A 45,102-nucleotide genomic window follows, 5' to 3' on the forward strand; every position below is an offset into this window, starting at 1 on the left:
CGGTCGCGGTGCGCGGCAGCCTGGCCTCGCGTTCGCTCAGCCCGTCGAGCTTCCAGATCAGGTCGTCGCGAGTCTCCCGCAGGTAGTGGTGCAACACAGCCTTCGGATCACTCAGATCAGCCATGCCCGCCAGTCTTCATCCTCATGCGCCGCCGGGCGAGCACATACCCGCACCTCGCCCCGCCGGCCCGCTCGCGCGCCGACGGCGGGTTTTCGATCCACGCCGCCGATCGCTAGCCTCGCATGCGTGGGAAGCGACACGTACCGCCTGGGGATCGACTTCGGCACCTCGGCTACGGCAGCATCGCTGCTGGGTCCCGACGGGCGGCTGCGGTCGTTGCTGTTCGATGTGTCACCGTTGCTGGCGTCGGCGGTGTTCGTCGGGCCGGACGGGACGGTCCTGACCGGAGCCGATGCCGAGCGCGCCGCGTTGTCGTTCCCCGCCGGCTTCGAGGCCAACCCGAAACGACGCATCGATGACACCACCGTGTGGCTGGGCGAGCGTGAGCTGCGGGTGACCGAGCTGATCGGGGCGGTGTTGCAGCGGGTCGCGACGGAAGCCCGGCGCGTTGCCGGCCGGCCGCCGGCGGACGTCGTGATCACCCACCCGGCCACCTGGGGCCGGGCCAGGAAGAGCGTGCTTGCCGAGGCGGCGCGGCAGGCCGGGCTGGGCGAGGCCGGCCTGGTCCCGGAGCCGGTGGCCGCGGCCGCCTACTTCGCCTCGGTGCTCGACCGGCAGATCACGCCGGGCCGTTGCCTCGTCGTGTACGACCTGGGTGCGGGCACGTTCGACGTCAGCGTCGTGCGGCCGTCGGCGGCCGGGTTCGAGGTGGTCGCCAGCACCGGCCTCGACGACGTGGGCGGGCTGGACCTCGATGCGGCGATCGTCCGGCACGCCCGGTCGGTGACCGGCAGCGCGGGAGCGCAGTGGGGGCGGTTGGACTGGCCGCAGGACCCGGCCGACCAGCAGGCGCGGCAGCTGCTGTGGCGGGCCGCCCGCGCCGCGAAGGAGCAGTTGTCCCGCCACGCCGCGGCCGACCTGACCATTCCGCTGGTCGACACGACGTTGCACCTCACGCGTGAGGAGTTCGAGAAGGCGGCCCTGCCGGTCCTCGAACGGACCGCGGCGCTCACCCTGGCCACCCTGCGTGAGTCCGGCATCCCGCGCGAGGAGATCAGCGGGGTGTTCCTCGTCGGCGGATCGTCCCGCATCCCGCTGGCGGCCACGGTGCTGCACCGCACCCTGGGCATTGCGCCGACCGTCATCGACCAGCCCGAACTCGTCGTCGCCGAAGGCAGCCTGTTCAGCCCCGTCGGTCCCGGCCGGCTGCCGGGCGACGAGGCGGCCACACCGGCACCGGCACCGGCGATCCCGGCCGTGGTGGCGCCCGCGGCGAACACCCACCCTGTCCCGTCCGGCATGGCCGCGATCGCCGCCCCGGCGACCGCCCCCGCTGCCCCGCCGACCACCCCCGCCGCCCCGGCGGTCGCGCCATGGCCGAACGCCGCCGCCCCGCCGCCGGGCACCACGGCGCCGCCGGCCACCACGGCGCCGGCCACCGCCGGCCGGTGGGGCATGGCGCAGCCGCCCGCACCGGGCACCGTTGCGCCGGGCGTGGCGGCCCCGTATGCCGCCACGGTGGGCACCGGCAACGGCGGGCAGCGCAGCGGCGGGGCGGCGACCACGGTGATCGCGGTGATCGCCGCCGTCGCGGTCGTCGTCCTCGGCCTCATCGGCTTCGCCGGCTACCAGACCTACCGGATCTATCAGGACAAGAGCCGCACCTGGCAGGATCGCGCCGCACAGATCGACGGCATCGTCAACTACGGCCAGACGGATCCGGACTCGCTCGATCAGGCGCACAGCTGGGGCCCGATCAACTACAAGTACCAACCGCCCGCCGGCGGACCGCACAACCCCAACTGGCAGCGCTGCCTCGGCGACGTGTACCCCGCGCCGATCGCCAGCGAGCACGCGGTGCACAGCCTCGAGCACGGCGCGGTCTGGATCACGTACCACCCCGACCTGCCGGCCGATCAGGTCGAGGCCCTGGCCACGAAGGTCCGCGGCCGCGACTTCATGCTGATGAGCCCGTTCCCCGGCCTGCGCAAGCCGATCTCGCTGCAGGCATGGGGCTACCAGCTGATGGCCGACCGGGCCGACGATCGACGCATCGACACGTTCATCGCCGCGCTCAGGCAGAACGCCACCCTGGAGCCCGGCACGACCTGCTCCAGCGGCAGCATCATCTCCGAAACCGGCACCACACCCCGCGACCTCGGCAAGAACTGACGTAGGAGGCGTCGGGCGGCGCGGGCGGTGACGCCTTCGATGCTGCGTCCGCCGTGGAGTTCGAGGTCGAGTTGGCCTTTGAGGGTGTCGTTGACGGCCTAGCGGTCCGGGCAGCTTTCAACGACTCGGATGAATCCCGTGAACGACGCCGGTGCCGCGAGCTCCCGTGGGTCCACGCGGTGTTCGACGTGCACGGTGAGGATGATGTTCGCGGTCCGCGGCGACAGGTTGGCCCGGCTGACCGCCGGCAACCGGTAGGCGAACACGTTCCGCGCGGCGTCGAATCGCATCGGCACGGCGCCACGGTAGCGGTCGCTATCGGTGTCGGCGGCGTACTCCAGCCTCACGACCAGGTCCACCGTCCCCGGACCGACCGGCGCCACCTCGACGATGACCTCGGGCCGCTCCGGCGCCGGCGGTGTACACGCGAACGGCCTGACGACCTCAGGCTCGGTCCGCATCATCTGCACGCTCGCCACCGCGCCGACCGCCAGGGTGGGACTGCCGCCGGCGCTGGGGCTCGCACTCGCCGACGCGACAACCACAGGCGCCGGCGCCGTCCGGCTCGAACGCCACGGCGCCGGCGCCGGGGCCGGCCCCCGCCTCGTCGAACCCCCGCACCCGGCAAGCACCAGCAACGCCAGCCCGGCGACGACACCGCCTTTGACCGCCACGGGCAGAGCATACGGTTGCTGGACGCTTCGGCTGTGCCGACGGGATCGGTCGGCGGGTCGGCAGCGGACGCCGGGCGCTTCCTGTTAGATCAGGCGGCATGGCAACGATCGTCGAGATCCACGTTCCACTGGTCCCGGCCGAGAATCTTCCGCCTGAAAGCTACCGTGCGACCGGCACGCGCAACGGTGCATGCCGGTCGCACGGCACCGGAGGCCGTCTCCAACCGGACTCCAACCAGGTCCCAACCAGGTCCCGACGGGCTCCCAACGGTCACGATCATCGTGGGGGCGCACACAACGAAGGGACAATTCATGCGCACCGTTCTTGTCACCGGATCCGCCGACGGCATCGGCCGGCACGCCGCGGCACAGCTCATCGCCGGCGGGCACCGGGTGATCGTGCACGCCCGTAATGAGGACCGCGCCGCGGACGCCAAGGCGGCGCTGCCGGGCGCGGCCGGCGTCGCGGTCGGCGACCTGAGCTCACTGGCCGGGACCACGGCCCTCGCCGGCTCCCTGCGGGCGTACGGCCGCCTCGACGCCGTCGTGCACAACGCCGGCATCGCCCGCCTGGACAGTTCGGAGCGGGAGCTGACCGGCGACGGCCTGGAGTCGATGTTCCAGGTCAACGTGCTCGCGCCGTACCTGCTCACGGCGCTGCTGCCGCAGCCGGGGCGGCTGGTGTTCGTGTCCTCGGCGATGGCCGCCGGCGGCGCCGTGGACCTCGCCGACCTGCAGTTCGACCGGCGCCCGTGGAACGGCTTCACGGCGTACTCGACGACGAAGCTGCTGGACCTGATGCTCGCCGTCGCGATCGCCCGCCGCTGGCCGTCGACGCTGAGCAACGCGCTGGACCCCGGCTGGGTGCGCACCAAGATGGGCGGGGACACCGCGCCGGCCGACCCCGAGGACGCCGCCCGGGCCGAGGTGCGCCTCGCCACCGGCACCGGCCCCGGCGTCCAGGTCACCGGCCGGTACTTCACCGACCGGGACTGGCAGCCGGACGGCACCGTCCTGGACCCGGCGCTGCTGGAGGCGCTGCTGGCGCACTGCGCCGACCTCACCGGGGTTCAGCTGCCCGGGGACGAGCAGGGCGGCCCGGCGGCCTGAGCCAGCCACGCGGTGTGCCGTTCGCCCAGCGCCTGCCGGCGTTCGGCGGGTGTGCGGCGCACCGCGTACTGCCGGACGGTCTGCAGCAGCGCGAACCGCCGCTCGCCGGTCCCGGCCACGACCGTCACCAGCGACTTCTCCACCAGGGCGGTCAGGTCGGCCAGGACGTTGCCGCGCCCCGCGACAGCGCCGGCCGCGGCCAGCCCGAACCCGCCGTCGAACACCGCCAGGGCCTGCAGCAGCCGCTGTTCGGCGCCGGTGAGCCGCTCGTACCAGGCGTCCATCAGCTCGAGCAGTGTGGTGCGGGCACCGGCCAGCACCGCGAACCGGTCGTCGAGGTGCTCCAGGATCTGCGCCGGCGACAGCATCCGGATCTGCGCGGCGGCGAACTCGATCGCCAGCGGCATGCCGTCCAGCGCCGCGCAGATCCGGGCGACCAGCTGCCGCTCGCCGGGCCCGGGCGACCAGCCGCTGAGCACCGCCGCGGCACGCTCGGTGAACAGCTCGACCGCCTCGTCGCCGGACAGCGGCGGCACCTCGAACAGCTGCTCGCCGTCGACGCGCAGCGGCTCCCGGCCGGTGGCCAGGACCCGCACCTGCGGGCAGGCGTTGAGCAGGGCCGAGACGAGCGCGCCGGCGGCGGGGTGCTCGCAGCCGTCCACGACCAGCAGCACCCGCCGCGACCGCAGCGCCGCGACGAGGGCGCCGGTGTCGCCGCGGCCGGGGATCCGCAGCGCCGCGCAGACGCGGGCAGCGAGCGCCGCGGGCTCGGGCAGGCCGGCTACGTCGGCGAACCACGGCCCGTCGGCGTCGGTGCGGGCCGCCGCCACGGCGAGGGCGAGGCGGGTCTTGCCCATCCCGGCGGCACCGGTGAGCGTGACCAGGCGGTGCCGGCGCAGCAGGCCGTCCACCGCCCGTACCTGCGCCTCCCGCCCGACCAGCGCGGACACGGCGTGCGGCAGGTTGCCCGCCGGTGGCCCGCCGGCCATGCGGTCCAGAATCTCGTGGTGCAGCCCGGTGAGCTCCGCGCCGGGTTCGGCGCCGAGCTCGTCCATCAGGCGGTGCCGGGCGTCACGCAGCACCGTGAGGGCGTCGCCCTGCCGGCCGGCCAGGTACAGCGCCCGCGCCAGCAGCGCCCAGGCGCGTTCGCGCAGCGGATACGCGGCGAGGAACGCCCGCAGCTGCGCGGCCGCCGTCTCGTGCGCGCCGAGCTCGATGAGCGCCGCGAGCCGGTGCTCGGTGGCGGCGGTGCGCAGCTCCCGCAGCCGTTGCGCCTCGGCGAGCACGAACACGCGGTCGGCGCAGTCGGCGTAGGCGGGTCCCCGCCACAGCGCGAGCGCCTCGTCGAGGCGGGTGAGGGCGGCGCGGGGGTCGCCGCCGTCGAGCAGGTCCCGGCCCCGGCGCAGGGCCGCGGCGAACCGGTCGGTGTCCAGCGTGCCCGGCTCCAGCCGCAGCGCGTACCCGGTGCCGTCGCGGACGAGCAGCCGCCCGGGCGCTCTGGCCGGCCGGTCCGGTTCGAGGGCCCGGCGCAGCACCGACAGGTAGCCCTGCGCGGTGATCCGGGCGCTCGGCGGCGGGTCGTGCGGCCACAGGCTGTCGACCAGCGCGTCGATGGACACGTACCGGCCGCCGGCGACGACCAGCCGGCACAGCACCGTCCGCGGCGCCGGCCCGCCGACGGCGACGTCGGTGCCGTCCCGCCGCACGAGCGTGGGGCCGAGCACACCGACCGTGAGGCCCGTGCCGGTGCCGCCGACGACACCGCCGGCGGAGCCGCCATGGGCACTGCCCACGGCGCTGCCCATGGCGTTGTTCACGACACCTCACGCGACCGGTCTAGATCTTTCCGTTGGAGCCCTAAAGGTTCCCCAATGATCCATTCGCCTGTCAGCCGCATGTACGACACCAGCCCGAGGCAACCGGACGGGCCGGTGCGTGGTCGGGGTGACGCGACGGCCGAGGAGAGCGTGGACGCTGACTACCAGATCCCCCGCTTGCGCGGGGGCTCCCGACTCGAACGGAAAGAAGGAAGCGCCCACATGGCCTCGGCCGCCGCCGCTTATGCCGGGATCAGCTCCCTGAGCCGGTCCAGCGTGTAGACCTCCGAGCCGTCCGGCAGGCCCTCCGGCGCCTCGAGGCCGATGAACGTGACCGGCTCCTGCGGCAGCCGGCCGTCCCAGGTCGTCACCTCGGCCCGCGACCGCCACAGGTCGACGAGGTAGGCCACGGTGAGGTACCGCCGCTCCATCAAGGCCCGGACCCGGTCGGCGGTGGTGAACGTGTTGTCCTCCACCCGGTTGAAGGACGCCCGGCCGTGCAGGTACAGGTGCAGCCACACGGCCTGCCAGCCCTGCCCGCCGTTGGCGAACACCATCGGCAGCGCGATGCGGCCCGGGCCGCGCAGGTCCGAGCGGGCCCGCACGGTGCGGGCGTCGAACGGCGCGCCGCGCTGGTCCAGGGCGCGGGTCTGGTACCCGAACATCGACTCGGCGACCTCGTCGAACGACTCGCCCGAGTAGATGTGCACCTGCGGCACCACGTAGCGCACGCCGATCGTCAGGGGCACGTCGATGAACTCGGTCGCGCCGTCCGGCGCGTCGGTGATGTCGCCGGAGTGCACGATGCCGTCGTGGTGGTAGTTGGTCCACGACACCTGGCCCGCCGTGTGGTACCCGTCGTCGAGCAGCAGCACCGACAGGTCGAAGTCGGTGCGGCGGCTGGTCTGGCGCCAGTAGGTGAAGAAGCGCAGCAGCTCACCGGTGACCGGCGCCCGCGAACCGCGCGGCAGCACCGCGAAGCCGCCCTCGGCCGCCTTGCCCGACAGGGGCAGCGCGACGTCGAGCACGTCCGGGTCCACCAGCAGCGGCCGCCGCGGCTGCGGCAGCCGGGCGCCGATCTGCGCGTCGAGCAGCGCGGACAGCTCCGCGACGAGGCCAGCCGGCAGCGGCGGCCGCTGGTCCGGGCCGGTCCAGGCGCGGCGCGAGCGGTTCACATACATGCGGGCCGTCGCGGGCGTGAGCCGGTTGCCGACGTGCTCGCGCAGCGAGCAGAGCACCCGCCCCGACGCGGTGCCGAGCGCGCCGGTGACCTGCTCGACCACGGCGGCCTGCTCGGCCGGCGACGCCAGCCGCAGCAGCCGGTCCGCGGAGCGCAGCAGCAGGCCCGGCGCGGCCGACAGCACCCGCGCCGCCGGTGCGATGGCCCCGGCGCTGATCGCCGCCTCGGCACGCCCGGCGAGGTTGCGGACCCGCCGCTCGCCGCGGGCGACCGCGAACACCTCCTGCGCGTGCGGCCACTGGCGGTGCTCGTGCGGGTGCAGCCGCTCCCCCAGGCGCTTCCACCGCTCCGCGTACCGCGCGACGTCACCGAGCTTCTCCGGGCTCGCCGCGACGACCGCGTCCAGCGCGGCCAGCAGGACCCGCCGCTCCGGACGCCGGAACGAGCGGAACCGGGCCGGCGTCGCCAGCGAGGCGTCCCCGCCGGAGACCTGACAGGCCAGGCGCAGCACGTCGGTGGTGGTGTCGACGGCGACCAGCGGCCGGCCCAGGACGAGCCGGACGCCGTTGAGCACGGCGCGGTGCTCCCGCACCGGGACCGTGTCCGGCTGCGCGCCGTCGAGGCAGGCGAGCGCCAGCTCGCTGAGGATGGCGAGGTCCGCCTCGCCGAGCGGGGTCATCCCGCCGGCCAGGGCCAGGTAGAGCCGCTGCGCCTCCACCTCGGCGGTCCCGCCCAGGTGCAGCACCGTCAGCCGGTCGCCGGCGGCGCTGACGAACGCGTCGTGCGCGGCCAGCAGCTCGTCGTAGGTGTGCTGGTACGTGCCGTACCCGGGCAGGTCGAGCAGGTTCACCCCGCCGTGGGTGACCGCGGCGCGCAGCTGTGCCTCGGTCACCGCGGCCGGGGTGCCGCCGCCGGCGAGCACGGCCGCGCGCAGCCGCTCGACCCAGAACTCGACGGTGTCCGGCACGTCGTGCGGGAAGCCGATGAAGTAGGCGTTGTGCTGGACGTGGTCGCCGACCAGCTCGCGCACCGCGGACACGACCGTGGCGGCGAGGTCCATCGCCGGCGCCGGCGCGAGGGCGCCGACGTGCTCCAGCAGCGCCCGCGACGCGGAGAACCCGGCGTCGAGCAGCGCCGCGTCCAGCTGGCGGGCCACCGCCGAGCCGTCACCGGCCGCGCCGGTGCTCGCCGGCACCCGCAGCGTCTTGCGAATGATCAGCTTCTCGAGCACACGGTCCCCCGTCTCCGCAGGCGGCATGGGTGGGTCGCCGGGGACTCGAACCCCGAACCCTTCGATCCAACAAGGAGAAGGAAGCACGTCCATACCCGCGCAGGCGGAGAGCGGACGGGCTCTCAGTCGAATGCTCTGCCACTTGAGCTAGCGACCCAGGCGTCGATCATCGCACCGCCGGGCCCCCGACGGCCATCGATTTCGCCCGCCGCCGGGAGGCGCGCGGCCCGGTGGTGCCAGATACTGCTGGCATGACGAATCCGGATCTTGACCCCGAGGAGTACCCGCCGATCGACCCGCGTGAGCCGATGCCGGACGATCCGGGTGAGCTGCTGCCCGGCACGCTGGACGAGCTGCCGGCGGCCCCGGTCGAGCCGATGCCCGGCGACGGCGGTGACGGCGACGGCGACGGCGGGACGGGCGGCGTCCGCGAGCCCGCGTGACGGCGCCCACGTCGGGTACGGCGGCGCCCGACGTACGCTCGGTCGGGTGAGCAGCGCGACGACCGTGACCCTGGACAACCGTTTCGCCCGGGACCTGGCGGAGATGGCGGTGCCCTGGCAGGCCGAGGAGGTCGCCGAGCCGCGGCTGCTCGCGTTCGACGCGGACCTCGCGGCCGAGCTGGGGCTCGACCCGGCGTGGCTGCGCGGCCCCGACGGGGTGCGGCTGCTGATCGGCGCCGACGTCCCGGCCGGCGCCACCCCGGTCGCCCAGGCCTACGCCGGGCACCAGTTCGGCGGGTTCTCCCCGCGGCTGGGCGACGGCCGGGCGCTGCTGCTCGGCGAGCTCGTCGACACCGCCGGCGAGGTCCGTGACCTGCACCTGAAGGGGTCGGGCCGCACCCCGTTCGCCCGCGGCGGCGACGGGCTGGCCGCGGTCGGGCCGATGCTGCGCGAATACGTCGTCAGCCGGGCCATGCACGCCCTGGGCATCCCCACCACCAGGTCCCTGGCGGTCGTGGCGACCGGCCGGCCGGTGCGCCGGGAGACGTTGCTGCCGGGCGCCGTGCTGGTCCGGGTCGCCGGCAGTCACCTGCGGGTCGGCAGCTTCCAGTACGCCGCGCTCACCGGCGACGCCGGCCTGCTGCGGCGCCTCGCCGACCACGCGATCGCCCGGCACCACCCGGCGGCCGCCGGCGCGCAGCGGCCGTATCTGGCGCTGTTCGAGGCGGTCGTCGCCGCGCAGGCGTCGCTCGTCGCCCGGTGGATGCTCGCCGGCTTCGTGCACGGGGTGATGAACACCGACAACATGACGATCTCCGGCGAGACCATCGACTACGGCCCGTGCGCGTTCATGGACGCCTACCACCCGGCGACGGTGTACAGCTCGATCGACCACGGCGGGCGGTACGCGTACGGCAACCAGCCGCTCGTCGCGGAGTGGAACCTGGCCCGGCTCGCCGAGGCGCTGCTACCGCTCATCGACGAGGACCAGGAGCGCGCCGTCGCGCTCGCCGTGGACTCCCTCGGCGGGTTCCGTCCCCGGTACGAGGCCGTCTGGACGGCCGGTATGCGGGCGAAGCTCGGCCTGCCGGCGGGGCTCGCCGACGTGGACGCCGCGGCCCTGGTCACGGACCTGCTCACGCTGATGGAGACCGGCGTCGCCGACCACACGTCGACCTACCGGGCCCTCGCCGCGGCGGCCCGGGGCGACGCCGGACCCGCCGGCCGGCTGCTGCCCGGCCCGCTCGGCGCCGCCTGGGTCGCGCGCTGGCTGGCGGCCGGGCCCGACGCGGACGCGATGGACCGGGTGAACCCGGTGTACATCCCGCGCAACCACCTGGTCGAGGAGGCCCTGGCCGCCGCGACCGGCGGCGACCTGGACCCGTTCGAGCGGCTCGTCGACGTGGTGAGCGACCCCTTCACGCCACGGCCGGGCCTGGACCGTTACGCCGAGCCCGCCCCGGCGGACTTCGGCGCGTACCAGACCTTCTGCGGCACCTGAAACTTCCACGGTCACGCCCGCTGCGACGGGGGGCATGGCATTGACCCTTATACATGAGAGCGCTCACAATCCGGATCCGCCTCAAGGATCGGAAGGTCGATGACCGCTCCCCCACACCCCGCCCGCCGGCGCCTGTTCGCGCTGTTCACCGTGCCGCTCGTGGCCGCCGGCCTCACCCTGATCGCGCTGCACCCGGCCGGCGCGGCGACCGGCACCACCCTCGCCGCGTACCCGAACCCCGGTGTCGTCACCGGCGACACCAGGGTGCACGACCCGTCGGTGACGAAGACGCCCGCCGGCACCTACCTGCTCGCCGCCACCGGCAACAACCTGCCGCTCAAGACGTCCACGGACCGCACCGCGTGGCGCAACGCCGGGGTCGTCTGGCCCGGCGGCGCGCCCTGGACCACCGCGTACACCGCCGGCGGCGCCGCCCTGTGGGCACCCGACATCTCGTACCGCAACGGCCGCTACTACCTGTACTACTCGGCGTCGACGTTCGGCTCGCAGCGCTCGGCGATCTTCCTGGCGACCAGCCCGACCGGCGCGTCCGGCTCGTGGACGAACCAGGGGCTCGTCATCGACAGCAGCACCGCCGTCGACTACAACGCCATCGACCCGAACCTGGTTGTGGACGCCGCCGGGCAGTGGTGGCTGACCTTCGGGTCGTTCTGGAGCGGGATCAAGCTGATCCGGCTCGACCCGGCCACCGGCCGCCGCTCCACGACCGACCCGGCGGTGCGGTCCCTCGCCTCCCGGCCGTCCGCGAACGGCGCCGTCGAGGCCCCGGTCGTGTACCGGCACGGCGGCGCCTACTACCTGTTCGTGTCGTTCGACGCGTGCTGCCGGGGCGCGGCCAGCACGTACCGGGTCATGGTCGGCCGGTCGGCGAGCATCACCGGCCCGTACACGGACCGCAACGGCACCGCGCTGACCGCCGGCGGCGGCACCCAGGTCCTCGCCGGCCACGGCGCCATCCACGGGCCCGGGCACCAGGCCGTCATCGCCGACACCGACGGCGACGTGCTCGTCTACCACTACTACGCCGACAGCGGCGCGTCGTTCCTGGGCATCAACCGCCTCGGCTGGGACTCCGCCGGCTGGCCGTACGTCTACTGACCGCGGTCCGGGCCGGTCCCGTGCCACTCGGCGCGGTGACCGGCCAGGACGTCGCCGCCGAAATCACTGTCCGGGCGGCGCAGCACGGTGTGGGCGTGGTTGAGGTCGTCGGCGGTGTTGTCGTACTCGATGAGCAGGTCGGGCCCCTGCACCCGGTAGTAGTGCCGGCCGGTCCGCTCGGTCGCGCCCTCCCACGCGAAGCTCAGCGCGTCGCGGTCCACGGCCGGGGCGATGTCGGCGGGCAGCCGCTCCAGGTACACCGCGACGAGGTCGTCGAGCAGGTGCCGGGCCGGGTCGGGCAGCTCGACCGCCGGGACCCCGGGCGGGACCGGCGGCACCGCCGCCCGCGGCCCGCTGCGGATGTCCGGCGGTGCGGCGGGCGCCCGCACCACCCGGTCGCGCAGCCCGGCGGGCACGGCGTCCAGCACGGCCCAGCCGAGGTCCTCCTCGGGGGCGAGGGGACGGGTCACGACACGGCCGCGGTGCCGGGTCGCGAGGGGGTTCGCGCCGAGGAACACCGGGGTCGGGTGCACGGTGTCGCCGTCGAGGGTCATCGTGACCGACAGGTGGTGCCCCTCGAACCGCCACCCCCACCGCCGCCCCGGCTCCGGCGTGCCGAACACGACGACCCAGTAGTCGTTGCTGTGCCGGCCACGGCGGTAGCCCTCCTCGCGGTCCAGCACCTCCTCCAGGGCCAGGATCACGCTGACCTGCGCGAACGCGTGCGGGCGCAGCGCGGTCGCCAGCAGCCGGTGCGCGGTCTTGCGGGCCGCCGGGTCGAGCGCGCCGAGGCTCACCCCGGGCCTCGGGCGCGGCCGGTACTCGATCCAGCGGCGGTGTTCGTCGCCGAACGGCAGCCCGACCGCCGGCGCCGCGCGCAGCAGGGCGGCCGCCTCGGCCCGCATCGCCGCCGCCGTCGTCATGCTGCCGTTTCTACCAGGTCATTCACGCCGCCGCCTCCGCTACGCTCCGGACCGCTCACGCCGCCGCCTCCGCTACGCTCCGGACCGGTCACGCCGTCACCTCCGCTACGCTCCGGACCGGTCACGCCGTCACCTCCGCTACGCTCCGGCGCCGCCGCGAGCCAACACTGCGCCCATGGTTCGCGGCCCCTCCGCTACGCTCCGGGCCGCTCACGCCCCCGCAGGCTGCGCGGGGATCCGCCACGACCGGCGGTGGTGCACGCTGAGCCCGTGTGCGGCGACCCCGTCGACGTGCTCGGCGGCGCCCGCGTAGCCGGCGTTGCGCTCCCAGCCGTACTGCGGGAACTGCCCGGCGAGCGCGGCCATCTGCAGGTCCCGGTGCGACTTGGCGAGCACCGACGCGGCGGCCACGACGGCGCACCTGGCGTCGCCCTTCACCTCGGTGCGCACCGGCGGGATGCTGCGCTCCGGGCAGAACAGCGTCTCCTCCATCGGGTCGCTGAGGTAGTCGTGCGCGCCGTCCAGGATGATCACGTCCGGGTGCGCCGGTAGCGCCGCGAGCGCCCGCCAGCCCGCGGTCCGCAGCGCCGCGGTGACGCCGAGCCGGTCGATCTCCTCGACGGACGCCTCCCCGACAGCCCACTGCCCGACCCACGAGCGCACCACCGGCACCATCCGCTCGCGCTGCGCCTCCGACAGGAACTTCGAGTCGGCGAGGCCCTCCGGCACCGCCGGGCAGCCCTTGGCGAGCACCGCGATGCCGACGGTGATCGGCCCGGCCCACGCGCCGCGGCCGACCTCGTCCATGCCGGCGACCGTCACGTGCCCCCGGTCCCACAGCGACGTCTCCACGTCCAGCGTCGGCGTCACCTTGCGGACGACTCGTGCGGCCAAGGCCCAGCTCCCTCGCGATGATCCCGTTCCCGTGCCGGAACGCGCCCCAGTCAACCAGACGCCGCCGGGGCCCCTCAGCGCAGGAACGAGCGGCGGGTCTCCGCGCCGACGTTGATGGTGCCGACGACGGTGCCGGCCTGGTCGTGGACCTGCAGGGTGCGGTTGCTGCGCATCACCTCGCGGATGCCCGGGGGCAGGGCCGGGGGCTCGTCCTCGGTGAGGCGCATCCGGGTCGCGGTGGCGATGAGGCGGGACACGAGGCCGGCGGCGTCGGCGGTGACCGGGACCCGGGCGAACTCCCAGCCGGACACGGTGAGGTCGAGCAGCTCCAGGGTGTGGATGAGCAGCCAGTTCGGGTCGGTCACCACCATCGCCCGCTTGACGTCGGCCTCGATGGCGCTCAGGGCCGCGGTCAGGTGCACGTACGGGTGGAACGGCGACACCCCGTCCGCCAGCCGGTACTGCAGGTCGGGGCCCAGCTGCCGGTACATGGCGCGGTAGTTGCGCCGGTCCAGGCCGAGCCCGCGGGCGGCGGCCCGGGTGCGGATCTCGGCGTGGGCGTGCTCGGCCGTGTCGTGCACGATCCGGGTCGCGACGGCCACGCCGTCGTCACCGCGCAGCAGGTGGGCCAGCGCGCCGGCCTGCTCGTGGGCCGGGCTCGGGACGTGCCCGCCGAACTGCCGGCGGACGTCGGCGATCAGCGCCGCCTGCCGCGCCGGGTCGACCGTCGGCTGCACGGCCTGCTTCCGCCGGAACCACCGCATGCCCGCTCCTCACCTGCCGCCGACCGCCCATGGTAGCCGCGGCGTATTCACCGGGCCTCGGCGAGCGCCTCCCCGGCCGCCAGCAGCTCGGCGATGCGCTCCGCGGCCTGCGGTTTCGCGAAGTGGTAGCCCTGCCCGTGCGGGTAGCCGAGTTCCCGCAGCCGCCGCGCCTGGGCCTCGGTCTCGATGCCCTCGGCGACCGCGGCGAGCCGCAGCGCCCGGGCCATCTGGATCACCGCCGCGGCGACGGTACGGCCGTCGGGTGCGGTACACGTGCCGGTGAACGCGCGGTCGAGCTTGATCTCGTCGACGGGGCACGACTGCAGGGTGCTGAGACTGGAGTGCCCCGTGCCGAAGTCGTCCAGGGAGATGCGCACCCCGAGCGCGCGCAGCGCGTGCACCGACTGCACGCAGCTCGGGTGCAGGGTCGCCGTCTCGGTGATCTCGACGGTCAGCCGGTGCGGGGCCAGCCCGGTCGCGGCCAGCACCCGCTCGACGTCGGCGGCGAAGTCGGCCTCCTGCAGCTGCCGGGCCGAGACGTTGACGCTCAGCCGCGGGGCGGCGGCGCCGTACGTGTCGTGCCACCGCGCCGCCTGCCGGCAGGTCCGCTCCAGGATCCACCGGCCGAGTGGCACGATGAGCCCGGTCGACTCGGCCACCGGGATGAAGTCGGCCGGCGGGACCGTCCCGCGCACCGGATGCTCCCAGCGCACCAGGGCCTCGACCATCGCCGGCACCCCGCCGGCGCCCAGGTCCGCCCCGCCGAGGGCGACGATCGGCTGGTACACCACGCAGAACTGCTGCTCGTCGATGCCGGTGCGCAGGTCCCGCTCCAGGGTGGCGCGGGCGCGGACCGGCACGTCCAGCGGCGCTGCGTAGTCGACGTGGCGGATGCGGGGGCCGTCGCGGTCGACCTTCGCCGCGTACATGGCGACGTCGGCGCGGCGCAGCAGCTCCTGCGGCGTGGCGGCGACGGCGCCGAGCGCCACGCCGATGCTCGCGGCCAGCCGCAGCCGGTGCCCGCCGATGTCGACCGGCTCGTCGAACGCGGCCGCGATCCGGGCGATGACGGCGTGGGCGGCGGCGTCGTCGGCGTGCTCCAGCAGGATCGCGAACTCGTCGCCGCCGAGCCGGGCCACGATGTCGCCGCGCCGCACCGCCCCGCGCAGCCGGTCCGCGGCGGCCACCAGCAGGGCGTCGCCGACGGCGTGGCCGAGGGTGTCGTTCACGGTCTTGAACTCGTCGAGGTCGATGAGCAGCACCCGCAGCCGCTCCGGCGGGCCGGCGGCGAGCGCCTCGGAGACCCGCTCGCCGAACAGGCTGCGGTTGGCGAGGTCGGTGAGCGCGTCGTGGCTGGCCTGGTGGCTGAGGCGCTGCTGGAAGTCGCGGGCGTCGGTGACGTCCCGGGAGTTGCACACGATGCCGGCCACGCCCGGGTCGTGCAGCAGGTTGGCCATGGTGATCTCGGCCCACCGCGAGCTGCCGTCGACGTGCGCCAGCCGGGCCTGGAACACCACCGGCGTCTCCGGTTCGCGGATGACCCGTTCGTACGCGGCGAGCACCTCGCCGACGTCGTCGACGTACAGCATGTCGGCGGCGGGCCGCCCCGGCCACTGCTCCGCCGGCAGGCCCAGCAGGCGGGTCGCGCCGGGGCTGACGTAGGTGAGGATGCCGTCGGCGTCGGTGACGGTGATCAGGTCGGAGGCGTTCTGCACCAGGGAGCGGAACCGGCGCTCCCGGTCGCCGAGCTCGACCATGCCGGCGTCGAGCCGGGCGACGAGCCGCGCGTTCTCCTGGAAGGTGAGCATCTGCCGGGCGACGACCATCACGGCGAGGATGACCACGCCGACCGCGACGCCGAGGCGCTCCTGCGGGTCGTCGGAGGTCATGACGAACAGCAGCAGCACGTTGCCGGCGGCGACCGCGGCGTACGGCAGCACGCTGAACGCCCGGCGGCGCCGCGGCACGACGGCGGTGTCCCCGGCGGGGCTGTCGCGGCGCTGCCGGCGCGCCGCGAACACGGCGAACAGGCAGCTCAGCGGCACGGCGGCCTGGCTCGGGCTGGGCGCGCCGGCCGGCAGCAGCGCCTCCGGCGCCGAGGCGAGCGCGCCGACGACGATGGCCAGGCCGAACCACCGCAGCGCGGCCCGGTCGACGGTGGACGAGCCGGTGAGCGCGACCTTGACGATGGCGAACAGCGCCAGCAGCGCCACGACGAGGGTGACCAGGCCGGTGAGGAAGGCGGTCCGGTTGCCGCTGTCCTGCTCCAGCGACGGGCGCAGCCAGAACTGCCACAGGAACAGCGCACCGGCGGCGACGACGGTGCCCGCGTCGAGCAGGAACGTGACCCGGCGGGGGCGGCTGTCCAGGCCGAGCGGCAGCCGCAGCAGCGCCCACCCCTCCAGCAGCACCGCCACCAGGTAGACCGCGCCGTCGACGGCGCCGATGCGCCCGGAGGGGTCACCGATCGACTGGACACCGCGGACGACCGAGCCGACCCCGACGAGCAGCGTGCCGGCGCCCATGTACTTCCAGAACCGGGCGGCGGCCCGGTTGACCCGCGCGTCTGTGCCAACGGTCCACAGCGCGGCACCGGCCAGCACCGCGGAGCACAGGTTCGGCACCCAGCCGAGCACGGCGGGGCCGACAGGCCCGCGCAGGTTGATCGCGAACCAGACCCACGCGACCAGGATGATCACGATCTGCGCCGTCACGTCGGCGTGGGAGGGCCCGAACACGGCGTCGCGCAGACGCGCCGCCGGCCGTCCCGTTCCGGTCATCTGCCGCCCGTCCTTCTGCGTGCTCGTCCGGATGGCTCATCGACCGCGACCCGCGGAACCTGAGTGACATCCGCCTGCCGAGGCACCGTACCGCCCCGGACACCGCCGCGCCGATCGTCCGCCGGGACCGGCCGGGCGGCCTGTTCGGTCGTGTCCCGCCCGGCCGAGGCGGGCAGATCAGCCGGGCAGGTCCGGCAGGGGCAGGCCGTGCCCGCCCGGCCGAGGCGGGCAGATCAGCCGGGCAGGTCCGGCAGGTCGGGCAGGGGCAGGCCGAGCGCGGCGGCCAGGTCCGCCGTCCGGCGCGGGGTCACGCACCGCCGGGCGAGGGCGGTCGCGTCCAGGCGGCCGCCGCGGGCCTGGAACAGCACCGGCCCGGCGGGGTGCGCGCGCAGCTCGTCGTGGGTCAGGGACCCGGCGAGGTCCCGCGCCGCGCCGGCCAGCGCCGGCAGCGCCGCGCGCAGCTCACCCGCCCACGCCTCGACCGCGGCGAGCCAGTCGCGGGTCGCGGCGTCCGGCACCGTGGCGAACCGCGCGACGGCGGCGGTGATCTCCGGCCAGGTCAGGTCGCGCCAGGGCCGGGACCCGAGCACCGGCAGCTGCCAGGCCCGCCGGGTGAGCGACCAGTGGTCGGCGTGGGCCGGCACCGCGTGCACGGTGAAGCCGGGCACGCACAGGGCGGTCAGGTTCCAGCCGTGGCAGGCGCCGGTGTCCAGGCCGAAGATCCTGCCGTCGCGGAGCATCGGCTCCCGCCCGGTCACGTGGTGGCCGAACACGACGGGTTTGGCGTCCGTGTAGTGCTCGTGCCAGTACCCGCCGGGCAGCAGCTCGGCGAGCCGGCGTTCGCCGCTGGTCGAGCCGCACAGGATCTCCTCCGGCTGCCGGTCGAGGGGCACGCCGGGCAGCATCGCGGCGTGCACGACCCGCACGTGCTCGTCCTCGAACCAGTACGGCAGGGTCCGCATCCACTCGACCGCGGCCGCGTAGCCGTCGCCCAGCTGCAGCCGGGTGATCTCCTGCGCGTAGGAGAAGACGCCGCGGACGTGTTTGCGCTCGTGGTTGCCCATGAGGGCGACCGAGTTGGGCCGCTGCCGGAAGTATGCGACGACCTCGGCGGGCTTCGGCCCCCGGTCGACGAGGTCACCGACGCTGACGAGCAGGTCGTCGGGGCACAGCCGGACGGCGTCGAGCAGCTCCATCAGCTCGTCGAAGCAGCCGTGGATGTCGCCGACGATGACCGTGCGCCCCATGCCGGCGAGCCTAGGAAAGCCCCGGCCACCCCGGCAAAGGGTTATCGAGGGCGAGGAAAGCGGTGACCCTATTGGCCAAAATCGCCGTGGCGATTCTCAAGAGAAGGAAGGACCTCCATGGCCTCGCCCGTCGATGCTAACACGCGCCCCAGATCCACCGCGGCGTAGTTACTGTCCTGATTGGACGGCCGGAACACGTACGCGGGGCCACCGGCGACGGGTGCGCCGGCGTCGTCGTAGCGGACCGGCATCCCCGCCGGGTCCGCCGGGGCGTGCCGGAACAGGTCGTGCACGCTCGGCAGGCTGTCCAGGTACTCCACGTACGCCGGCAGCATCTGCGCCAGTTGTTCGCCGTTGCGGGACGCGGACTGCACCCGGGCGCGCAGGTTCGCGTCCAGGTAGACCAGCTCGCGGCGGTCCAGGTCCAGGTAGGCGACGAACTTCGCCAGGCTGGACCCGCGGACCGGGAACGACAGCTGGGTGCGGCCCGGCTCGAACAGCTTGCCCTCCTGCGGCTGCTCGCCCCACTGCAGCGCGGCGTGCACGTCGGTGGCGTCGGCGAACGTGCGGCGGGAGTAGCACAGCAGGCTCCACACCGCGTACCGGACGCCGGCCTGGGCGAGCTCGTCGAGGTACAGGTCGATGAGCTGGCAGGCGCGGCCGTCGAGGTCCTTGGAGTTCGTCGGGTCGCCGGAGAACACCGCCGCGGTGCCGAACCGCGCGTGGTCCCAGCAACACGCGCCGAGCGGCTGCCAGGCCGCGTCGAAGAAGTTCCAGCTGTTGTCGTACCAGATGTTGGTGCCGGTCGCGCCCGTCGCCCAGTACGAGGCGGTGCGCACGAACCGGACCCGGTCCGGGATGTCGAAGACGGTGCCGCGGCCGTAGGGGGCCAGCTCGGCGTCGTTGGTCGGCAGCTTCACCTTCGCCGTCGCCGGGTCCAGGGCGACCGGGACGCCGGCGAGGCGCCGGGTCAGCTCGGCGCCGATGAGCGCGAGGACCGCGTCGCGCGGCTCTTCCGGCAGCCGCAGCCGCTCGCCGGCCTCGACGAACTGCGCCTTCCACCAGTTGCCGCGGGGCGGGAACACCCGCCACTGCCGGGCGTCGGCGGTCCGCAGGTGCCGCTGCAGCTTCAGCAGCCGCAGGGTGCTGAGCCGGGCCACGACCGGGCCGGCGTCCGGTGCCTCGCCGAACGTGCGGACGAGGTGGTGCAGGCGGCGGGCGTACTCACCGGGCCGGCCGGCCAGCAGCCGCGCCGCGGCCGGGTCCCGCTCGGCGAGCAGCCGCTCGACGTCGGCGGCGAACCCGCCGGCGGTGGCGCCGGTGTACAGCAGGTGGTATGCCTCCACGACCCGCGGGAACGTCGCGCGGTAGTCGCCGGGGTGCAGGGCGAAGAGCAGCCGCTTGAACGGCTCCCGCCGCCGGGCGACGTCGTCGAGCAGGTGCGTGGCGCCCTCCAGCAGGCCCAGCAGGTACCGCCGCTCGGCGCGGGTGAAGCGCCGCAGCCGCTGCGGGCCGCGCAGGCCGGGGTCGCCGCCGGACAGCGCCACCGCCAGGCGCAGCACGTCGGTCGCGGTGCCGACCCGCGCCGCGCCGCCGGTCTCCAGCAGCCGCACCGCGAGCCGGATCCGGTTGTCCACAAAGGACACCTCGGCGAGGTCGGCCGGGGCGTGCATGAGCGCGGTGACGTCGTCCCACTGGGCGTCGGTCCAGCGCGCCGGCAACGCGAGGAGCCCGGCGAGGATGCGCGCCGGCGCGGTGTCGTCGGCGGGGTGCAGGACCCGCGGCGCCGGCAGGTCGGCCAGCGGCGCCCGGCCGGCCTCCTCCTCGGTGACCAGGTCGTTGGGCAGGCCCCAGTACATGAGGATCTGCCGGGTCCAGTACCCGACCTCGTCCATGGCGAGGACCTCGGCCGGGAAGTTCCGGTAGACGACGAAGTCCGCCATGCGCTTGTCGTCGCCGGTCAGCGCGGCGAGCACCGGCTCAGCCCCGGCCCACCATTCGCGCAGCGCCTCCTCGCCGGCCGCGCCGAGCGTCGCGTACGCCCTGGCGGACAGCGCGAAGCCGTAGTAGGCGATGTTCGCCGCCACGGTGGCCAGCGACGCCGCCGACGCGGCGGGCGTGCCGGCGGCCGGCAGGGCGATGAGGTCTCGGGCGATCAGGACTCGCTGCACACCGTGCAGGGTCCCGCACCCCGGATGCGACGGTCAAAGCCGTTTCGGCCGGAGGAGCCGGTCAGTTGACGAACAGCGTGTGCCCGCGCCGCGCGCCCAACCCTGCCGGGCGACGTGACTGATCGCGTCGTTGTTCGTGGTCGGCGCCGGCTGCCCGGGCGTGTACGGGTACACCGGCGACGGGTCGTCGATGTCGACCCACTCGACGGGGAACACCGACCCCGGCCGCAGCGACGCCCCGAGGGCCCTCGGCGGCCAGGATGCTCGCGGCGACGGCGAACCCGTAGCTGGTCGCCGGGACCAGCGCGACCCCCTCGGCGTCGGTGCCGAGCAGGGCGCCGAGCAGCGAGCGCAGCCGCTCCACGTCGGTGAACCAGTCCGGCTCCCGGATCGTCCACGGCCTGGCCCGCCGGCGCAGCGCGGTTTCGCCGGCCTCGCGCACGGCGTGCAGCATCGGCGAGAGGCTGGCGGCGTTGAAGTAGGCGACGTCGTCGGGAACGTCGAACAGGTCCCGCCGGGCGCCCAGTACCTCGGCCACCACGCGACACTATCCCAGCGCGGCGCGATCCGCGGGGGCGCAATCCTTCAGTCGCCGCGCCGGCTGCCGATGGGTTCACGTGTCCCGTCTGCGTGCGGTGGCAGACGTCTGCGTTCGCCTGTTGGACGCGCCGCCCGACGACGGCCACCTGCTGGAGCGCCTGGTGTCCGCGATCGGCGCGGAGCTCGCCGGGTGCTGCGTCGCGGGGGCCCTCGCCGGGCCCGCGGGCGCCGTCCCGGTGGTGCGGACCGTCCCCGGCGGCGCCGACCCGGCGCTGGCCGGTGGGCTGCGCGACGCGGTCGTCGCCGCGCTCCACGGCGGCCGTGAGGGCACCGGCCGGCCGCCGGACGGCTTTTTCGTCGTGCCGGTCCTGGTCCGTGGTGCCGTTGTCGGCGCCATCGGCGTCCGGGGGCCCGGCGGCGGGCCGGTCCCGCTCGCCGACGCCGCGTTCGCAGAGGCGGCCACGGTCGTCGCGGGCGGGGTGATCGAGCGCAGCCACGCGTTCGCCGCGACCCTGGAGCTGCTGGAGGACGCCCGCCGGCAGGGCGACCTGCTCGACGCGATCTCCGACGCGATCGTGTCCTGCGACGCCGACGGCGTGATCGTGAGCTGGAACGCCGGTGCCGAGCGCCTGTACGGGTACTCCTCCGGCGACGCGGTCGGCTGCGACCTGCTGGCCCTGCTCGCCACCGCCTGCGTCGCCGGCGGCGTGGAGACCAGCGCCGCGCAGATGCTGCACGACGTCACCGCGACCGGTCGCTGGGAGGGCGAGCTGCGGGAGCGGCGCTCCGACGCGGCGCCGCTGACGGTGCTGTCGTCGGTCTCGGCGCTGCACGCCGCCGACGACGGCACGCCCGCCGGGTACGTGTTCGTCAACCGCGACGTCACCGAGCAGCGCCGGCAGGAGCACGAGGCGGCGCACGACGTGCTGACCGGCCTGCCGAACCGGCGCCGCCTGGTCGGGCGCATCCGCGACGCCGGCGAGCGGGTCCGCCGCGGCGGCGGCCCGATGGCGGTGCTGTTCCTGGACCTCGACGGGTTCAAGCCGGTCAACGACCGGCACGGCCACGCCGTCGGCGACGAGCTGCTGATCCGCATCGCCGGCCGGCTCGGCGGCACCGTGCGCAGCACCGACTTCGTGGCCCGGCTCGGCGGCGACGAGTTCGTGGTCGTGCTGGAGCAGTTCGGCGGGGTCGAGCGGCTCACGCCGGTGCTGCAGCGGATCCTGGACGCGGTCGAGGAGCCGATGGAGCTGTCCACGGCGACGGTGACGGTGTCCACCAGCATCGGCGTGGCGCTGGCCGGTGACACCGGCACCCCCGCCGAGTTGGTCGTCGACCCGGAGTACCTGGTCAAGACCGCGGACGAGGCGATGTACCGGGCGAAGCACCGGCCCGGTCACGTCGCGTTCGCCGACCCGGAGCTCGACCGCCGCTGGTCCGCCGGCACCACCGGCTGAACGACCGGCTGAGCGACCGGCGGCGGCCGGACCGGGCCCCGCGGTCAGCGCGGGATGCGTGCCCCGGTGTCCGCCCAGCGGTTGCCGGTCAAGACATCGACGATTCTAACTCCCGCCCGGCCGCCGCCGGTCGAGCCGCGGTGACCACGACCGTGGTGTAGTGGGCGGCGAAGCCGCCGCCGAGGTCGTCGATCGCGGCACCGATGCCGTCGAGGACCTCGGCCAGGGCCGGCGGCGGCAGCTGGGTGTGGCCGCCGAAGGTGGGCACCTGGTCCAGCCACGCGTCGCGGGTGTAGGTGACGTCCCACTCGAACCGCCACCGCTCGGGCTCGTCGAACGCCGCCGACGCCCGGATGCCGTCGGCGGCCTTGTCGCACAACACCGAGTACGGCCCGCCGGCGGGCGCGGCGGCGGTGAAGCCCGCGGCGGCGAGCGACTCGGGCAGGACCCGGCGGTAGACGGCGGCGAACGCCTCGGCCGCCTCGGGCTGGGGCTGGAACGCGTTCCAGAACACCGCGAGCCGGCCGCCGGGGCGCAGCACGCGGGCCGCGGCGGCGGCGCCCGCGTCGGGGTCGACCCAGTGCCATGCCTGGCCGGCCACGACGGTGTCGAAGCGCCGGTCGCCCGGGTCCCAGTCCTCGAACGTCGACACCTCGACCTCGAGACCGCCGCGGCGGGCGAACCCGGCCATGCGGGCGTCGGGCTCGACGCCGAGGACCGTGCACCCGGCCGCCACGAACTGCCGGGCGGCGATGCCGGTGCCCGCGCCGACGTCGAGCACGTCGCGGCCGGGGCTGGCGGCGACGATCCGCTCGACCGTCGCCGCCGGGTAGCTGGGCCTGGTCCGGTCGTACCGCTCGGCGTCCACGCCGAAGGACTCCGCCACCTGCCGGAACTGGTGCGGCTCTATAGTGGGCATGTGCCCACGCTAGTGGGCATGCGCCCACTCGTCAACGGACGAGGGTCGCCCAGGGAAGGGACGGGACGCAGTGCCGACAGGAGTCGCCATCCGCGACGTCCGCGAGCAGCTGTTCGGCGCCGCGGAGCGGGTCCTGCTCCGCGCCGGGCCCAACGCGCTGACCAGCCGGGCCGTCACCGCCGAGGCCGGCTGCGCCAAGGGCGTGCTGCACAAGCACTTCACCGACTTCGACGCCTTCCTCGCCGAGTTCGTCCTGGACCGCATCGCCCGGCTCGACGAGGGCACTGCCGCCCTGCGCGACGCGGCCGGCACCGGCACCGTCGCGGACAACCTGATGGAGGCGCTGACCGCCCTGTTCGCCTCGACCGCCCTGGCGCTGGTCGGCCTCATCGCCGCCCGTGACGAGCTGCGCGCCCGCCTGCGCCGCGACCTGCCGGCCGGCGTGCCCGTGCTCACCGAGGCCGCCGAGCTGATCGCCGCGTACCTGGCCGCCGAACGGGACCTGGGCCGCGTCGCGCCCGGCGCCGATGTCGACACCCTCGCCGCGATGCTCATCGGCACGACCCACCTGCGCCACGCCGGCCACGGCGACACCCCGCCGGCACCGGACACCGTGCGGCGCATCGTCACCGCCGTCCTCGCCACCGCCGCCCCACCGGCGGGATGACGGCCCTGCGCCGGTGAACGTTTCACCGCCGGTCGCCGGGCTGAGCAGCGGCGACCCGGCGGGCCGGCGGCGGCGCGGTGCGGGGCCGGGCGGGGCCGCCTACCGTCGGGCGGACCCTGCGGAAGGACCCCCGATGCGACGCTGGAAGCCCGTGCTCGCCGCCACCGGCACCCTCATCGCCGCCACGCTCGTGTTCGCCGAACCGGCACGGGCGGCGGCGCCGTACGAAGACCCCGCCCTGCCCGTGTCGACGCGGGTCGAGGACCTGCTCGGCAGGATGAGTCTCGACGACAAGATCGGGCAGATGACGCAGGCGGAGCGCGCGTCGATCAGTGCGGCGGAGGTCACCCAGTACCGCATCGGCAGCATCCTCAGCGGTGGCGGGTCGGCACCCTCGCCCAACACGGCGACCGGGTGGGCCGACATGGTCGACGGGTTCCAGCGCGGTGCGCTCGCCACGCCGTTGCACATCCCGATGGTGTACGGCTCGGACGCCGTACACGGGCACAACAACCTCTACGGCGCGACGATCTTCCCGCACAACATCGGGCTCGGCGCCACCCGCGACCCGGCGCTGGTGCAGCAGATCGGCCGGGCCACCGCGGAGGAGGTCGCGGGCAGCGGCGTCGACTGGACGTTCTCGCCCTGCCTGTGCGTGGCCCGCAACGACCGCTGGGGCCGCACGTACGAGTCGTTCGGCGAGCGCCCCGAGCTGCCCGTGTCGATGGCGAGCATCATCGACGGGTACCAGGGCGGCACCGGCACCTCCCGGATCATCGCCACGGCCAAGCACTACGTCGGCGACGGCGGCACCACCGGCGGCGTCGACCAGGGCGACACGCAGATCTCCGAGGCGGAGCTGCGCGCGGTGCACCTGCCACCGTTCCAGGAGGCGATCCGGCGCGACGTCGGCTCGGTGATGGTGTCGTACTCGTCGTGGAACGGCCAGAAGCTGCACGGCAGCGAGTACCTCATCACCACCGTGCTCAAGGGTGAGCTCGGCTTCAAGGGCTTCGTAGTGTCCGACTGGAACGGCATCGACCAGATCGAGGGCGGCGCCGGGTTCACCGCGTCGGAGGTGCGCCGGGCCGTCAACGCCGGCATCGACATGGTGATGGTGCCGACGGAGTGGAAGTCGTTCATCGCCACGCTCAAGGCCGAGGTGCAGGCGGGCCGCGTACCGATGAGCCGCATCGACGACGCCAACCGGCGCATCCTGACGAAGAAGTTCGAGTACGGCCTGTTCGAGCACCCCCTGGCCGACCGTAGCCTGGCCGCCACCGTCGGCAGCGCCGCGCACCGCACGCTGGCCCGGCAGGCGGTTCGCGAGTCGCAGGTGCTGCTGAAGAACACCGGTGTGCTGCCCCTGGCCAAGACCGGCGGCAAGCTGTTCGTGGCCGGCCGCCACGCCGACGACATCGGCCGGCAGTCCGGCGGCTGGACGATCAGCTGGCAGGGCGGCACCGGCCCGATCACCCCCGGCACCACGATCCTGCAGGGCATCCGGGCCGCCGCGCCCGGCCGGGCCGTCACGTACAACGCCGGCGGCGCCGGCATCGACGCCTCGTACGCCGCGGCGATCGCGGTCATCGGCGAGAACCCGTACGCCGAGGGCCAGGGCGACCGGCCCGGCTCCCTCGGGCTGGACGCCACCGACCTGCAGACGCTCGCGACGCTGCGCGCCTCCGGCGTCCCCGTCGTGGCCGTGCTCGTCTCCGGCCGCCCGCTCGACATCACCGCGCAGCTGCCGGACCTCTCGGCGCTGGTGGCCGCGTGGCTGCCCGGCACCGAGGGCGCCGGCGTCGCCGACGTGCTGTTCGGCGACCACGCACCGACCGGCAAGCTGCCCGTCACCTGGCCCCGCAGCGCCGATCAGGAGCCGATCAACGACGGTGAAGGGCTCTTCCCGTTCGGGTACGGCCTCACGTACACCACGAACCCCGGCACCCCGGGCGCGCCGACCGGCCTGACCGCCTCGGCCGTGACCGCCACGTCGGCGACGCTGTCCTGGACCGCGGCCACCGGCGGCACCGCGCCGCTGAGCTACCGCGTCGCCCGGGCCGGCACCGTCCTGGCGACGGTCACCGGCACCACGTACGCGCTGACCGGCCTCACCCCCGGCACGACGACGACCTACACGGTGACCGCGGTCGACGCCACCGGCGCCGCGGGCCCGGCGTCGGCGCCGGTGAGCGTGACGACCCCCGGCGGCAACGACACGGTCACCTGCCAGGTCACGTACGGCGTCAACGACTGGGGCGGCGGCGGCTTCGGCGGCAGCATCACGATCCGCAACACGCATCCGGCGGCCGCGGTGAACGGCTGGACCCTCGCGTTCACGTTCCCCGGCACCCAGCGCGTCACCCAGGGCTGGTCCGCCGTCTGGTCCCAGACCGGCGCCTCGGTCACCGCCCGCAACGAGTCGTGGAACGCGGCGATCCCGCCGAACGGCATTGTCTCGATCGGCTTCAACGGCACGTACACCGGCAGCAACCCGCGCCCGACCGCCTTCACGCTCAACGGCGGGCCGTGCACTGTGCTGTGACCGGCGCCGGCGACCCCGCCTGCCTCACCGGCGGGGTCGCTGGCCGGCCCGTTTCGGCTTCATCCGGGGCAGCAGCTTGAGCAGCTTCAGACACTCCTGCTCGTACCGGTACATCCGGAGCCGCCGGAAGATCTCCAGCGCCGCCCGTACATGTGCCGCGGCCTCGAACCGGCCGACCGGGTGGCGGGCGAGCGCCGAGCCCCTGCTCAGGTGGATCTCCGCCATCGCCAGCTCGTCCCGCCTGGCCTCGGCGATCACGCGGGCCTTCTCGAACAGCTCCGCCGCCTCTTTCGGGTCACCCTGGACGCTGACGATGGTGGCGAGCTTGGCCAGACCCTGGACGACCTCGCGCCGGGCGCCGTAGCGCTCCAGCACCGGGAGCACCTGCCGCAGGATCGCCGCGGCCTCGTGCAGGTGGTAGCTCTCCACCAGCATCGTCGCGACCGTCAGCTGCGCCTTCGCGGCCAGCACGGTCTCCCCGTTGGCGAGCGCCAGGTCGACCGCCGCGCGGGCCAGCTCCAACGCCCGTGGCAGGTCGCCGCCCAGGCCGGCGGCACCCGCCAGCGTGAGGAGGCAGCCGGCCTTCCCGGCCTCGTTGCCCATCTGCTCGTAGAGCTCCATCGCGCGGTTGGCCAGCCGCTCCACCACGGCGGGCTCGTCCCGGCTCATCTGGACGTCCGCGAAGTTCTCCAGCAACCTGGCGAGCGTCGGGAGGTCACCGTTCGCCTCCACGCGGGCCTGCGCCTCGGCGAGGATCTGGAACGCCTCCTCCACATCGCCGACGTGGAAGGCGATGCGCCCGATCATCTCGTAGGTGCTGACGATGCCGGCCTCATGGCCGATGCTCTCGTAGATCTGGCGGGCGTTCGCCAGCAGGGCGGCCGCCTCGTCCCGCGCATCCGCCCGGAAGCAGATGGTGCTATGCAGCGCCAGGACCGCCGCGTTGTCGGCCGGCGCGGCCACCCCGGCGACCGTGGCCTTGATCTCCTCCAGCAGCCGGCTCGCCGCCTCCGGTTGCCCGTCGTCCAGCGCGAGCAGCGCGAAGTCCGACAGGTTGTCCGCCATGCTCAGGCGGTCCCCCAGCGCGGCCCATTCGTCCCGCGCCAGGCTGTACAGCTCGAACTGGGCCTGCGGCCCGGCCGCGCAGTCACCGAGCACCCCGAGCACCTGCGCCAGGTGACGGCGCAGGCCGAGCTCCTCGCATTCCGCGCGGCACTCGTCGAGCAGGATGCTCGCGCGGTCCCGGTCACCGGCCACCGCCAGCCGCTTGGCCGACACGTATCTGCATTCGAGCAGCCCCTGCCGGTCGCCCAGTTCCTCGAAGCGGATCCGTGCGCGTTCATGCAGCGCCTCGGCGCGTAACGGCCGGCTGCGCACATCCTCCTCGAGGTCGGCGAGGCCGAACAGCGCCCGCGCCTCGCAGCGCCGGTCGCCGGCCTCCTCGGCGGCCGACAGCGCCGCGGTGAAGGATTCGTCCGCTTCGGCGTACCTACTGAGGGCGGTGTACAGGCGGCCGCGGAGCACCAGCGTCGCCGCCATGCCACGCCGGTCCCCCGCGGCGGCGGACACCTCACCGGCCCGGTCGAGCAGCTCGCCGAGGCGATCCCACTCGTTGCGGAACTGCGCGATGGTGGCCAGCCCGCGCAGCGCCGTGGCGGTGCACCGTGCGGCGTCGGTCGTGCCGAGGCCGGCGGCCAGGGCCAGGCTCGCCTCCAGCGACTCGGCGGCCGCCGCGTAGTCGCCGGTGCTGATCATCACCAGGCCGGCGCCGAGCCTGCACTCCGCCATGGTCGACACCGCGCCGTGCCGCTCCGCCGCGGCGAGCGTGGTCTCGAACTGCGCCTTCGCGGCGGCCAGCGCGCCGAGCCTTCTGCGTGCCTCGGCGGCGCCGCGCAGCGCCGCGACGTGGTCGCCCCGCCACGGCGACTCCGCCAGCACCCCGGCCGACGCATCGAAACCTTCGAGCGCGCGGACGCACTGGTCGCGCTCCAGATCGAGTTCGGCGAGCTCCCGGCGGGCACACGCCTCCCGCTGCACCTGCCCGGCCGCGGCATAGAGGTCCCGGGCGCGCTGGAGGTGCGCCTCCCGTTCGTCGTCGCGGCCCTGCAGCCGGGCCACCCGCGCCGCGTACATGGCGGCGTCCGCCACCACCTCGGGCAGGTGGACCGCCGCCGCCTGGCTCTGCTCCTCCGTGACAAGGACCGACGTCAGGGACACGACCTGGTCGTAGCTGCCGGCCCGGTACGCCGTGTCGATCATCTCCAGGAACCGCTCCGCCGGGGCCCCGTCGCCGTACGCGAAGGCGTGGTAGGCGTGCTCGACGAAGCCGCCGGGCGTGGCGGCGTACCAGGCGGCCGCGGCACGGTGCAGCCGCTCCCGCTCGCCCGGCTCATGGACGGACAGGTAGCGCAGGACGGCGAGCCGGACGAGCGCGTGGGCGCGCAGCTCGCCGGAGCGTGCGACGCTCACGAACGAGATTGCGGCGAGCTGCTCGAACCAGCGCTGCGGCGGTGGCCGGGTCGCGGGCGGGACCATGGCGGCGACCAGCTGCTTGCTCGCCGTGCGCAGCACCGCCACCGCGATCACCGCGTCGCGCAACTCGTCCGGCAACCGATGCAGGAACTGTGCCGTCAACCACTCCCGTGCCGGCCGGTCCGCGGCCTGCCGCGCGATCCAGCCCCGGTCGACCGGCTCCCCCGCCGCGCGGGCCTCCAGGCACGTCGCGGCGAGCATCTGCGTCCAGATCGGCAGGCCGCCGCACGCGTCGTGGATCGCCTCGGCCAGCCACGGCTCCGTGAGGCCCACGGAGTCGAGGAACTCGGCCGTGTGCCGGGCCTGCCACTCGGTGAGCTCCACCGCCTCGACGGCGAGCGTCGACGGCAGCGCCAGCCGGTTGCGGCCGGCGAGCACCATCCGGAGGTCCGGTGCCTGTTCGAGCAGCCCGCCGAGCACCTGATAGGTGAACCAGTGACCGACCGACAGCGCGTCCGGCCCACCGTCCACCCGCGCGGCGTTGGAGATGTCCAGCGCCGACAGCAGCTCGCTCGTGTCGACCATGAGCACGCGCCGGCCACGCGGCAGCCGGCCGGCCAGGTCGAGCAGCGCGTCGCGCAGCGCCGACCGGTAGTGCAGCTGGTCGTCGACGACACCCGGCCGGGCGGTGTCGATGCGGACGTCGTTGTCGCGGATGACGGCCCGGGTCCGCGCGGTCAGCTCGACCGTGTTGTGCACCTCGACGAGGTGCCGCAACGCCGCCCGCGCCGCCCGGCGGTACCGGCGCCGGTGCCACGGCCGCATCCAGGGCCGGCACCACCCCAGCAGCACCCCGGCGAGCTGCTCGAACAGCGGCTCCACCAGCGTGCGCACGGCGTAGGCCGGCTGATCGTGGAACAGCGCCCGGTCCACGACGTCGTCGAGGTCCAGGATGCGCTTCCTGGCATCGGAGCCGGCGAGGTGGCGCAGCAAGGTCGACTTGCCCTGCCCGGCCATCCCCCAGACCAGCAGGACCTGTCCGTCAGAGCCCGGTCGGCACAGCCCCTCGAACCGCTCGACCGCGACCTCCCGATCGATGAACGCCACGCCCCACCATCCATGAACACCGCAGCCCTGTGCTCCGCCTCAAGCAACGTGACACGATATCGGCAGCCATGCATCGGCCCATCGGCCAGCTTAGGTTCGCCGTTCACCGCCGTTCATCTCAGAGGGGTGGCCCCGACCATGCGATTCGGACCAGCAGCGTATGCGGCGAGCTCGACCGTGCTCGGCCTCGCGTCGGCGATCCTGGTCAACCTGATCACCTCGGGATGGAGCTGGCCGCTCGCCGCGTTCCTCGGCGGGGTGAGCGTCGCCAGCGGACTGCTGCTCTGGATCGACCGGCGCACCGCGACGCCGGCCGGGACCAGGGTGTCCGTCACAGCGACCCGGGGTGGGAAGGTCATCCGTTCGGGTGTACGGGCGAGCCGGGGAGCGCAGGTCGACCAGCGCGCCACCGACGCCGGCGAGATCGACCGGTCCCCGGTACGGGCCAGCGGCGCGGCGGGCAACCAGACCGCGGACGGCGGCACGATCAGCGAGTCGCCGCTGGACCTGCGGGAGTGAACGCCCGCGGCGGCTGCTCCCCATCCGCACCCGGCCCGCACGCGGGGCGCAACCCTGAGGCAGGACCGTTCAGGGTTCCAACGCACTTGTGGGGGAAGCCTTGTCGCGACGTCATCACCGGGCCGCGGGCCTGATCGCCGTCATGGTGGCCGGCGGGCTGCTGCTGACACCGGCAGCCGCGGGAGCGGCCGCCGTGCCCGTGCCCCTGCCCCTGGCGGGGACCGAAGCGCCGGGGGGCGGCGTGTCCCTGGCGGGGACCGCGGCGCCGGGCGCCGGCGTGTCCGTGGTCGGCACGGTGGCGTCGGTGCGCGCCGCGGACGCGTCGCTGGTGGTGAACCGCGCCTACCGGTTCCGCGACAGCCGGCCGAAAACGGTGAGATTCACGCTGACCTCGGGCACCGCCATCGTGGTGAACGGCGCGACCGCCAGAATCGGCGCGGTCCGCGCCGGCATGCAGGTCACCGTCACCGGCACCCAGACCGGCGCGACGGCCATGGCAACCAGGGTCGTCGTGCGCAGGTAGTTGTCCGACGTTCTTCTTCAGGGCGCCGCCGCGCCGCCGATGGGTCTGGTGACAGGCACATCTGCGAGCACGCGGCGCCCGGAAGGGGAGATCCAGTGAGCGTTGAAGCAGCAGCCCGGGGCCGCGGCGACGCCACCGCCGACGATGCGACGCGCTATCTCACGTTCACGTTGAACGGCGAGTCCTACGCGCTGGACATCTTCCACATCACCGAGATCCTCGAGTACCGCAACCTCACCGTCGTGCCGATGACGCCGGACTTCGTCCGCGGCGTCATCAACCTGCGCGGCCGGGCGGTGCCGGTCATCGACCTCGCGATCCGGTTCGCCAAGGGTGCCACCAGCATCGCCAGGCGCACCAGCATCATCATCGTGCACATCCGCGGGATGCCTGGAGCCGGTGACTCCGGCGCGGCGGACGGGCGCGGGAGCGGTCAGGACATCGGCATCCTGGTCGACGCGGTCAGCAAGGTCGAGACGTTCACGGCCGAGGACATCGAGCCCGCCCCGTCGTTCGGCGCCGGCATCCGGGCCGACTTCATCAGCGGCATGGCGAAGCGGGACAACGACTTCATCATCGTGCTCGACATCGACCATGTCCTGTCGCTGAGCGACCTGACCGACCTGGCGACGGCGATCCCGGAAGCGCCATGACGCCGTCACTGCTCAGGCCCACGGAGATCACGGCGACCGAGTTCCGGGCCATCAGCGAGTTCCTGCACCAGCGCACCGGCATCCGGCTCGCGCCGGGCAAGGAGACGCTGGTGGTGGGGCGGCTGGACAAGCGGTTGCGCAATCTCGGGCTGCGCACCTACACGGACTACCTCCAGGTACTGCGCTCGCCGCAGCACGCGGCCGAGACCCGCCAGGCGATCGACCTGCTGACCACGAACGAGACGTTCTTCTTCCGGGAGCCGCGGCACTTCGAGTTCCTCGGGCAGGTCATCGCGCCGGAGCACCTGGCGGACCGGGCGGCGAACCGGGTGGGGAACCGGCCGTTCCGGCTGTGGAGCGCGGCCAGTTCCAGCGGCGAGGAGGCGTACAGCGCCGCGATGGTGCTCGCCGAGACGCTGCCGAACACGCCGTGGGAGGTCGTCGGCACCGACATCTCCTCGCGGGTCGTGGCGGGGGCCGAGGCCGGGCTCTACCCGATCTCCGCGGCGGAGAAGATCCCGACGCCGTTGCTGCGCCGGTACTGCCGCAAGGGCCGGGCCGAGTACGAGGGTCTGATGGCCGTCGACCAGGCGCTGCGGGCGAGGACGACGTTCCTGGGCGCGAACCTGCTGGAGGACCTGAGCCGGCTCGGCCGGTTCGACGTGATCCTGCTCCGCAATGTGATGATCTACTTCGAGACCGCCACGAAGGTCGAGGTGATCGGGCGGCTGCAGGAGATGCTGCATCCCGGCGGCTACCTCATCGTCAGCCTGTCCGAGACGCTCAACGGGATCCCGTCGCGGCTGCGGGCCGTGCAGCCGTCGATCTACCGTCTCACCGGAGCCGGCGTTGGCTAGCCCGTCCGAGGTGTTCCTCACCGCTTGCCGCGGCGATCTCCTGGACCAGGTCCGAGGTCCTGGTGATGCTCGGAATGATCTTGTCGAGGAGCGCACCGGCGTGCTCGGCGGTCGTCACGCTGCCGGCCGCGAGCTCGCTGATCTCCTGCGCCGCGATCTGGCTGCGCTCGGCCAGCTTGCCGACCTCGGTCGCCACCACCGCGAAGCCCTTGCCGTGCTCGCCGGCCCTGGCTGCCTCGATGGTCGCGTTCAGGGCGAGCATGTTCGTCTGGAAGGCGATGTCGTCGATGATGCCTATCTTGCTGGTGATCTGCTTCATCGCGTCGAGGGTCTTCTGGACCGCCCCGCCACCCTCGTGGGCCTCGGTCGCGGCGCTCGTCGCGATGCCCTCGGTGGTGCGGGCGTTCTCACTGTTCTGGGCGATGCCGGCGGTCATCTGCTCGATGCTGGCGGTGGTCTCCTCGACACTGGCGGCCTGCTCGGTGGCGGCCTGCGACAGGCTCTGCGAGGCGCCGCTGATCTGGCTGGAGGCGTTGCTCAGCTGCGTGGCGGAGTCCACGACGGTGCTCACCGTCTCAGCCAGCCGGTCCAGCGCGCTGTTGAGCGCGGCGCCCATCCGGCCGACCTCGTCCCGGCTCGCCACGGTGACCCGCCTGTCCAACCGCCCCTCGGCCATCAGGGACAGCACGGCGACCGTCTCGTTCAGCGGTTTGGAGATCGACCGGCTGATCATCTGCACCACGACGAACGCCAGCACCAGCGCCACCACGATCAGGCCGATCGACAGGACCCGGGCGGACTCGTAGGCGGACTTCGACTCGGCGAGCGTCGACTTGGCGGCCGCGTTCTCCGCCTCGACCATGCTGGTCAGCGCGGTCTCGATGGCCGTGGCGATCGCCGCCCCCTGTCCCTTGGCCACCGCGTTGAACTCGGCATACTTGTTGTCCCTCGCGAGCGGGATCAGCTGCTCCGCGAGGAGCGTCTGATAGGACTTCCACGCGGCGGTGAACGCCTCCCGGTCGGCCTCGTCGCCCTGCACGTCCCGCGTGCTGAAGGTCTGCCAGCTCTCGTCCAGCATGTCCACAGTCGCGTTCAGCTTCTGCTCGGCGGCGTCCGTCTCCGCGGCGTTCTGGGCCAGCGCGAGTTCACGGATGGAGAACCTGAGGTCCTTGTAGTCCCCGCCGACGTCATTGATCATCTGGACTGTTCGCAGGTTCCTGTTGTACAGCAGGTCCAGGCGTTCCTGGGCGTTGCCGAGCTGGACCAGCCCGAACACCCCGATCGCGAGCAGCAGCACGGACACCATGCCGGCCAGGCTGCCCAGCTTCCAGGCGACGGACAGGTCCCGGAATCCGGAGCGGCGTCGTCCGCCGGTTGCGTCTGCCATTCCCTGGCCTCCTCAGGAGTTGGGTCTGCTACCGGATCATCGGCGCGGCACCGTTCCCGTTTGAGTCTTTCCAGGGTCTCGCGTCATCCGATCGGCCCGAAGTCACCTGAAATCCGGTGAAACCATGGTGAATCCGCCGACGTCGACGCCGGCGGACCGGCCCGGCACGTCGGCCGGGCCGGTCGCCAACTTCGCCGCCGACCGGCTCAGAACAGCAGCTCCAGGGGGCCGCGCAGGAAGTACACGATGAACAGCACCGCGACGCCGTACAGCAGCGGGTGGACCTCGCGGGGCTTGCCGGCGGCCAGCTTGATCACCACATAGGACACGACCCCGGCGCCGATGCCGTTGGAGATCGAGTACGTGAACGGCATGAGCACGATGGCGAGGAACGCCGGCAGGGCGATCTCGTAGTCGGACCAGTTGATCGTGCGTACCGCGGTCATCATCAGGAAGCCGACGACCACCAGGGCGACCGAGGCCGCCTCGAACGGCACCACCGTGACCAGCGGCGCGAAGAACATCGCGACGAGGAACAGCCCGCCGGTGACCAGGCTCGCCACGCCGGTGCGGGCGCCCTCGGCGACACCGGCCGCGCTCTCGATGTAGCTGGTGTTGCTCGACGTGCTGGCGGCACCGCCGACGGCCGCGGCGACGGAGTCGACGAGCAGGATCTCGCGGGTCCGCGGCGGCATGCCCTCCGAGTCGAGCAGGTCACCCTCCTGGGCGACCGCGACCATGGTGCCCATCGTGTCGAAGAAGTCGGTGATGAGCAGGGTGAACACGAACATCAGCACGACCAGCACGCCGGCGGTCTGCCACGAGTGCAGCACGTTGAAGTGCCCGAGCAGCGACAGGTCGGGCGTGTCGATGACCTTGTCCGGCAGGACCGGGACGTTGAGGCTCCAACCCTTCGCGTTCGGCTTGCCGTCCACGAACGCCGGGCCCGCATTCGTGATCGCCTCGATGATGATCGCCAGTACGGTGGAGACCAGGATGCCGATGAGGATCGCGCCGCGCACCTTGCGCACCACCAGCACGATCGTGAGCAGCAACCCGACGCCGAACGCCAGTGCGGGCCAGCTGATCAGCTTGCCGCCGATGCCGAGCCCGACGGGCACCGTGGTGTTGGCCGCGTCCGGTACCCGCCGCACGAAACCGGCGTCGACGAAGCCGATGAGTGTCAGGAACAGCCCGATACCGACCCCGATGGCCGTCTTGAGCTGCGTCGGCACGGCACGGAACACGGCCGTGCGCAGCCCGGTCAGCACCAGCACGGCGATCAGCACACCCTCGATCACCACCAGACCCATGGCGTCGGCCCAGGTCATCTGCGGCGCGATCTCGAACGCCACGAGCGCGTTGACGCCGAGCCCGGCTGCGAGGGCCAGCGGGAACCGGGCCACGACGCCCATGAGGATCGTCATGATGCCCGCGACGAGCGCCGTCGCCGAGGCGACCGCGGTGATCGCGAGCTTGCCGCCCGTGCTGTCCACGCCGCTGCCGAGGATGAGCGGGTTGAGCACGACGATGTAGGCCATCGTGAAGAACGTGGCGAGCCCGCCGCGGACCTCCCGGCTCAGCGTCGAGCCCCGCGCGGTGATGTCGAAGAACCGGTCGAAGCCATTGCGTGGTGCCGGCCCGGCCGCGGTGGTCTTCGTGACGGCGGGCGGATCGTCCATGGTGCCTCCCTGGCAGACGGTTACCCCCCGACGCGTGTTGATCCCATCTGCGGTGCGGGAATCAATGGCACGGATGTTTCGTGCGTGCAACGACGGTCAGTTGGCGGCGTGCGCACTACGCTGAACCGCTCGGCCGTCGTCCTGCCGCCGCTCGCGCTCGGGGTCCTCATCGCCGTGTGGGGCCGCCGCTTGCCCCTACCGGTCGAGGTCGTCGTGGTGGCGCTGCTGGCCGGCTCGGTGCTCGCTGCCGTGCACCACGCGGAGATCGTCGCCCACCGCGTCGGCGAACCATTCGGCTCGCTCATCCTCGCGGTGTCGGTCACCGTCATCGAGGTCGGGCTGATCCTCACCCTCATGCTGTCCGGCGGCTCCGGCACGGCCACCCTCGCCCGCGACACCGTCTTCGCCGCCGTCATGATCACCTGCAACGGCATCGCCGGGCTGTCGCTGCTGGTGGCGGTGCTGCGCACCCATGTCGCCGTGTTCAACGCCGAGGGCACCGGCGCCGCCCTCGCCGCCGTGATCACCCTCGCCACCCTGAGCATGGTCCTGCCGACCTTCACGATCAGCGCGCCCACGCCCCAGTTCACCGGGCCGCAGCTGGCGTTCGCCGCGGTCGCGTCGCTGACGCTGTACACGCTGTTCGTGATCGTCCAGAACGTCCGGCACCGCGAGTCCTTCATGCCGGTCGACGGGCCGGCCGAGGAGCACGCGGAGTTCCCGTCCGGGCGTCAGGCGTTCACCAGCCTCCTGCTGCTGCTCGCCGCGCTGATCTCGGTCGTCGGGCTGGCGAAGGTCGAGTCCGGCACGATCGAGACCGGCGTCGCCCGCGTGGGGCTGCCGCACTCGTTCGTGGGGGTCGTCATCGCCGTGCTGATCCTGCTGCCGGAGACCCTCGCCGCCGTGCGCAACGCGCGGCGGGACCAGGTCCAGATCAGCCTCAACCTCGCCTTCGGCTCGGCGATCGCGAGCATCGGGCTGACGATCCCGGCGATCGCGGTCGCGTCGATCTGGCTGGAGGGGCCGCTGCATCTCGGCCTCGGCGCGACGCAGATCGTCCTGCTCGCGCTGACCGCCGGGGTCGGCATCCTGACGGTCATGCCGGGCCGCGCCACCTTGCTGCAGGCCGCCGTGCACCTGTCCATTTGCGCCGCGTTCCTGTTCCTGGCCGCGAGCCCGTGATCAGTGCTTTTCTCGCTACCACGCGCCCCCGCCCAGCCACCAGCCATAGACCGGGGCTCCACCCCTGCGACGCGGGAGAGGAGCCCCGGTGCTCGGGCGGGGAGTCCGGCCCGACTACCCTTGCTGTCTGACCCTTGCCGGCGACCTGAGGATGGTCTTCCGTAATGATCGAGCCAGTGCGGCTGCCGTCACCGTGGTGTGACGAGCCCCTGACCGTGGTCGTCCCGACCTACAACGAGGCGGGCAACCTGCCGCGGCTGGTGGAGCGGCTGCTCGCGTTGCCGCTGCCGGGGCTGAGCATCCTCGTCGCCGACGACAACTCCCCGGACGGCACCGGCGAGGTGGCCGAGAAGCTCGCCGCCGAGCACCCCGGCCGCATCCGCGTGGTGCACCGCCCCGGCAAGGAAGGCCTCGGCCGGGCGTATGTCGACGGCATCGGCAAGGCCCTCGAGGACGGCGCCAAGTTCGTGGCGCAGATGGACGCCGACCTGTCCCACCCGCCGGAGGCCCTGCCCGGCATGCTCGGCGCCCTGCTGTCCACCCACGCCGGCGTGGTCATCGGTTCACGCTACGTGCCCGGCGGTCAGCTCGACGAGGCGTGGCCGCTGTACCGGCGCGCCCTGAGCGGCTGGGCCAACCTGTACGTGCACACCCTGCTGCAGGTGCGCATCCGCGACCTGACCGCCGGTTTCAAGATCTGGCGCGCGGACGCGCTGCGGGCCATCGGCCTGGACCGTGTCCAGTCGAACGGTTACAGCTTCCAGGTCGAGATGCACTTCCTCGCCACCAAACTCGGCCAGACCATCATCGAGGTGCCGATCCGCTTCGAGGAGCGCACCGACGGCGTGTCGAAGATGACCACGGCCACCAAGATCGAGAGCGCGACGATGCCCTTCAAGCTCCGCCTGCGCCACCGCAAGATCGCCCGCAACCAGCCCCAGCTCGGCAAGGCCCCCGACTGAGCGACCTTTGACTGAGCGGGCCCGCCGGCTTCGGCGGACGTGCTTCGTCGACGCCCGGCCGGCCGCTACTGCATCGACAGGTGCACGTGGTTGTAGTGGTCGCCGGCCGGGGTGCCGTCGCCGCCGTAGGACTTCCATCCGCTGCTGGGCTGCCAGATTCGCTTGTACCAGATGACGTACTTGACGCCGAGGTTCTTCGCGTTGGCCACGCACCAGGCGGCCAGGGCGTCACCGTACTGCTGATCGGCGCCGGTCGCCCGGGCGTTGACGAACGTCTTGGCGTTGGCGGAGAAGTCGCAGGCCTTGCCGGCCGGGTGGTCACCGCCACCGCCGCTGCGGTAGCAGGACGTGTAGTGGGTGTAGCCGGCCTTGCGTGCCTCGTTGTACGCGTTGAGCATCCGCGGGCTGATGCACCCGGAGGTGGTCGGGTCGTCCTCGCTGCAGCCCTGCTTGGCGTAGGAGCCGTCGCTGTTGCGGCCGACCGGGTTGGTGGTGACCCGGCCGCCGCTCGGCGCGCCGGTGGTGGCCGCGCCGCCGCCCGCCTTCCGCAGCGCGTCCTCGGCGGCCTTCTTGTTCGTCTCCATGATCTTCAGCTGGGCCTGCTGGTTGGCGATGGCCGCGGCGATGTCGGCCTGCTGCTGCTCCTGCTGGCGGCGGGTGGCCGCGAGCTCCCGTAGCTGCTTGTCGTCGCGGGACAGCATGTACTGCACCGTGGTCATGCTGTGGATGGCGGCGTCAGGGTCGTCGCTGGCGAGCAGCACGTTGGTGAGGCTGACCCGCCGCCCGCGGTAGGCGGCGTTGGCCACGGCGCCTGCGGACGCCTCGAGCTCGCCGAGGCGGGTATTCGTCGCCGCGAGCTGCCCGGTGATCGCGGCCTGGTCGGCGACGGACTTGTCGAGCCGGCCCTTGGCGTCGTTGTACTCGGCGTTGGCCTTGTCGAGTGCCTGACGGACGGTGAGATTCTGACCGCCGTCCTCGCCGGGCTCCGCGGCCACGGGGTCGGCGATCCCGACCACCCCCAGCAGCAGGGAGGCCAGCACCAGCATCAGCAGCCCGGGTGAACGCCGGGTGGGAGCAGTCCGCATCGCGGCCAGCATATCCAAGGACCGGCGAGGCGCCAGTCGCCTGAAAACCGCTGAAATACCAGCAATACGGTGCATCGCAGGCGCGGATCCCGGCCGTCGCCGGGGTGAACTGGGCGGGTAGCCTCACGGGGAGCAACGGGGCAGCGTAGGGGGAGCAGTCGTGCACTGGGGTCCGGTCGCACGAGCCGTTCGGGCACCGCACCCCCGGCGGTCGCTGTCCGTCCTGCTGCTGGCACTCGTGGTGAGCTGGCTCGCCGTCGGCGCCCCGGCGCGCGTCGTCCAGGGCATGGGCGCCGCGCAGCGCCCAGCCGGTACTGGGCAAGCCGGGCATGCAGGGCAAGTGGTGCAAGCAGGGCAAGCCGGGCAGGCGGGGCAGACCGATCGGGCCGAGCCCGCCTGCGCGTACATCGGCAGCCCCGGCGGGCCCGCGCGCTGCGACCACGGCGGCGACCACGGCACCGCGGGCCGGCTGCACCCGTCCGGCATCGGCCAGGACGACACCGGCACCGGCTACCCGGCGGACGGTCCCGCGGCCGCGCCCGGACACCGCCGCCCCACCGACCGCCCCCCGTCGAGGCCGTCACTGGCGCAGCTGCAGGTCTGGCGGCACTGAGGCGCGGCACCCGCCGGCCGTGCAACCTCGGCCGCGCGCACGACGTCACCCGTACGACCTCAGCGGCGCCCGAGCGGCGCCACCCGCACCGACCCGACCAGCCTCGCCGGACCCGTCCGGCGACCCACCGACCCGGATGGCGAACACCTCGATGACCGATACACCACCTGTGCGCACGCCCGTCCGCCGCCTCGTGCGGCCGGCCGTCGCCCTGACCGTCGCGGCGGCGCTGCTGCTGACGGCCTGCACCGGCGAGTCCCCGTCCAACACCGGCGCGGCCAACGGCACGCCGACGGCGAGCCCGGCGGCGCCGGCGCTGCCGGTGGAGCTCGCGATCAGCGGCCCCGCCGACGGCGCGGCCAACGTGCCCACCGCCCTGGACCTCGGCTACACCGCCACCAACGCCGCCGGCGTGACGGTCAAGCTGACCGACGCGGCCGGGGCGGAGGTGACCGGGGCGGCCCGCGCCGACGGCAAGGGCTGGCAGCCGGCGGCGCAGCTGAAGTACTCCACCAAGTACACGGCCACCGTCATCGCCACGTCGACCGACGGCAAGCCGACGACGGCGACCACGACCTTCACCACCATGGCCAAGCCCGCCAAGCTCGGCAAGATCACCAGCATCATCAACGACAAGCAGGTCGTCGGCGTCGGCATGCCGGTGATCATCACCTTCGGCGTCGACGTGGCGAAGGAGCAGCGCGCCGCGGTGCAGCAGCGCATCCAGGTGACCAGCGACCCGCCGCAGGAGGGCGCGTTCAACTGGTTCACCGGCAAGGAGCTGCACTTCCGGCCCAAGGAGTACTGGCAGCCGGGCACCAAGCTCACCGTCAACGCCCGCACCGGCGGCACGAACCTGGACGGCAAGTGGTGGGGCGAGCGCGACGTCGCCGTCACCGCCACGGTCGGGCCGAAGTTCGTGATGGAGGTCGACAACGCGACCAAGCAGATGACCGTCACCCAGGACGGCCAGCTGCTGCGCACCATCCCGGTCAGCCTGGGCCGGCCGAAGAACCCGTCGGCCAGCGGCAACTTCATCGTCATGATCAAGAACGAGTGGGAGTGGTTCGACTCGTCCACCTACGGCGTGCCGGCCGACTCCGCCGCCGGATACCGCACGAAGGTGTACTGGCCGCAGCGTCTCACCTGGGACGGCGAGTACATCCACTCGGCCCCGTGGTCGGTCAACGACCAGGGCAAGCGCAACGTGTCCCACGGCTGCACCAACATCGCCCCGGACCACGCCGAGTGGCTGTGGAAGCAGACCCGCATCGGCGACCCGGTCATCATCAAGGGCACCGAGGAGCAGGTGAAGTGGGGCAACGGCTGGACCGACTGGTCGACCAGCTGGGAGCAGTACGTGAAGGGCAGCGCGGTGCCGTACGTCCCGGCCACCACCGGTCCTTCCTCGTCGGCGTCGCCGTCGCCGTCAGCGAGCTGAGCCTCACCGGGGCGGCGCGGCACCGGCGGCCGGAGCATCGGTTGCCGGCGCCGCGCCACCCCGGGCGGACCCCGGCGGCGTCACCGGGCGATCTCGACCCCCTGCACGCCGTCCAGCAGCCGCAGGGTCTCCGCGATCGCCGGCAGTGACGTGTTGTTGTCGCCGCGGGCGGTGAGCACGATCGACTGGTCGTGCCCGGCGTAGTCGACGCGCAGCACGTGCGCGCTCGGCAGGGCCGTGAGGGCCTCCCGCTCCACCACGTCGAGCGGGAAGTCCGGGGCCAAGGTCAGCGTCACCTGGATGCGGTGCCGGTCCGGCAGCCAGTTGGCCTCGGCGACCTTGAACAGCCACAGCGCGGCGAGCGCGATGACGGTGACGGCGCCGGCCGCCCAGAACAGCCGCAGCCCGGTCGCCAGGCCGATCGCGGCGGTGACCCACAGCGACGCGGCGGTGGTCAGGCCGCTGATGTTCACGCCCTCCTTGAAGATGGCGCCGGCGCCGAGGAAGCCGATGCCGGTGACGACCTGCGCGGCGATGCGGGTCGGGTCGGTGCCGACCTCCTTGCCGGCGATGGTGAACAGGGCCGCGCCGGCCGCGACGAGCATGTGGGTGCGCAGGCCGGCGGGCTGGGCGCCCATCTCCCGCTCCAGGCCGACGACGGCACCGAGGAGGATGGCGATCAGCAGCGTGGGGATGATGGTCCAGTCCATCGCAAACTCATACCGCCCGGCGGCCCGCCCCGCCACTCGTGGATCGGTTCCGGTGCGACACCCGCCGCAAGCGCCTCGCGTACCGTGGCCGGATGAGTCTGCGCGAGGACGGCGAGCTGCTGCGGGACGATCTGGTGCGGCTGCGCCGGGAGCTGCACCAGGAGCCGGAGATCGGGCTGCACCTGCCCGCCACGCAGGCGCGGGTCCTGGAGGCCCTGGACGGGCTGCCGCTGGAGGTGCGCACCGGCGAAGCGCTGTCGTCGGTGACCGCGGTGCTGCGCGGCGACCGGCCGGGGCCGGTGGTGCTGCTGCGCGGCGACATGGACGCGCTGCCGGTGACCGAGCTGACCGGGCTGCCGTACGCGTCGCGGGTCGACGGGGTGATGCACGCCTGCGGGCACGACCTGCACACCGCCGGGCTGGTCGGCGCGGCGCGGCTGCTCGCGGCCCGGCGCGGCGAGCTCGCCGGCGACGTGGTCTTCATGTTCCAGCCCGGTGAGGAGGGCTACGACGGCGCCGGGCTGATGCTCCGCGAGGGCGTCCTGGACGCGGCCGGCCGGCCCGTCGAGGCGGCCTACGGCCTGCACGTGCTGGCGACCGACTTCCCGCAGGGCGTGTTCGCCTGCCGCCCCGGGCCGCTCATGTCGGCCTCAGCGGGCCTGTTCGTGAAGGTCGTCGGCGAGGGCGGGCACGGGTCGGCGCCGCACGACGCCCTCGACCCGATCCCGGCCGCGTGCGAGATGGTGACGGCACTGCACGCCATGGTGGGCCGGCACATCAGCCCGTTCGAGCCGGTGGTGCTCACCGTCGGGGCGTTCCACGCCGGCACCCGGCGCACCATCATCCCCGACGAGGCGGTCTTCGAGGCCACCGTACGCACGTTCTCCGCCGCGGCGGCCCGCACCATGGCCCGCGAGACGGTGCGGCTGTGCGAAGGGATCGCGGCCGCGCACGGGCTGCGGGCGGAGGTGCGCTTCGAGGAGGAGTACCCGGTGACCGTCAACCACGACGCCGGCTACGACCTGGTGGCGTCCACCGCCGCCGACGTGTTCGGCGCCGACCGGTTCCGCCGGATGGCGCATCCGGACCCCGGGTCGGAGGACTTCTCCCGGGTGCTGGAGCGGGTGCCGGGCGCGTACCTGTTCCTCGGTGCGGCCGTCGCCGACGACCACGTGGGGCTGCCCAACAACCACGCGCCGCGGGCCATGTTCGACGACGGGGTCCTCGTCGACGGCGCCGTCATGCTCGCCGAGCTGGCGCTGCGGCACGGCGCGGCGGCCTGACGCCGGCCGGCTCGTCCTGTCCAACGGCGTCCACCGCCGTCCAGGATCGAGGGCCGGGAGCGCGGGCGGCGCCGACCATGGGGGCGGCGTGACCCCGCATCGAAAGGCCCTCCATGAGACTGATCCGCTCCCTCGCGCTGCTCACCGCCGGGGTGCTGGCGCTCGCCCCGGCACCCGCCCACGCGGACACCACCCTGCAGGCCCCGACCGGCGTGCAGGCCGTGCACGTCTCGGACACCGGCGCCGACCTGTGGTGGTCGCATGACCCGCTGACCTTCCAGGACGTCGTGCAGCGCAACGTCGGCGGCGCCTGGACCGAGTACGCCCGCGGGGCCTACGGCAGCCTCGCCCTCACCGGCCTGCAGCCCGGCACGGCGTACACGTTCCGGGTGTACTCGCTGCCGTCGGAGACCTCCGGGTACGCGGCCAGCCCGCCGTCGGCGCCGATCACGTTCACGACGCTGCCCGGCCCCGACACCATCGCGCCGACGGCGCCCGGCACCCCGCTGTCCAGCAGCGTCACCACCACGGCGGCGTCGCTGGTCTGGGGCGAGTCCACCGACAATGTCCAGGTCACCGGGTACCACCTGCAGCAGCTGGTCGGCGGTGCCTGGACCACGATCCGCACCGTCGACGCGTTCAGCCGGTTCCAGCGGATCACCGCTCTGACGCCGGGCACCTCGTACACGTACGGTGTCCTCGCCTTCGACGCGCGCGGCAACCTCTCCGCCCGGTCCGCGCCGGTCACCGTCACCACCCTCGCCATCACCGCCACCCCGACCTGCCGGGTGCAGATCATCCAGTTCAACCCCGGCTTCCAGGTCTCCGTCACGATCACCAACACGACCACCGCGCCGGTCAGCGGCTGGGCCGTCGGCTTCACCCTGCCGGCGACGGCGTCCATCACCAACACGTTCGGCGGCGTCGTGACCCGCGCCGGCAGCACCGGCACGATCAGCCCGCCGGCGTGGGGCGGCACGATCACCCCCGGTTACAGCGCGAGCCCCGGCTTCATCGGCACGGCCACCCCGTACACCCTGCCGGAGAGTTTCACGCTCAACGGCATCCCGTGCACCGCGGCCTGACGCCGTGACCTGGTGCGCGGGGTGCGCCCGCCCGGCGGCCCCGCGCACCGCGGCCGCGCCCGGCCTACCCTGCCCCCATCGACACCCGCGCCCGCACCGGCCCGCCCGACGCTTTTTTGGCGCCGGGCGCGGTCGCGGACGTCCGCGGCACCGCCGACCTGGCGCGGCTGCTGCGGGAGCTGCGCCGCCGCGACGCCCGCCGCCGGGGCGGCGCCGAGCTCACCTACCGGGAGCTGGCCGCCGCCACCGGCTGGTCGCACGGGATCATCGGCGGGTACCTGGCCGGGCGGGTGCTGCCGCCGACGGACCGGTTCGACGTACTGATCCGGCTGCTCGGCGCGTCACCGGCCGAGCAGGGCGCGCTGGCGACCGCCCGCGACCGGGTCGAGGAGCACCGACGGCCCGCGGCCGCACCGCCGCCGGCGCCCGCCGCTGCGTTGACCGTGCCGCGGCAGCTGCCGGCGGACGTGCCCGCGTTCACCGGCCGGACCGCGCCGCTCGCCGCCCTCGACGCCCTCCTCGGCGCCGGCTTCGACACCGACCTCCGCGCCGGCTTTGACGCCGGCTTTGACGCCAACCCCCGCGCCGGCTTTGACGCCGGCTCCAACGCCGGCCTCGGCGGGACGCCGGGGCACGGGGCGCCGCGGGTCGTGCTGATCACCGGCACCGCCGGGGTGGGCAAGACCGCGCTCGCGGTGCACTGGGCGCACCGGATCGCCGGCCGGTTCCCCGACGGACAGCTCCACGTCGACCTGCGCGGATACGACCCGCAGCAGCCCGCCGACCCCGGCGACGCGCTCGCCGGGTTCCTGCGCGGCCTCGGCGTGCCCGCGTCCGGCATCCCCGCGACCACCGCTGAACGGGCGGCCCGCTACCGCACCGAGGTCGCCGGGCGGCGGCTGCTGGTCCTGCTCGACAACGCCTCCTCCGCCGACCAGGTACGGCCGCTGCTGCCCGGCACCGGCCCCGGCATGGTCGTGGTGACCAGCCGCGACGCGCTCGGCGGCCTGGTGGCCCGCGACGGCGCGCACCCCGTCCACCTGAGCCGCCTGGACCGGGCCGACTCCCGGGCGCTGCTGCGGCGGCTGACCGGCCCGGGCGCGGACGCCGGCACCGTGGACCTGCTCGCGCGCCGGTGCGCGGGACTGCCGCTGGCGCTGCGGGTCGCCGCCACCCGGCTCCCGGAGTCGCCCCGCACCGGCCCACCCGGCGGCGGCTCCCCAGGCGGCGGCTCCCCCGGCGGCGGCTCGCCGGCCGCCGGCGACC

The 45,102-nt window shown here is 73.8% G+C and carries 35 protein-coding genes, 1 tRNA gene and 1 pseudogene; 19 read left to right on the top strand and 18 right to left on the bottom strand.

What is annotated here, in order from left to right:
* Nucleotides 1-247: 247 nt before the first annotated feature.
* Nucleotides 248-2,293, top strand: a complete 2,046-nt coding sequence (locus AB0H83_RS09030) for a DUF3105 domain-containing protein (RefSeq protein WP_360089350.1) — start codon at nucleotides 248-250, stop codon at nucleotides 2,291-2,293.
* A gap of 2 nt (nucleotides 2,294-2,295) precedes the next feature.
* Here the strand turns inward: AB0H83_RS09030 and AB0H83_RS09035 are convergent.
* Both AB0H83_RS09035 and AB0H83_RS09040 read right to left on the bottom strand, forming a co-directional pair.
* A pseudogene (locus tag AB0H83_RS09035) lies at nucleotides 2,296-2,388 on the bottom strand (IS982 family transposase); the annotation flags it as partial.
* Nucleotides 2,389-2,391: 3 nt separating this feature from the next.
* Nucleotides 2,392-2,763: a hypothetical protein gene (locus AB0H83_RS09040; RefSeq protein WP_360089353.1), complete on the bottom strand. Its 372-nt coding sequence runs from the start codon at nucleotides 2,761-2,763 to the stop codon at nucleotides 2,392-2,394.
* 516 nt (nucleotides 2,764-3,279) lie between these two features.
* Here AB0H83_RS09040 and AB0H83_RS09045 point away from each other — a divergent pair.
* Complete coding sequence (locus AB0H83_RS09045; RefSeq protein WP_360089356.1) at nucleotides 3,280-4,077, top strand: SDR family NAD(P)-dependent oxidoreductase; 798 nt, start codon at nucleotides 3,280-3,282, stop codon at nucleotides 4,075-4,077.
* Here the strand turns inward: AB0H83_RS09045 and AB0H83_RS09050 are convergent.
* From AB0H83_RS09050 to AB0H83_RS09060, 3 genes are all read right to left on the bottom strand, one after another.
* Nucleotides 4,038-5,894 carry a BTAD domain-containing putative transcriptional regulator gene (locus tag AB0H83_RS09050; RefSeq protein ID WP_360089360.1) on the bottom strand — a complete coding sequence of 619 codons (1,857 nt, stop codon included), beginning with the start codon at nucleotides 5,892-5,894 and terminating at the stop codon, nucleotides 4,038-4,040. The genes AB0H83_RS09045 and AB0H83_RS09050 overlap by 40 nt on opposite strands.
* A 242-nt stretch (nucleotides 5,895-6,136) precedes the next feature.
* On the bottom strand, nucleotides 6,137-8,305 hold the full coding sequence (locus AB0H83_RS09055; protein WP_360089363.1) for a hypothetical protein: 2,169 nt from the start codon (nucleotides 8,303-8,305) through the stop codon (nucleotides 6,137-6,139).
* Nucleotides 8,306-8,335: 30 nt separating this feature from the next.
* A tRNA-OTHER gene (locus tag AB0H83_RS09060) sits at nucleotides 8,336-8,462 on the bottom strand.
* A gap of 94 nt (nucleotides 8,463-8,556) precedes the next feature.
* Here AB0H83_RS09060 and AB0H83_RS09065 point away from each other — a divergent pair.
* From AB0H83_RS09065 to AB0H83_RS09075, 3 genes are all read left to right on the top strand, one after another.
* Entirely contained in the window at nucleotides 8,557-8,748 is a 192-nt protein-coding gene (locus AB0H83_RS09065) for a hypothetical protein (RefSeq protein ID WP_360089366.1), read from the top strand.
* A 46-nt stretch (nucleotides 8,749-8,794) separates the two neighbouring features.
* Nucleotides 8,795-10,249 carry a protein adenylyltransferase SelO gene (locus AB0H83_RS09070; protein ID WP_360089369.1) on the top strand — a complete coding sequence of 485 codons (1,455 nt, stop codon included), beginning with the start codon at nucleotides 8,795-8,797 and terminating at the stop codon, nucleotides 10,247-10,249.
* A 99-nt stretch (nucleotides 10,250-10,348) separates the two neighbouring features.
* A complete protein-coding gene (locus tag AB0H83_RS09075) occupies nucleotides 10,349-11,368 on the top strand; it encodes an arabinan endo-1,5-alpha-L-arabinosidase (RefSeq protein ID WP_360089372.1) in 1,020 nt (339 codons plus the stop codon).
* On the opposite strand, the gene AB0H83_RS09080 is transcribed toward AB0H83_RS09075, so the two are convergent.
* The 7 genes from AB0H83_RS09080 to AB0H83_RS09110 form a co-directional block, all read right to left on the bottom strand.
* Entirely contained in the window at nucleotides 11,362-12,273 is a 912-nt protein-coding gene (locus AB0H83_RS09080; RefSeq protein WP_360089969.1) for a DUF3500 domain-containing protein, read from the bottom strand. The genes AB0H83_RS09075 and AB0H83_RS09080 overlap by 7 nt on opposite strands.
* A gap of 228 nt (nucleotides 12,274-12,501) precedes the next feature.
* Nucleotides 12,502-13,185 carry a ribonuclease HII gene (locus AB0H83_RS09085; protein WP_360089375.1) on the bottom strand — a complete coding sequence of 228 codons (684 nt, stop codon included), beginning with the start codon at nucleotides 13,183-13,185 and terminating at the stop codon, nucleotides 12,502-12,504.
* A 74-nt stretch (nucleotides 13,186-13,259) separates the two neighbouring features.
* Nucleotides 13,260-13,949, bottom strand: a complete 690-nt coding sequence (locus AB0H83_RS09090) for a hypothetical protein (protein WP_360089378.1) — start codon at nucleotides 13,947-13,949, stop codon at nucleotides 13,260-13,262.
* 47 nt (nucleotides 13,950-13,996) lie between these two features.
* Complete coding sequence (locus tag AB0H83_RS09095) at nucleotides 13,997-16,729, bottom strand: EAL domain-containing protein (protein WP_360089381.1); 2,733 nt, start codon at nucleotides 16,727-16,729, stop codon at nucleotides 13,997-13,999.
* Nucleotides 16,730-16,962: 233 nt separating this feature from the next.
* Nucleotides 16,963-17,976 (bottom strand): metallophosphoesterase family protein, encoded by a 1,014-nt coding sequence (locus AB0H83_RS09100; RefSeq protein ID WP_360089384.1) that lies wholly within the window; start codon nucleotides 17,974-17,976, stop codon nucleotides 16,963-16,965.
* Nucleotides 17,977-18,044: 68 nt separating this feature from the next.
* Nucleotides 18,045-20,147: a hypothetical protein gene (locus AB0H83_RS09105; protein WP_360089387.1), complete on the bottom strand. Its 2,103-nt coding sequence runs from the start codon at nucleotides 20,145-20,147 to the stop codon at nucleotides 18,045-18,047.
* A 61-nt stretch (nucleotides 20,148-20,208) separates the two neighbouring features.
* Nucleotides 20,209-20,685: a hypothetical protein gene (locus AB0H83_RS09110; RefSeq protein ID WP_360089390.1), complete on the bottom strand. Its 477-nt coding sequence runs from the start codon at nucleotides 20,683-20,685 to the stop codon at nucleotides 20,209-20,211.
* A 121-nt stretch (nucleotides 20,686-20,806) separates the two neighbouring features.
* Between AB0H83_RS09110 and AB0H83_RS09115 the strand changes: the two genes are divergently transcribed.
* Complete coding sequence (locus AB0H83_RS09115) at nucleotides 20,807-22,144, top strand: sensor domain-containing diguanylate cyclase (protein WP_360089393.1); 1,338 nt, start codon at nucleotides 20,807-20,809, stop codon at nucleotides 22,142-22,144.
* 88 nt (nucleotides 22,145-22,232) lie between these two features.
* On the opposite strand, the gene AB0H83_RS09120 is transcribed toward AB0H83_RS09115, so the two are convergent.
* Complete coding sequence (locus AB0H83_RS09120) at nucleotides 22,233-23,063, bottom strand: class I SAM-dependent methyltransferase (RefSeq protein WP_360089396.1); 831 nt, start codon at nucleotides 23,061-23,063, stop codon at nucleotides 22,233-22,235.
* Between the two features lie 70 nt (nucleotides 23,064-23,133).
* On the opposite strand from AB0H83_RS09120, the gene AB0H83_RS09125 reads away from it, so the two are divergent.
* Both AB0H83_RS09125 and AB0H83_RS09130 read left to right on the top strand, forming a co-directional pair.
* Nucleotides 23,134-23,730: a TetR/AcrR family transcriptional regulator gene (locus AB0H83_RS09125; protein WP_360089399.1), complete on the top strand. Its 597-nt coding sequence runs from the start codon at nucleotides 23,134-23,136 to the stop codon at nucleotides 23,728-23,730.
* A gap of 133 nt (nucleotides 23,731-23,863) precedes the next feature.
* Nucleotides 23,864-26,275, top strand: coding sequence for a glycoside hydrolase family 3 N-terminal domain-containing protein (locus AB0H83_RS09130; protein WP_360089402.1), 2,412 nt, complete (start codon nucleotides 23,864-23,866; stop codon nucleotides 26,273-26,275).
* A gap of 24 nt (nucleotides 26,276-26,299) precedes the next feature.
* On the opposite strand, the gene AB0H83_RS09135 is transcribed toward AB0H83_RS09130, so the two are convergent.
* Nucleotides 26,300-29,854 carry a hypothetical protein gene (locus AB0H83_RS09135; RefSeq protein WP_360089405.1) on the bottom strand — a complete coding sequence of 1,185 codons (3,555 nt, stop codon included), beginning with the start codon at nucleotides 29,852-29,854 and terminating at the stop codon, nucleotides 26,300-26,302.
* A 138-nt stretch (nucleotides 29,855-29,992) separates the two neighbouring features.
* On the opposite strand from AB0H83_RS09135, the gene AB0H83_RS09140 reads away from it, so the two are divergent.
* From AB0H83_RS09140 to AB0H83_RS09155, 4 genes are all read left to right on the top strand, one after another.
* Complete coding sequence (locus AB0H83_RS09140; RefSeq protein ID WP_360089408.1) at nucleotides 29,993-30,373, top strand: hypothetical protein; 381 nt, start codon at nucleotides 29,993-29,995, stop codon at nucleotides 30,371-30,373.
* Between the two features lie 100 nt (nucleotides 30,374-30,473).
* The gene (locus AB0H83_RS09145) at nucleotides 30,474-30,896 is read left to right on the top strand and encodes a hypothetical protein (RefSeq protein WP_360089411.1); all 423 of its coding nucleotides are present in this window, start codon (nucleotides 30,474-30,476) and stop codon (nucleotides 30,894-30,896) included.
* Nucleotides 30,897-30,991: 95 nt separating this feature from the next.
* Nucleotides 30,992-31,549, top strand: a complete 558-nt coding sequence (locus AB0H83_RS09150) for a chemotaxis protein CheW (protein ID WP_360089414.1) — start codon at nucleotides 30,992-30,994, stop codon at nucleotides 31,547-31,549.
* On the top strand, nucleotides 31,546-32,406 hold the full coding sequence (locus AB0H83_RS09155) for a CheR family methyltransferase (RefSeq protein WP_360089417.1): 861 nt from the start codon (nucleotides 31,546-31,548) through the stop codon (nucleotides 32,404-32,406). Before AB0H83_RS09150 ends, AB0H83_RS09155 begins: the two co-directional genes overlap by 4 nt.
* On the opposite strand, the gene AB0H83_RS09160 is transcribed toward AB0H83_RS09155, so the two are convergent.
* Both AB0H83_RS09160 and AB0H83_RS09165 read right to left on the bottom strand, forming a co-directional pair.
* On the bottom strand, nucleotides 32,384-33,793 hold the full coding sequence (locus tag AB0H83_RS09160) for a methyl-accepting chemotaxis protein (protein ID WP_360089420.1): 1,410 nt from the start codon (nucleotides 33,791-33,793) through the stop codon (nucleotides 32,384-32,386). The two genes, AB0H83_RS09155 and AB0H83_RS09160, sit on opposite strands and share 23 nt — an antisense overlap.
* Nucleotides 33,794-33,999: 206 nt before the next feature.
* Nucleotides 34,000-35,475, bottom strand: coding sequence for an NCS2 family permease (locus tag AB0H83_RS09165; protein ID WP_360089422.1), 1,476 nt, complete (start codon nucleotides 35,473-35,475; stop codon nucleotides 34,000-34,002).
* A 108-nt stretch (nucleotides 35,476-35,583) separates the two neighbouring features.
* Between AB0H83_RS09165 and AB0H83_RS09170 the strand changes: the two genes are divergently transcribed.
* Together AB0H83_RS09170 and AB0H83_RS09175 are read left to right on the top strand one after the other, a co-directional pair.
* Complete coding sequence (locus tag AB0H83_RS09170; protein WP_360089425.1) at nucleotides 35,584-36,657, top strand: ionic transporter y4hA; 1,074 nt, start codon at nucleotides 35,584-35,586, stop codon at nucleotides 36,655-36,657.
* 164 nt (nucleotides 36,658-36,821) lie between these two features.
* Entirely contained in the window at nucleotides 36,822-37,619 is a 798-nt protein-coding gene (locus tag AB0H83_RS09175) for a polyprenol monophosphomannose synthase (RefSeq protein ID WP_360089428.1), read from the top strand.
* A 65-nt stretch (nucleotides 37,620-37,684) separates the two neighbouring features.
* Here AB0H83_RS09175 and AB0H83_RS09180 read toward each other — a convergent pair whose 3' ends face one another.
* On the bottom strand, nucleotides 37,685-38,704 hold the full coding sequence (locus AB0H83_RS09180; protein ID WP_360089431.1) for a hypothetical protein: 1,020 nt from the start codon (nucleotides 38,702-38,704) through the stop codon (nucleotides 37,685-37,687).
* A gap of 340 nt (nucleotides 38,705-39,044) precedes the next feature.
* On the opposite strand from AB0H83_RS09180, the gene AB0H83_RS09185 reads away from it, so the two are divergent.
* Together AB0H83_RS09185 and AB0H83_RS09190 are read left to right on the top strand one after the other, a co-directional pair.
* Complete coding sequence (locus tag AB0H83_RS09185) at nucleotides 39,045-39,317, top strand: hypothetical protein (protein WP_360089434.1); 273 nt, start codon at nucleotides 39,045-39,047, stop codon at nucleotides 39,315-39,317.
* A gap of 169 nt (nucleotides 39,318-39,486) precedes the next feature.
* Nucleotides 39,487-40,758 (top strand): Ig-like domain-containing protein, encoded by a 1,272-nt coding sequence (locus tag AB0H83_RS09190; protein WP_360089437.1) that lies wholly within the window; start codon nucleotides 39,487-39,489, stop codon nucleotides 40,756-40,758.
* An 80-nt stretch (nucleotides 40,759-40,838) separates the two neighbouring features.
* On the opposite strand, the gene AB0H83_RS09195 is transcribed toward AB0H83_RS09190, so the two are convergent.
* Nucleotides 40,839-41,468, bottom strand: coding sequence for an MgtC/SapB family protein (locus AB0H83_RS09195; RefSeq protein ID WP_360089440.1), 630 nt, complete (start codon nucleotides 41,466-41,468; stop codon nucleotides 40,839-40,841).
* Nucleotides 41,469-41,560: 92 nt separating this feature from the next.
* On the opposite strand from AB0H83_RS09195, the gene AB0H83_RS09200 reads away from it, so the two are divergent.
* From AB0H83_RS09200 to AB0H83_RS09210, 3 genes are all read left to right on the top strand, one after another.
* Nucleotides 41,561-42,751 carry a M20 family metallopeptidase gene (locus AB0H83_RS09200; RefSeq protein ID WP_360089442.1) on the top strand — a complete coding sequence of 397 codons (1,191 nt, stop codon included), beginning with the start codon at nucleotides 41,561-41,563 and terminating at the stop codon, nucleotides 42,749-42,751.
* A gap of 113 nt (nucleotides 42,752-42,864) precedes the next feature.
* Nucleotides 42,865-43,836 carry a cellulose binding domain-containing protein gene (locus AB0H83_RS09205; protein WP_360089445.1) on the top strand — a complete coding sequence of 324 codons (972 nt, stop codon included), beginning with the start codon at nucleotides 42,865-42,867 and terminating at the stop codon, nucleotides 43,834-43,836.
* 116 nt (nucleotides 43,837-43,952) lie between these two features.
* On the top strand, nucleotides 43,953-45,102 hold a 1,150-nt coding region (locus tag AB0H83_RS09210; protein ID WP_360089448.1), incomplete at its 3' end, for a helix-turn-helix domain-containing protein.

Origin of the sequence: Dactylosporangium sp. NPDC050688 (genome assembly GCF_040654515.1) — a bacterium.
Classification (GTDB): domain Bacteria; phylum Actinomycetota; class Actinomycetes; order Mycobacteriales; family Micromonosporaceae; genus Dactylosporangium.

Bases quoted from the DNA above. Each gene is read 5' to 3' on its own strand.
- AB0H83_RS09175 (WP_360089428.1), top strand. From the start codon at position 36,822: ATGATCGAGCCAGTGCGGCTGCCGTCACCGTGGTGTGACGAGCCCCTG.
- AB0H83_RS09205 (WP_360089445.1), top strand. From the start codon at position 42,865: ATGAGACTGATCCGCTCCCTCGCGCTGCTCACCGCCGGGGTGCTGGCG.
- AB0H83_RS09155 (WP_360089417.1), top strand. From the start codon at position 31,546: ATGACGCCGTCACTGCTCAGGCCCACGGAGATCACGGCGACCGAGTTC.
- AB0H83_RS09095 (WP_360089381.1), bottom strand. From the start codon at position 16,729: ATGACCGGAACGGGACGGCCGGCGGCGCGTCTGCGCGACGCCGTGTTC.
- AB0H83_RS09065 (WP_360089366.1), top strand. From the start codon at position 8,557: ATGACGAATCCGGATCTTGACCCCGAGGAGTACCCGCCGATCGACCCG.
- AB0H83_RS09045 (WP_360089356.1), top strand. From the start codon at position 3,280: ATGCGCACCGTTCTTGTCACCGGATCCGCCGACGGCATCGGCCGGCAC.
- AB0H83_RS09075 (WP_360089372.1), top strand. From the start codon at position 10,349: ATGACCGCTCCCCCACACCCCGCCCGCCGGCGCCTGTTCGCGCTGTTC.
- AB0H83_RS09165 (WP_360089422.1), bottom strand. From the start codon at position 35,475: ATGGACGATCCGCCCGCCGTCACGAAGACCACCGCGGCCGGGCCGGCA.
- AB0H83_RS09160 (WP_360089420.1), bottom strand. From the start codon at position 33,793: ATGGCAGACGCAACCGGCGGACGACGCCGCTCCGGATTCCGGGACCTG.
- AB0H83_RS09200 (WP_360089442.1), top strand. From the start codon at position 41,561: ATGAGTCTGCGCGAGGACGGCGAGCTGCTGCGGGACGATCTGGTGCGG.
- AB0H83_RS09195 (WP_360089440.1), bottom strand. From the start codon at position 41,468: ATGGACTGGACCATCATCCCCACGCTGCTGATCGCCATCCTCCTCGGT.
- AB0H83_RS09080 (WP_360089969.1), bottom strand. From the start codon at position 12,273: ATGCGGGCCGAGGCGGCCGCCCTGCTGCGCGCGGCGCCGGCGGTCGGG.
- AB0H83_RS09120 (WP_360089396.1), bottom strand. From the start codon at position 23,063: ATGCCCACTATAGAGCCGCACCAGTTCCGGCAGGTGGCGGAGTCCTTC.
- AB0H83_RS09090 (WP_360089378.1), bottom strand. From the start codon at position 13,949: ATGCGGTGGTTCCGGCGGAAGCAGGCCGTGCAGCCGACGGTCGACCCG.
- AB0H83_RS09180 (WP_360089431.1), bottom strand. From the start codon at position 38,704: ATGCGGACTGCTCCCACCCGGCGTTCACCCGGGCTGCTGATGCTGGTG.
- AB0H83_RS09100 (WP_360089384.1), bottom strand. From the start codon at position 17,976: ATGGGGCGCACGGTCATCGTCGGCGACATCCACGGCTGCTTCGACGAG.
- AB0H83_RS09130 (WP_360089402.1), top strand. From the start codon at position 23,864: ATGCGACGCTGGAAGCCCGTGCTCGCCGCCACCGGCACCCTCATCGCC.
- AB0H83_RS09140 (WP_360089408.1), top strand. From the start codon at position 29,993: ATGCGATTCGGACCAGCAGCGTATGCGGCGAGCTCGACCGTGCTCGGC.